This window comes from Oceanobacillus sp. FSL K6-0251, assembly GCF_038004725.1.
GTDB classification, from domain to species: domain Bacteria; phylum Bacillota; class Bacilli; order Bacillales; family Amphibacillaceae; genus Oceanobacillus; species Oceanobacillus oncorhynchi.
In genome coordinates this window covers 3136044-3193714 of the sequence record NZ_JBBORS010000001.1, presented here as the reverse complement: position 1 = coordinate 3193714, position 57671 = coordinate 3136044, and the positions used below count along the sequence as shown (strand labels likewise).

Below are 57671 nucleotides of genomic sequence, written 5' to 3'. Positions count from 1 at the left end.
CAGGAGATTTATACAGCAAGTAATAAAGAATACAGGAATTACTTAGCAAACAGCATGCAATTACATTTTCTACTTTATTTTATGTAGAGATATTGATAAAATGGAATTATATAAGTGAAATGAGTAATCATATTTTGTACATAGGCGAAGGGAGTGCTTCATGATGGAAATGCTTTTCGGTGTGGTTTGTTTTGCGATTCTTGTTTTGAATATTGGTTATTGCGTTATGGATAGAGAGTAGTCTTTCCGCCATTATAAAAGCAGAATGCTGTTTCTATTTTCTTGAAGAAAATAAGAATCCAGTGTTCTGCTTTTAGTCTATCCAGCCAAATTCGTTGAAAGGATAAATAATTAATTCAGATTTGCCGATAATATCATCTCGTGGAATAAACCCAAGTCCATTGCGGCTGTCTTTACTAATCAGTCGATTGTCTCCCATGACAAAATAATTATTTTCAGGAATTTCTAACGGACCAAAATTATTAGTTTGTGCAATGACTTCATCGCTTAAAAAATGCTGCTGATAGGCCTGACCATCGATATATAATTGACTGTTTTCAATTTCTATCGTTTCTCCGGGCATCCCGATAATACGTTTTACATAGTTTTTTGGCGGCTGATGGATGATGACCACATCGCCCCTGCCAGGGTCATCTATCGTGTAAACAATTTTATTAAAAATGACACGCTCTCCATCCTGAAGAGTGGGATACATGCTTTCTCCTTCTACAATGGAAGTGGCAAAAATAAATGTCCTGAGAAAGAAAGCAAGCATTATCGTAATAATAATTGCCTTCAGCCAGCCTACCCATTCTTTTTTTTGATCGGTATTTTCCACTAACTCATCTCCAAAACGTGCATAGTCTCCTTTTATCGTAGCATGTTTACGCGATTTTGCGCAAACATGCCAGTGGAAACAATTGAAAAATATATTGCGGAAGAGAAATAATATCCATTTACTTTTTATTTAACAGGTATGCTTCTAATCGATCCAATCCTTCTTTTAAAATGTCCTCGTGATAGGCATAGCTTAGACGCATATAGCCTTCGCCGTCTTTAGAGAAGCTGCTGCCTGGAACAAGAGCGACTCTGGCATTCCGGACCAGGGAGAGCCCTAAATCAAATGAACTCATATCATTTAATGTCAGCTTTGGAAAAATATAAAATGCGCCCTGCGGCTGCTCAACCTCCAATCCCATGCCTGTCAAACGTTCATACACATAATCCCTTCGTTTTTTAAACACTTCTTTTATATATGCCGTGTGTTCCTGATAAGTAGTCATTGCTTCTAAAGCAGCGTATTGGCTGATGGAAGCAGCACAAGATACATTGTATTGGTGAACCTTTAACATTTGCTCTGATATCCATTCAGGAGCAAGGGTGTATCCGATACGAAAGCCTGTCATGGAGTGTGATTTAGATACACCGTTGATAACGATGGTTTGATTTTTTAAATCGGAAATCGAAGCAATCGATGTGTGGGCAAAATCAAAAACAATCTCACTGTAGATTTCATCGGATAAAATAAATATTTCTTTCCCTTTAATCACTCCGGCAAGAGCTTCTAATTCTTCTCTGGAATAGGCTGCACCAGTCGGGTTAGAAGGGGAAGGAAGAACAATACATTTGGTATTTTCATTGATAACATCTGCCAATGCTTCCGGAGTAAACTTAAACCCGGTATTAGTTGTATCTACATGAACCGGTTTGGCGCCAGCGAGCGTAATCAGCGGTTCATAGCCGGGATAAATAGGACTTGGCAAAATCACTTCATCCCCAGGTGTAAGGATGGTCCGGAAAGTAATATCAATTGCCTCAGATGCTCCAGAGGTAACAATAATTTCCGAATCCGGCTGATAAGCCAGTCCATAATTTGTCTTGTAATAGGTATGTATGGCTTTTCGTAACTCCCAGATTCCTTGATTCGGCGTGTACGTTGTAAAGTTATTCTCAATCGCCTGAATTCCTGCATTTTTTACATTATCCGGAGTATGGAAATCCGGCTGTCCGATTGTTAAAGAAACGACGTCCTTTTCATCAGAAACCAGATTAAAGAATTTACGGATTCCTGATATTTCAATATTTTTTACATTGTTATTTATTAAATGCTTCAACATAATCACCTACGCTTAAAAAGTAAAATTTTCATTAAATGTTCAAATAATTTGGATTAATACGAATGAAATTGGGTATAATAAAAATATAGAATAAAATATAAGGAGAATACAATATGAGACCAAGATCTCTTAATTTCGAACAACTTGTTGACATGAATAGACAAGAATTATTAAACGATGAGAAAAGTATATCACAAATTGAAGAGAAGTTAGACAAGAAACAAGAAGCTTTTTTATTGAATCATAAAAAGAATAAAAATGAATTAACCGCTGAGTAGGAGAAATCCTTGCTAAAGCGGTTTTTTATTGGAGAGAGGGAAGAGGAATAAAAAAACGATTTTGAAGCAGCCCTGTTCTTATTGTATCATCTTTATAAAATAAGGGATTTTACCGCCGTATAAAATCGTTTCAACATGACGAAACTGAATAGCAGCGAAATCAGAAAGAAAAGGTGAGAACATGTTGCTGTCAGGGATAGTATCTATCGGAAATGTTGGAATTAATATTACTTATATTTATGTCATTATGATGCTGTTATGCAGTACAGCTGTGTACTATCTGACGAAAAAAATATATCAATGGGCGGTTAGAAAGCAAATGATGCGGTTTCTGGCATATATCGGTGCAAGCATTATTGTGATTAGCTTAACGATTATAACAGCTGTCATCCAGGAAAGGGATGCTTGGCACTTTCTAAGGGCTGCTATGCAAAGCCTCGCTTTTTTAGGCATCTGCTTAGCTATTTTTCCATTATTGCATCAATTTTTATTGAAAAGAAAATAATCTTCGGCAAATGTTATTTTCTTTTTAATACGGCAATAAAATGTTTATATGCGATGGGCCAAAGATTAATGTCTGGCCAGCTTCCTTATTTCTTTTTAGAGCGTGCAGGAGGCCAATCCATTTTTCCTAACGAAGAAGGTACGTAATAGCTGGAGTGATGTTTTTTGGCAGGGGTCGATTTTGGTTTTTCCTGCTTCCAGTTAATATACTGACAAATTAGCCGTTTAGCTTGAGATAAAGACATTTTTACAGGCGGGTTGCGATAGCTTTGGTCTAATGCACCCAGATGCTTCAGATGTTTTAAATCCTCTTTGGCAGGAGGGATATGGAAGCAATATTCTCCAACCTTAATAAGCACTGTAGAATGTTGATTGCTAAGCTTGGGATGGTCAGAAAAATGCAACCCTTTTTTAGAAGCTTTTTTCTCTTTTAATAATTTTTCGATGGCTTGTTTTTTTAATTGATACAGCTGCTTCGGGTCAGGAGCCGTTTTTGCATGCTTATTAATAACAAATAAAGCCTGCGCCAGCTTTTCAACCTCAACGTCATGTTTCATTTTTAGTCTCTCCCTTTAAAAAAGGATTCAATCAATCTATATTTAATTAATACTCTAACTTAAAATTTATGGAATTTCAATACTATATCGAAAAAATACGAACAAATGCACTTGTTTTGTGCCGGGTGAAAAATAAAAGCTTGAATAATGCTTGCGCCAGCAAGGATTACGCGCATAAGCACGTGCTGAGAAAAATATACTGTAGATTATTAGGAAGGCATGATAGTAATTTCCGAATTCAGGGAAGAAAAAAGACCCTCGCATGGCGGCTAAGGTCTTTTCAGATGAGCAAGAAGAAATATCATTTTAGTGCTGTGGGAATGCTTTGTTGAAATATCGTGCTGTCTAATTTACTTTTTTTAAGTCATCAAGAATTGCATCCATGTTATCAAATTCCACTCCATCATAATTTTTGACAACTTCGCCTTCCGGGCTGACTAGAAAGAAAGATGTCCCGTGGAGAACCTGATCATCTCCCTCTGCGGGGGCTTGAACAAGGTTTTTAAAATGCTTAATGGAAAATTCGCGGATCGTTTCAAAATCATAACCAGTGACGAAAGACCAATTATCGAAATTTACATCATAGTTAGAGGCATAATCCTTTAATACCTCAGGGGTATCGAAATCTGGATCTACGCTAAAAGAAACAATTTGTGCATCGATGCCTTCCTCTTCCATCATGGATTGCAGGTGAGCCATATTATATGTCATCGGCATACAGACGGTGGTACAGTTTGTAAAGATAAAATCAGCAATCCACCATTCTCCTTTTAAATCTTCAAGGGAGAGCTGTTCTTCATCCTGTGTCGTATACTCAAATTCTGGGACTTGTTCTGACATGGTTGTTTCAATTGCGTAACCCTGTCCGCAGCCTGCTAATACGAAAAATAAACCAATAAGTAATAAATAATGTCTCATATCATTAAACCCTTTCCTACTGTATCTTATGTTCATTATAGCATTGGGGAAAATGTTGAAAAAGTCTCTCATATGAAGGAATTATGACATTTTAAACCGGGCTGCCCGGATATCTTTCTTTCGATAAAATTTTACTGCAATCCAATTCTTTCAAGCTGAAGGATAATCGAGCCCTTTAATAGTGATTCTCCAATCGCTGCTGCAGGCGAAAATCGAGGTTATCCTATGAAGAAACAAAAAATTCTGCAGGTAAAGCATTAATTTGGATGTAATGTAAATACATGCAGCTCCGGTTTGCAGAAGAATCGATAAGGTAAACGGGTGGTTCCAATCCCGCTGTTCACGTATAATGTCAATCTATCTGAAACAGTGTATTTCCCTTGTACATATTTTTCTGCGTACGCCGGCGTATATAAATCGCCAATAAAAGGTAACCGGACCTGCCCTCCATGGCTATGACCTGATAATTGAATATCCACAGGATAATCCTTCACCATATCGGCAAGGTCAGGCTCGTGCGCAAGAAGAATGGTGAAATCAGAAGCTGTCCGATCTCTTAACGATTGACTGACATCCGGATTCCCAAGCATTGCATCATCCAGTCCAGCCAGCAGAAAGGAAGCATTCTCACGATGGATACGGGAGGCATTGTTTTGGAGCAAGGTAAAATCAGCTGCTTCAAAGGTTTCGTATAAAATATCCGTTCCATAGCCCCCATGATCATGATTTCCATAAATCCAAAACTTTCCTTCAGGCGCCTCCAGCTGCTGTAATATACAGATGAGACTGTCGTCCCAGTGATAATTATTAGGTTCGTCTACTAAGTCCCCTGTAAATAAAATCAAGTCGGGTTCCAGATTATTAATTTTTGTAACAAGAGTTTCGAGCTGCTCTAAGCTATAATGGAAACCTAAATGGGTATCGGAAAATTGCACAATTTTAAACTGATTAAAAGCGTTGGGAATTTGTGGAGATGTAATTGATTCTTCTGTGATTTTCAGGAGAGAAGGTTCTATCTCACGAGCATAAAAATACGTTCCGCCGCTCAAACCAAATAATGTTAATAAGCTTCCTAAAGACCTTTTTAAAAATGTTCTGCGATTCATTGTATAATTTCCTTTCTGCATATAAACCAATACGAAAATTATAGCACGGATAGAAGCTTTTTTTCATTTGGCAAATAGGTAAAGTTTTATACTTTTTTATTTAAGATACAGTAAAATCATTCTTACTGCTTTTAAAGACCTGATTTATCGCGTTTTACTCGGACATAATTCTTCTGTAGAAATATGTGAAGGCACTTTTTTAGGAGCAATATTCTTCCAAATGAGGAATCTGCTGATACAATCACTGGGAGAGAACCGCAGAAGTATGTTAAACTAAAAGTGTGTGTATAACGAAAAATCAAGTAATATACTTTAAGGTGACCGTTTATGGGTAATTATCCTCGCAGATAACACCCGTGAACTTTTATGATGAAGATAGAGCAGGTCTCGCAGAAACGTTTTGGAAGAAGATGTATCTACCGGGTTACTTTCACAGCATTTCTAATAAGTTAAAAGCATCTTTGAATTTCAATCGTCTTTATATGAAGAAGGGGGTAAATAAGGTGAGTACAACGCAAGATAAACAATTGTCAGATATGAAAATCAGTGAAGTCCTTATACCTGCTGAAAAGGTAGCGCATGTCCAGCTCAATAATCCTTTAGAACATGCATTGCTGGTATTAATGAAATCCGGCTATGCAGCAGTGCCAGTACTTGATGCAACCTATAAATTTGCCGGGATTATCGGAAAAACCGTTATCCTGAATGAAGTACTCGGGATTGAAAGCTTTGAAATGGAACGCTTATCAGAAATTCGGGTAATGGACGCCATGGCTGCAAATGTACCGACCTTAACCAGAGAAAATAGTTTACTAGACGGGCTGAATGCTTCCATTGACCATCCATTTGTATGTATAGTAGATAAAGATGGTTATTTTGATGGTATTTTAACAAGAAGAGCAATATTGAAGCAAGTAAAAAAAGATATTTATATGAATGCATATAAAAAATAATAACAATGTCTCCATGACGTGGAAGAGCGATAGTTTATTCTGCTTCATGGGGATTTTTTTGCATGTTAGGAAATATATATGCTGAATTTAGCGCTTCAACATGTTCCATGGGGGAATAATCTTAGGCACCAGAAATACACTCCGCTTTCGTAGGCCCCGAGCTCATCTCCTTTGAAGAAGACTTAGCGATTGGCAAGAACATCGATATTTTAAATAACAAGTGGTTTTCTTGGTTTTTCTTACAGTAATATTAGTTGCCGATGAAGATGGCGTCTGCTAAAGTAAGAAGGAGATTATAGAAAATGGAGGAGTAGTTGATTATGGATGCAAATGAAATTATACAATTTATTTCTAATAGTAAGAAAAGCACACCTGTAAAAGTATACGTGAAGGGAGACTTGGACAAGCTTCCTGAACAGAACGAAATAAAGGCATTTGTTGATGCGAAAAGCGGTACATTATTTGGAGAATGGAAAGCAGTAGAGCAATTCTTAAAAGATAATGAAGCTGTTATCGAAGATTATGTTATTGAAAATGATCGCCGTAACTCTGCTATCCCAATGCTGGATTTAAAAAATATCAATGCGCGTATCGAGCCGGGTGCGATTATTCGTGACCAGGTAGAAATTGGCGATGGTGTTGTAATCATGATGGGTGCATCAATTAATATTGGTGCTGTTATCGGTGAAGGAACGATGATTGATATGAATGCAGTTCTTGGCGGGAGAGCTACTGTAGGAAAGAACTGTCATATTGGTGCAGGTACTGTCCTTGCCGGCGTAATTGAGCCGCCATCTGCTAAACCAGTTATCGTAGAAGATGATGTGGTAATTGGCGCAAATGTTGTTGTCCTTGAAGGAATCACGATTGGAAAAGGCTCTATTGTTGCAGCAGGATCTATTGTTACCAAGGACGTAGAACCAAACACATTAGTCGGTGGTACACCTGCCCGAGTTTTAAAAGAAATCGATGAGCAGACAAAATCGAAAACAGAAATCAAACAAGAGCTTCGTAAATTAGATAATTAAGGCAGATGAAAACTTTATGACAGCAATTGATTTGCAAACGATCCGCAGGGAACTGCATCAGATTCCTGAATTAGGTTTCAGGGAGGAAAAGACGCAAAAGTACCTGCTCGCAAAAATTCAAGAAATGGCGACAGATCGTGTTGAAGTGAGAACATGGCGGACCGGTATTTTAGTACATGTATCTGGAACCAATCCAACAAAGCGGATTGGTTTTCGGTCTGATATCGACGGACTCCCCATTTTGGAAGACACAGGCTTCGACTTTGCTTCAACGCATAGGGGACAAATGCATGCGTGCGGACACGATTTCCATATGACCATTGCTTTGGCAGCACTCAACAGGCTGATTGAACAGCCTGTAAAGGATGATGTGCTATTTATTTTTCAGCCAGCTGAAGAAGGCCCGGGCGGCGCAAAGCCGATGATTGCGTCAGAAGAATTTCTTGCATGGAAACCAGATACGATTTTTGCACTGCATATTGCTCCAGAGCTGCCAGTTGGTCAGGTATCCTCTAAACCTGGACTTTTATTTGCTAATACGAGTGAGCTGTTCCTGGATTTTAAAGGACTTGGCGGCCATGCTGCCTATCCGCATTTAGCGAAGGACATGACCGTAGCAGCGAGTAATTTTGTTGTGCAGGCTCAGCAAATTGTCTCCAGAAGGTTAAATCCGTTAGACGGTTCCGTCGTTACGATTGGAAAAATGGAGAGCGGATTTGTTCAGAATGCCATAGCGGAGACAGCTCGTTTGGAAGGAACGATTCGAACGACAGAAGCTTCCTCCATCATATTGGTGAAGGAAGAGCTGGAGAAGCTGATCAAAGGATTTGAAATAGCCTATGATTGCCAGATAAATGTCGATTATGGAGCGAATTATTACCAAGTAGTAAATGAAGAAAAATATGTGGAGCTCTTTAAAACGTCTCTGGAAAACACGGACATTACTTATGTCCAGGCTTCTGCAGCAATGACTGGAGAGGATTTTGGAGATATGCTAAAAGAGATTCCAGGATTTATGTTCTGGCTTGGGGTAAATTCTCCATATGGACTGCATCATGCGAAGCTAACCCCGGATGAAGCTGCGCTTTCTGTAGGCGCAGAAGCTGTAGAAACCTATATCCGCTCCATTGGTTAGTGTTTGACAGGTATATTATGGTTTAATAAAAAAGATTTTCTCTTGTGATGGGAGAAAATCTTTTTTATATGCTCTATTCTTCTAAAATCAAATGTATACATCTTCCTTCTTCATCATATATCAGTTAAAGAGAAAATAGGAAGGAGTGACCTCATGCAGATTTATGATGCCCTCCCTGATTTATCTAAATTCAAACCATTGCCCGGAAGTAATCAATCCCTGTTATTTTCTAGCGGAAAGCCGATTCTTGTTATCTTTTGGTCTGTTAGCTGTTCATCCTGTGGTTATTTCTTGCAAAAGCTGGCTGCTATTCCTCCAATCAAATCCCAAAAAGTGATTACCATATTGATTCACACATATTTAGATGGTGAACAAATCAGCCTGCCTGAAATAAAAAATAAACTAAATCAGCTGCATGTTGATGCTGTATATTTAGATGATGTAAATGGACAATTGGATGATATATTTCAGTTCCGTTATGTACCTGCGTTATACTTATTTGATAAACAGGAAAAGCTGCGGTTCAAACAAATTGGAAAACCTTCTACAAGTTTGGTAGAACAGCGTTTGAGACGATTAATCAATACAAAATAAATAAAATATATAGACTCTATTCTTTCCGGGATGGAGTTTTTTTGTGCAAAAGGAGCAGATTATGGATGGTTTCAAAATATTTCATGGATAGAAATCACGCAACAAAAGCTGTCTTAAAAAATTTATCAAAAATTTTCAAAAAAATTTCACAAAACAGTAGAAATTTATTTCGGAAACCGTTATATTAGTTATTACGGATTAATGGAAAGGGGGAATTAATTTTGAATACCTTTAAAAAACTGAAGCATTTCTATTGGCCTTATAAAAAGTATTTTATTTGGTCGATTATCTGTATGCTTATCGTTACCAGCATTACGGTTGTTTATCCGATTATCCTGCAAATTACAATCGATGAAGTAGTTGCTGAACAGAGATATGGACTGATTCCTTATATTTGTGGTGTATTCTTAGGGTTAATGATGATAAAGGGTGTATCTACTTTTTTCTTTCAGTACCTGGGTGATTTATTTGGAATGACCTCTGTATATAAGCTGCGTGAATCATTATACGATAAGCTGCAAGCGCTGGCATTTAAATATTATGATAATGCCAAAACAGGGGATATTATGTCCCGGCTGACTGCAGATGTCGAAGGATTTCGTTTCTTTCTTTCGGTAGGTTTTGCAGAATTGATTCGCGTTGTGTCGTTGATGCTGATAAGTATTTCGGTTATGTTTTATTATTCTATTCCTCTAGCACTTATAACAATGGCGGCGATGCCGTTTCTGGCATTTGTTGTTTATAAATTTGATAAGCAGGTTCATCCGGCCTTTCGAAATATCAGACGCTCCTTTGGAAAGTTAAATACAAGAGTACAGGAAAATATAAGCGGGATGAATACGGTTAAATCATTATCAAGAGAAGACTTTGAGATTGGCAGGTTTTCTGAAAGTAATGATAATTACCGCCAAAAATATTTGTTTACATCAGGTTTGTGGGCAAAGTATTTTCCAGTGATGGAATTTATCGGAAATGTCAGCGCCGTTGTTTTATTAGCGTTTGGCGGTTTTTTTGTCATAAATGGATCCATGACGACCGGACAATTAATGGCCTTTTTCAGTTTAGTCTGGTTTATCATGGGACCGCTTATGAACTTAGGATTTATCATTAATCAATTTTCACAGGCAAAAGCATCTGGAGAGCGGCTGCTGGAGATCCTCGAAGCGCCTGAAGATATCGAAGAAAAGACTGGTGCGATGGATGCTGATATTCAAGGCCATGTCACCTTTAAGGATGTCACATTAACATATATCGAAGAAGATGATGAAGCATTAAAACATGTCAGCTTCGATGCTCCGCCGGGCAAAACAATCGGGTTAATCGGCGCAACGGGCGCAGGAAAAACAAGTATTACCCAGCTGCTTACACGGTTTTATGAACCGGAAGAGGGGGAAGTTTTAATCGATGGACGCCCTGTTTCGGACTATAAGCTGAAAAGTCTCCGCAGCCAAATTGGTTTTGTTCTGCAGGAGCCGTTCCTGTTTTCCACAACCATTAAAGAAAATATTTCTTATGGTACACCAGGAATTCAGGAAGAAGAAATTGTTGCAGCGGCAAAAATGGCGCAAGCGCATGATTTTATCATGGAGCTTCCAAAAGGATATGATACGCTTCTAGGAGAAAGAGGAATGGGGCTGTCCGGGGGACAGAAACAGCGGATAGCTATAGCCAGAGCCATTTGTATCGATCCGAGTATTCTTGTATTAGATGATGCAACGTCTGCTGTTGATATGCAGACGGAGCATAAGATTCAAAAGGCATTGCGTGAAGTGATGAAGAACAGAACATCCTTTATTATTGCGCACCGTATTTCCTCTTTAAAGCATGCGGATGAAATTTTAGTGCTGGAAGACGGGGAAATCGTTGAACGGGGCACCCATGACTTCTTGTTGAAAAATAAAGGTCCTTATGAACGTATTTATAATATCCAATATCAAGACCGCGAAGAGATTATGAGTGTGGTCAATTAAGGGAGGCGGCGTATATTGGCAAAAGCAAAAGAAGCTAAAAAGCAAAGTAATCATCTGGAGCGATTTCACTATACAATAGACCAGACAATTGAAAAGCCGTTTAACTGGGAACAGATGTGGAGATTGCTTCAGTTCTTAAAGCCTTATTCCAAAACATACTTGCCCGGTGCGATTATTGCAATGATGATTGCTACAGCTGTCCGATTATCTATACCGATTCTGATCGGAAAGGTAGCTGTGGATATTGCGATTGCCCAGAATGATGGAAATCTGTTAGTTTATCTTGTTGCAGGGATTGCTATTCTTTATATTATCAGTTTTATTGCCAATCGATTCCGAATCAAATGGGTAAATATTTTGGGGCAGAATGTAATCTATGATTTAAGGCAAAAGCTTTTTTCCCATGTACAGAGGCTGTCACATCGGTTTTTCGATAACCGCTCGGCAGGATCTATCCTAGTCCGGATTTTAAATGATATTAATTCCTTGCAGGAACTATTTACCAACGGAATTATTAATCTGTTGATGGATATTTTAATGTTGAGCGGCATTATTATTATCCTGTTTATAATGAGCCCGCCTCTGGCGTTGGCGGTGGTAATCGTCATTCCGCTGATGTTTATTATATCAACTGCGTTAAGAAGAAAAATTAGAAGAGCATGGCAGCTGGTCCGCCTGCAGCAATCGAGAATGAATTCACATTTAAATGAAGGACTGCAGGGAATGCGTATTACCCAATCCTTCTCTCAAGAAAAAGAGAATGCGGAATTCTTTGATGGTGTAAATTCAGGCTTCTTTAACAGCTCCCGTGATGCAGCGAAGAAAAGTGCTTTTTTCCGTCCGCTTGTAGATATCTGTGACGCAGCCGGGACCATTATATTAATCGCTTTTGGCTCTTACTTAATTTTGAACGGAACGATTGAATTAGGGACGTTTATTTCCTTTGCATTCTTCTTAGGGATGTTTTGGGAGCCGATTTCCAGGCTGGGTCAGATGTATAATCAGCTGCTGATGGCAATGGCCTCCTCCGAGCGTATTTTTGAATTTTTGGATGAACAGCCTAATGTGGAAGAAAAAGAAGGCGCATATCAATTTGAAAAGATGGATGGCCAGATTGAATTTGATGAAGTCGAATTCGCTTATAATGCAGATCGGATGGCATTAAAAAAGATTTCCTTGAAGATGGAGGCAGGCCAGACAATAGCCTTGGTTGGTCATACGGGAAGCGGAAAGTCTACCATTGCCAACCTGATCAGCCGTTTCTATGATCCTACATCTGGAGCAGTAAAAGTGGACGGACATGATCTGCGGGACGTGACGTTAGACAGTCTAAGACAGCGGATTAGTGTTGTTCTTCAAGATACGTTTATCTTTTCTGGAACAATTATGGAAAATATCCGCTTCGGCAGACCGGACGCGAAGGATGAAGAAGTAAAGGAAGCGGCAAAGGTTGTTGGAGCAGACAGTTTTATCAGCCGGTTAGCCAATGGTTACGAGACAGAAGTGGAAGAGCGGGGGAATATTCTATCTGCCGGTGAAAGACAATTATTGTCCTTCGCAAGGGCGCTTTTGGCAAATCCGAGCATCATTATATTGGATGAAGCTACAGCAAGTATTGATACCGAATCGGAAGTGAAGATTCAAAAAGCATTGAAACGTTTATTAAAAGGAAGAACGTCGATTATAATTGCCCATCGTCTGTCTACGATTCGAGAAGCGGACTGCATCTATGTTCTGGAGCAGGGAGAGGTTTTAGAATATGGAAATCATCAGGAATTAATGCAGCAGCACGGAAAATATTATGAACTTGTTAAATCACAATTCACGATGCTGGATGCTATATAAATAAAAGGAAGGGAGCAGCTGCAATTGTGGCTGTTCTTTTCTTCTTTTATCGCAATGCAAGATAAAGTAAAATTCCCCGCTGAATAATGTTTTACATTATGTTAATATATAGAAATGAAAGACTGGAGGTTGCTTGTCATGAAAAAAGATTTTGCAGTAATTGGTCTCGGCAGATTTGGCGGAAGCATTTGTAAAGAACTAAGCGATAAAGGAATGCACGTTCTCGCCATTGATTCAGATGAGACGAAGGTCAATGAATATAAAAATATTGCATATCATGCTGTCGGACTTGATGCGACAGATGAAGATGCCTTGAAAGAAATAGGGATTACCAATTTTGATCATGTTATTGTAGCTATCGGAGAAAACATCCAGGCAAGTATTCTGGCCGCGGTTATCTTGACGGATTTAGAAATAAGAAGGATCACGGTGAAGGCCCAGAATGATTATCATGAAAAAATTCTGAATCGGATTGGCGTTCATCATGTCGTCCATCCCGAAAGAGATATGGGCAAGCGGCTGGCACATAGCTTCATATCCAATAATATTTTAGAGTATCTGGAGCTATCCAATGAGCACAGCATCGTAGAGGTTATCGCAGGCAAGAAAATGATTGGTAAAAATTTAATTACACTGGATGTCCGGGCAAAGTTTGGGTGTAATATTGTTGCGATAAAAAGAGGATCAGAAATTGATGTATCCCCTGAAGCAGATGAGCCTCTCCATGAAGGAGATATACTTATTGTAATTGGGGCAGATCAGGATATTAATCGGTTTGAAAAAGCATTTATTTTTGATTAACTATAAGTTCGTCCTCTTTAAAAGACCCTTTCACATTGAATATCTTTGTAAAAGGGTCTTTTCTAATTATCAGCTAAAGCTGCTCATTGTCAAAGCGGTAGATAAGAAGGCGCTCGTCTGGATTCAGCCAGTATGCTTTTAGTTTTATTTCCTGCAATAATTCAAAAGGGCTATCATATTCAAGGAATTGAATATATGTATCATGAGGGTAATATAGAATAATATCTACCACCCTCGGGGCCTCTTCAACTGATTTTAAAATATTAGAGGTAATGCGCTTAAAAATTTGTACAGAAAAAGGATTGAAAAAATAAAAATGATTATCCTTTGCACGAATTTTATATTCCTCTGCCAAGCAGCAAATAAATTGAATATCGGTCTGCTTATCCTCAGCGTTTATTGAGTGTGTATATGTTTGTAAATTATGCTGGGCATCGTTAAAAAAATGCGTGTTCATTTCTATGCCAGTCACCGATATCTGCTGAAAAAAATCAAGATAAAAGGCTAAACGTCCTTTTCCACATCCAAAATCGATGACAGTGCCTTGTTTATCAAGCGTATAATTTTTCGTTAATTTTTCCAAAGCGCTGTATGGAGTCGGCTCATAAGGATTGTAATGATGTGATTCAGGATAGATTGTTTTCTTATCCTCGATGGTATGAATTTGCAACAGCTTATCATAATATTTATCCTTCATAAACAAGTACCTCTTTCTGGATAGCAGTGCCGCCCATTTTAAAGAAAAGCTCCATTCTCCAAAAATAATTTTTCAGGAGAATGGAGCTTCTGTTCTTTATATTTCCATAATGATTGGTAAGACCATTGGACGACGTTTCGTTTTTTCATATAAGAATGGAGCAATCGTATCTGTAATTTCATTTTTAATTTCAGACCATTGTGTTGTACGGCGTTCCATTACTTTTTCTAAATGCTTAGCGACAAGTTTTTGCGCATCGTTGATAAGGTCTTCTGATTCACGCATATAGACAAAACCGCGAGAAATAATATCTGGACCTGATTCAATTTTAAATTCTTTCATGTTGATACTTACAACAACAATTACTAAGCCTTCTTCAGACAGAATTCTGCGGTCTCTAAGAACAATATTCCCGATATCGCCAATTCCGCTTCCATCAACATAGATAGAGCCGGATGGGATTTTACCTGCAATCGCAGCTTGGTCTTTTCCAAGGGCCAGTACATCTCCATTGTCCATAATAAAGGAATGATTTTCTTTGACCCCGCATGATTCAGCTAATTTCATATGCTCGATTAACATACGATACTCCCCATGAATCGGCATGAAGAATTTCGGTTTGATTAAACGAAGCATCAGTTTTTGCTCTTCTTGACTTCCATGACCAGAAGTATGAATATTATTCAGTTTTCCGTGAATAACATCCGCTCCTGCACGGTATAATTTATTGATAGTTCTGCTTACGCTGACAGTGTTCCCCGGGATTGGCGAGGATGAAAATACAACGGTATCTCCAGGAATAAGTTGAATTTGCCGATGTGTTCCATTAGCAATTCGAGAGAGTGCTGCCATCGTCTCGCCTTGTGAACCAGTACAGAGGATCGTCACTTCATTTGCCGGAAGACGATTAATTTGGTTTCCGTCAATAAACGTATCTTTAGGTGCCTGGATGTAACCCAGCTCCTGGCCGATGTTTATCGCGGATTCCATACTTCTTCCGAAGACAGCAACTTTACGGTTATGCTTCACGGACGCTTCAACTACTTGCTGGAGGCGATAAATATTAGACGCAAACGTAGCAAAAATCAGTCTGCCGTCAACACGGCTGAATATATCCTGAATGCTTTCACCAACGACGCTTTCTGACATTGTAAATCCAGGTACTTCACTATTCGTACTATCGGATAGGAGGCATAATACTCCTTCTTCGCCAATTTGAGCCATTTTAGCAAGGTTTGCTGGTTCACCGACTGGTGTGAAATCAAATTTGAAATCGCCGGTATGAACGACATTTCCAGGCGGTGTTTTTACAACAATACCAAATGAATCTGGAATACTGTGTGTAACACGGAAAAAGCTAACGGAAGTTTTACGGAATTTTATCACATCGTCTTCTTGAATGGAAATTAGCTTGGTACTGCGTAATAAACCGTGTTCTTCTAATTTATTACGAATTAAACCGAGAGCTAATTTTCCGGCATAAATTGGCACATTAATTTGTTTTAATAAGAATGGGATTCCACCAATATGATCTTCGTGACCATGTGTAACAAAAAGACCCTTGATTTTATCTTGATTTTGCACAAGATAGGTGTAATCCGGGATTACATAATCAATACCAAGAAGGTCATCCTCAGGGAATTTGATTCCTGAATCAATAAGGATAATCTCATCCTGGAATTGAACTGCATACGTATTTTTGCCGATTTCCCCAAGTCCGCCCAGGGCAAATACAGCCGTCTGATCATTTTTTACAAACTTCATTACTATACGTTCTCCACTTCAAAATTGCCGGTACTTTTTTCGTATTCGAGATGTGCCTCATCTAATACTTGAATGTACTCAATGTTAATATCGCGGTCACTAATTTTTGATCTTGCTTCTCTGACGGATTCAGCTTCTACATAGAGGCTCTCCGTACGTTCTCTTACAGGCACTTCTTTACGTGATGCCTGATATAATACTTTAAAAATCATTTCATCTCTCCTTTAAAATTTAAAAACTTTATTTAGTCAGGGTTATTCATACGATGTGTTGTATTCCGTTATAAAAGGCAAGTTTCCGTCAGCTCACCTGAAAAATGGCTTTTCTAATTAAGAATGATATTCTTATTTGGCTGTTCATTATTTATTAGTAGTTGGTACGCGTCCCTCTTTGCCTAGTAAATCCTTCAAACGTTTTTTTAGTTTCTCTTTAAGACGTTTCAGCATAAGGACTCACTTCTCCTTCCGATAATATAGAAAAGCAAATTTAACCCTCTACCGTCCAATCCTCTTATCTATAGTATAGTACGAAATTGGAAAGAATTAAATAAAAAACGATAAATAATAAAAAATATTCCTTTGTTCGTGTTTGCTAAACTATTTCTATCATCGTCTAAATCAGCAATTTTATACAGTTTGAAAAGAATTTTCCGGGAGCGCTAAATTAATTGATTTCAATGGAATTATCCGGAATGGCAAAAGGATTCTCCTCGTTGATCCGGTCAAAAAACATAATACCGTTTGTATGATCGATTTCATGTTGAAAAACAATAGCCGGATAATCTTTTAAACGCAATTTAACTGGATTATCATTTATATCTGTTGCAGTTATAGTAATACGAGCGTGTCTTGGGACATATCCTTCTATAACACGGTCAACAGATAAGCAGCCCTCTCCATTTTGCAAGTATGCCTGCTCTACAGAGTGACTGATGATTTTAGGGTTGGCCAGTCCCATACTGTATTTTTTTCCTTTGCTGTCTTCAAAATGCAGTGCAATCAATTGTTTTTCAATGCCAAGCTGAGGGGCAGCCAGACCTACTCCGGCTCTTAAATTATATTTTTCAGCTATTTCATCATCTTGACTGTTTTTTAAGAATTGAAGCATATCTTCTAATAATTGTTTGTTTTCCGCAGACAGCGGCACATCTACCTTAGCGGCTTTTTTTGTTAAAGAAGGATGTCCTTCTCTGACAATATCTTTCATTGTTATCATGTTTACGACTCCTTTATATCTGTTTATTTACGTTATAGAGGATGTTCAAAAGGTTCCTGAATAATAAGCGGCAAACTCTTTTATTGACTTGGCTTTTCCTGGGCGCAGCGATTACTAGCTACATTGAAAATCATTCGTTCCTTTTGAACACGTTAGCTTAAATTATAAAATAATGCGAGACAAGTCTGTTGCTTATCATAACACATAAATTTAAACATGGATGATATTTCATATTATAAAATAGGAGGGGAGGATGTAAAAGGTTTTGCTCTAGTCTTTCCTGAACTTCGCATCATATGTTACAATTTTAGTCGTATATAGTTTAAAAAACGGATACATAGGAAAAACAAAAAGAAACGTACATATTGGAGGTTTTTTTGTGTCAAAAAAAGGTTATTTATACGCAATTATTATTTCTTCTTTATTATTCATTGCTGCATGCAGCAGTAAATCTGCTGAAGAACAAATACATGATCATCTTGAAGAAGCAATTCAAATAGAAGAAGGATATGAAACACAGCAGCAGGAAATTGAAGAACTGGAGCAGCAGGAACAGGAAATATTCAGTCAGATTGTGGAGCTGGATATGGAGCAATTTGATCAGATTCAAGAATTATCACAGGAAGCCATTTCTATCGTTGAACAAAAGCAGGAAAAGCTTGGTGAAGAAAGAGAAAGCATTGAAGCTTCTCAAGAAGAATTTGAACAAGTGGAGTCCCTTATCTCTGATTTAGAGGATGAAAATGTTCAGCAGGAAGCAGAAAGCATGTATGACATCATGATAGAGCGATATACAACATACTATGATTTAAATGATACGTACCAAACCTCCGTCGACCAGGAAAAAGAGTTATATGAAATGCTGCAGCAGGAAGAGCTTGAACAGGATGAAGTAACCAGTCATTTAGAAGCTTTAAATGAAAATTATGAAGGAATTATTGCATTGAATGAAGAATTTAATCAATTGACAGCTGACTATAATGAAGCAAAACGTACATTTTATGAAGTATCGGATTTAAATGTAAGTTATGAAGACGAATCAGATGCCGATACAGAAGAATAATTACCGTTAAGCACCTCCTGCTCAGGAAAAACCTGCGCAGGAGGTTTTTTGAAGAATAGGAAAGTATATAAAAAAATGCTGAATATAGCCGCTCCAACAGGTTTCATGGGCTGAGTAATCTTAGGCCCCAGAAATACACTACGCTTTCCGTGAGCACCGAGCTCAGTCTCTTTTAAAGAAGACTTGCTGATGGGCAGCCAATAGGTGTAGACAGAGCTAAAGTTGGGACTTCGATTACTAAAACCACTGCGCATTCCCACAGGAGTCTCTGTGTATTTCTTCTGGGACTGGGACTGCGATTACTCGTCCCATCAAAAAGCGTCGCTAGAATTAGCGTTATTTCCTTGTGAAAAAGCAAATAAAACATAATTCTTCTTAGATGGGAGCGACTTCCCGCAGCGGACATCTGCTCGGAAAGAATACCAGTATTTTAAAGACAAAGCGGTATTCTTGGTTTTTCTTAGCGGGTAGGATCGGATGTTCTTATAGAGCGCATGTATGCTGCAAAGAAAAAATTACAGCACAATGTTTTATGCAGGGAATGATACAAAATTGATACAGTTTTTTTACATAGTAATACAGTTTTTACTTGATGGAACAGGGAGCAGCAAACCCTTGAATCATATATCAATGTACAAGAAACAAACTGATTGACCATCCATAAAAAATGAGCTAAGATAATAGGAGATAAAAATTGTATTACTTTCTATTGCTCGTCCTTTTAGAACAGTAGTGATAAAATAATACAGATTAAAAATTTCTGCATTAGGGTAAAGGTATTAGTATGTAATTTTTATTGTTTAAGGGTAGAATAGTAAAAGGATACTTAATTTTGATATAAGAAAGGAAGAGGTGAATCATTTTGAAACAGGTACTTGAAAATATTGAAAACCAATTCGAAATGTTCCAAGTTCTAGATGAAAATGGAAAAGTTGTAAACAAAGATGATCTCCCTGATTTATCAGATGATGAATTGAAGGAGTTAATGAGACGCATGGTATATACACGTATACTTGATCAGCGTTCCATTGCACTTAACCGCCAAGGACGCTTAGGTTTCTATGCGCCGACTGCCGGTCAGGAGGCTTCTCAGTTAGGAAGTCAATTTGCATTAGAGCAAGATGATTTTATTTTACCGGGATATCGTGATGTTCCACAGTTGATTTGGCAGGGACTTCCATTATACCAAGCTTTCTTATTCTCTAAAGGACATTTTCATGGAAACCAATATCCAGATGAAGTAAGAGCGCTAAGCCCGCAAATCATAATCGGTGCACAGTATGTTCAAACAGCTGGCGTAGCACTTGGTTTGAAAAAACGAGGCAAGAAGAATGTAGCAATCACTTATACAGGTGACGGCGGTACTTCTCAAGGTGATTTCTACGAAGGAATAAACAATGCTGGCGCATTTAAAGCTCCTGCTATTTTTGTTGTGCAAAATAACCGTTTTGCTATTTCTGTTCCTGTAGAAAAACAAACCAATGCAAAAACATTAGCTCAAAAAGCTGTTGCTGCCGGAATTGAAGGAATTCAAGTAGACGGCATGGACGTTTTAGCAGTTTATGCAGCAACTAAAATGGCTCGTGACCGTGCAGTAGCAGGTGAAGGTCCTACCTTAATCGAAACATTAACTTACCGTTTTGGACCGCATACCATGTCTGGTGATGATCCAACTCGCTACCGTACAGAAGATATGGACAAAGAGTGGGAGCAAAAAGATCCGCTTGTTCGTTTCCGTAAATACCTCGAAGGTAAAAAGCTTTGGACAGAAGAAGATGAGAACAAAGTAATTGACGAAGCGAAAGAAGATATTAAAAAAGCAATTAAACAAGCTGAACAACAGCCTAAACAAAAAGTTACTGATTTAATTGATAATATGTATGAAGAGCTTCCAACTCATTTACAGGAGCAAAAAGAAATCTATCAAGCAAAGGAGTCGAAATAAATCATGGCACAAATGACAATGATTCAAGCAATCACTGATGCAATGCGCGTTGAGCTGAAAAATGACGAAAACGTGCTTGTATTTGGTGAAGATGTTGGACAAAATGGCGGAGTTTTCCGTGCTACGGAAGGTCTTCAAGATGAATTCGGCGAAGACCGTGTATTTGATACGCCGCTTGCTGAATCAGGAATTGGCGGCTTAGCCATTGGTTTAGCAATGGAAGGGTTCCGTCCGGTTCCAGAAATCCAGTTTTTCGGCTTCGTTTATGAAGTAATGGATTCGATTAACGGCCAAATGGCTCGTTTGCGTTATCGCTCCGGCGGCCATTACAATGCGCCAATTACTGTTCGTGCACCATTTGGCGGCGGGGTTCACACGCCTGAACTGCATGCGGACTCTTTAGAAGGTCTTATTGCACAACAGCCGGGTATGAAAGTAGTTATTCCTTCTACACCATATGAAGCAAAAGGACTGCTTATTTCTGCAATTCGCGATAATGATCCGGTTGTATTTTTAGAGCATATGAAGTTATACCGTTCTTTCCGCGGGGAAGTTCCGGAAGAAGATTATACCGTAGAGCTTGGAAAAGCTGACGTAAAACGCGAAGGTACTGACGTTACGTTACTTGCTTATGGCGCAATGGTGCATTCTTCATTAAAAGCAGCTGAAGAATTAGAGAAAGATGGTATTTCAGCAGAAGTAATCGACTTGCGTACGGTTTCTCCAGTAGATTATGACACCATTTTAGAGTCTGTTAAGAAAACAAATCGTGTCGTATTTGTCCAAGAAGCACAGCGTCAAGCTGGTATCGCTGGACAAGTTATTTCTGAAGTGCAAGAGAGAGCAATTTTACATTTAGAAGCTCCTATTCTTCGTGTTACTGCACCGGACACAGTTTATGCATTCTCTGATGCAGAGGAAGTATGGCTGCCAGACCATAAAGACATTGTTGAAAGAGTAAACGAAGTAATCAATTTCTAAATTATTTAGGAGGTCAAATCCATGGCATTTAATTTTAAATTACCAGATATCGGTGAAGGAATTCACGAAGGAGAGCTCGTTAAATGGTTCGTTAAAGAAGGCGACGAAGTAAAAGAAGACGATGTGCTCTGTGAAATTCAAAATGATAAATCTGTCGTTGAGATTCCATCTCAGGTAGACGGAACAGTTACAAAAATCCATGTGGCAGAAGGTGAAGTTGCAGTTGTAGGTGATACGTTAATTTCATTTGATGCAGAAGGATACGATGATGAAGAAGAGGAAGATACTAAATCAGACGATGCTTCTTCGGAATCAAAAGAAGAAAAAGCGGAAGAAAATGCGGATCAAGCGTCTGACGACAATGCATCTGAATCAGATGACAAGCGTGTTATCGCAATGCCATCTGTTCGTAAATTCGCACGTGAAAATGATGTGAATATTAAAGATGTACAAGGATCCGGCAAAAACGGACGTATTACAAAAGAAGACGTAGAAAGCTTCTTAAGCGGAGATCAGCCTGAGGCTTCTTCTGAATCTGCAGAACCGGCAACTTCTGAAGATACACAAGCAGCTGCTGCTCCACAAGGACAGTATCCGGAAACACGCGAGAAAATGACAGCAATGCGTAAAGCAATTGCTAAATCAATGGTTAACTCTAAATCAAAAGCTCCACACGTTACGTTAATGGACGAAGTGGATGTTACAGAATTAGTAGCTCACCGTAAGAAATTCAAAGCAGTTGCAGCAGAACAGGAAATCAAGTTAACGTACATGCCATATGTCGTTAAAGCATTGGTATCTGCGTCTAAGAAATTCCCAATCCTTAACTCTTACATTGATGATGCAACGGATGAAATTGTAGAAAAACATTACTACAATGTCGGAATTGCTGCAGACACAGATCGCGGACTTTTAGTGCCGGTTGTGAAAGATGCAGATAAAAAATCTATCTTCCAGATTTCTGATGAAATCAATGAATTGGCAGTTAAAGCGAGAGATGGTAAACTGAAACCAGACGAAATGAAAGGTGCTTCCAATACGATTTCCAATATTGGTTCAGCTGGCGGTCAGTGGTTCACTCCAGTATTAAACTATCCAGAGGCAGCTATTCTCGGAATTGGTCGTATTGCTGAAAAACCTGTCGTTCGTGATGGTGAAATCGTAGTGGCTCCAGTTCTTGCTGTATCCCTAAGCTTTGATCATCGTATCGTTGATGGTGCAACTGCTCAAAATGCATTGAACCAAATCAAACGTTTATTGAATGACCCACAATTAATTATGATGGAGGCGTAAGTCATGGTAGTAGGAGATTTCCCGGTAGAAGTAGACACACTTGTCGTTGGTGCTGGTCCAGGAGGCTATGTTGCAGCAATTCGTGCAGCACAGCTGGGACAAAAGGTTACAATTGTTGACAAAGGTGAATTAGGCGGCGTTTGTTTAAACGTTGGATGTATTCCTTCTAAAGCACTTATTGAAGCAGGACACAAATATCAGAATGCAAAAGGCTCTGATGATTTAGGTATTACAACAGAAAACGTAAGTCTTGACTTCTCTAAAGTACAAGATTGGAAAGCATCTGTTGTAAACAAACTTACTTCTGGTGTTCAAGGACTGTTAAAAGGAAATAAAGTGGATATTGTAAAAGGGGAAGCTTACTTCGTAGATGAGCATACGGTAAAAGTTGCCGGCGAAAAAGACTCTCAAACTTACAAATTTAACAACTGTATTCTTGGTACTGGTTCTTCACCAATTGAAATCCCTTCTTTCAAATTCTCTGAAAGAGTATTGGATTCTACAGGAGCATTGGCTCTAACTGAAGTTCCTGAAAAATTAGTTGTTATCGGTTCTGGTTATGTTGGAACTGAGCTTGGTACAGCTTATGCAAACTTCGGCACAGAAGTAACGTTCTTAGAAGGTGCTAAAGATATTCTTGGCGGCTTTGAAAAACAAATGACACAAGTTGTTAAAAAAACGCTGGATAAAAAAGGTGCTAAAATTGTTACAGAAGCAATGGCTAAAGGCGCAGAAGAAACAAAAGATGGTGTAAAAGTGACTTATGAAGCAAACGGCAAAGAAGAAGTCATTGAAGCTGATTACGTACTTGTTACAGTAGGACGCCGTCCAAACACAGAAGAACTTGGCTTAGAACAAATTGGTGTTGAAAAAGATGACAGAGGCTTGATTAAAGTGGATAATCAAGGAAGAACTTCTGTAAGCAACATCTTTGCAATCGGCGATATCGTTCCTGGTCCGGCTCTTGCTCATAAAGCATCTTATGAAGCTAAAATTGCCGCAGAAGCAATTAGCGGTGAAAAAGCAGCTATTGACTACAACGCTATTCCGGCAGTAGCATTTACGGAGCCTGAATTAGCAACAGTAGGTCTGTCTGAACAAGCTGCGAAAGATGCAGGCTATGACGTAAAAGCTGCGAAATTCCCATTTGCAGCAAATGGACGTGCATTATCGTTAAACACTTCAGAAGGCTTTGTGAAGCTGGTTACCCGCAAAGAAGATGGTCTTATCATCGGCGGTCAAATCGCTGGTCCAAATGCGAGTGACATGATTTCTGAAATCGGACTGGCTATTGAAGCTGGAATGACAGCAGAAGATATTGCATTAACTATCCATGCTCATCCAACACTAGGTGAGATTACGATGGAAGCTGCAGAAGTAGGCTTGGGTACACCAATCCACACAATGTAATATTTGTTGAAAAAAAAGGCATGCTCCGGGTATATATCCGGGCATGCCTTTTTTAAGGAATAAGAAAGCAATAAATACACTCCCTGCGGAAAGCGACTTCCTGAGACTGGGATTGCGATTACTCGCCCCATCGAAAAGAGTTTGCGATTACCCGCCTCATCAAAAAACGCCGAAGCGTACATCTCCTGGGCAAGAACACTGGTTTTTGAAGATCAGGCGGTGTCCTTGCTTTTCTTAAATATAAAAAGGGAGTCAGGCACCTGCTTTAATAATCCAAGGTGCCTGACTCCCTTTTATCATGCAATAAATCTATTCTGAAGGGTTTTACTCCTTCATGCAGAAGCTAGTAAATAATTTGATCATTTGCGCTGACAATGGATTCTAATGTCTCCATAAGATCTCCGCGTGACATATGATTTTCAATCGAGTAGATAACATCTTCATCTTTAAGTAAGTAAACACTATTATTATTTAAAGTATAATCTGACGGCAGCTCTTGATTATCCATGGTGCGTTTTTCCGGACTGGAAATTTCATCTGGATATTTTGCCTTCAAATCAACAAATGTATTCATATAACTATCATTATCTTCAGCTGGAGGAACATATATAACATGATAGTCTGTAAATTCAAATTCAATAACTTGCATGTTCTCTTCATGTTGACAGCTATTTAATATGGGAATCATAGTAAATAATAGTAGAATGATACCAAATTTCTTCATTCTATGTCACCTCTTCCCGAAAATAAAAGCAATCACTGTCACTTTTGTTTTCGCTGGATATAAATAGTTTAACAAATAAAATCCACTATTTAAGAGATGTTATAAAATAGTAACGAAAATGATATTAGAGTAACATTCTTTTGTAGCAATGTGTAATACTTTAAAAGAAAAGTAATGATAAACGTGTTTTGGTGTCGAAAACTGGGTATAAAAAAGCTCTCCTTAATTTTAAGGAGAGCTTTTCTTTAACATTATTTCATTCTTCAGCACAGTTTTTATTAGTTAAGATTCAGGTCTATTTTCTTCCTGATCAATCTCGGGAAGAGTTTTTTTGAATCCTTCTTTCATTTCTTTTATTTCTTTTTTCTGTTTTTCCCGGAACTCCGGATCATATCTGCGCTGTCTGGCTTCCAATGTTAAAATTTTATGTTCACTTTTCAATGCTTTCAAGAGAGAGTAGCACATAAAAATCATTAAAATAGCGAATGGAAATGCTGCGATTAACATAGCCATTTCAAGTGCGCTTAATCCGCCAGACCATAACAGAACGGAGGCGATAGCAGCTAAAATCAGTCCCCAAATTACTTTTATACCTATGTTAGGGTTTAACTTTCCGCCGGTTGTAAGCATACTAAGCACAAAAGTACCAGAATCGGCTGACGTAATAAAGAAACATGAAATCAAGAGAACAGCAATACCGATGACAACTGAAGCCATTGGCATGGACTCAAGGAAAGCAAATAAAGCTACTTCATTCCCTAGTTCATTCATTAATTGATGAATCATGCCACCTTGGGATGCATCCATTTCTAAACCTGCGACACCAAAAACAGAGAACCAGATGGCGCTAAATATGACAGGCACAGCAGTTACACCAATAACGAATTCACGAATTGTTCTTCCTCTAGAAACACGGGCGATAAAGGTTCCAACAAATGGTGACCAGCCAATCCACCAAGCCCAATAAAATAGTGTCCAGGAATTTAAGAATTCTCTTTCTCCAATATATGCATTTGTGCTTAATGTCATACTGGGGAGATTTTGTATATAATTTCCTAATGTAGTTGTAAAGGATTCAATCATCTGGGTAGAAGAACCAAGGATGAACACAAAGACCATTAATCCAATTGCAAGTACAACATTGGTCCAGCTCAAGTATCGAATACCCTTGTTAATGCCTGTTGTAGCAGATAACATAAATAGTGCTGTGATAATGATTATAACGATTAAATTTGTTGTAAAGTTATTTGGAATTCCTTCAAATGTAAAATTTAACCCGGCTGTAATCTGTGTTGCACCTAGACCTAGTGATGTTGCAATACCAAATACAGTTGCGAAAACAGCAAGTGTATCGATGGAAATCCCTAAAATACCTTTTGTGCGATCACCAATCAATGGTGCAAAAACAGAACTGATTAAAGCAGGAGAACGATGTCGGAATTTAAAATAAGCCAGTGCCAATGCAAGTACTGCGTATACAGACCATGGGTGGAAACCCCAATGGAATAAAGTGTACTGCATCGATTGTTCTGCTGCAGCCAATGTTTCTGGTTCAGCTGAAGGAGGTGAATAATAATGTGTTACGGGCTCTGTCACACCGTAGAATACGAGGCCTACCCCCATACCGGCAGTAAATAAAAATGCAAACCAGGTGAAATAACTATATTCTGGTTTTTCATCAGGTTTTCCTAATTTTATTCTTCCATAAGGTCCAAAAATGAGAAATAGGGCAACTAGTATAAAACCAGTAGTAACGAGCATATAAAACCAGCCAAATGTGTCTGAAATAAAACCGTCAATGATGCCTAAAACATTTTCTACATTTGCAGGGAAAAAGGTTCCCCAAATAAGAAATACAAGTATCAACGATATGGATACCCAAAAAACAGGTGTAATTGTTTTTGATTTAATAAGTATGACCTCCTTATATTATAACATTTAAGTAATGTAAGCTAAGCAGCATCACTATTTTCTTATACATTTCAATGTTCATTCATTCTGGTTACTGTCATGTTTAAAAGTTCAACTAATTGGCGTTTATTATATTTCCTTTATAAAGAGAGATTATCCAGACATTGATAATGAAATTAAAACAATACAAAAGATTGTTGTACAAATCCAAATCACATCAATTTTTCTGTAATTATGAATTTTAACTTTTGTAACGTTAGTTAGTAATTTAGCGTGAAATGGATTATGTTAGCGTCAGAACAACTAAACTGCTGCTTTTTTCCGTTTTTAGACTGGTTTTATACCGATTTATTCCCTCTTCTTTTGTTAAATACCTATAACAGACTAACAATCCTTTAACCTTATTGTCAACCTTTTGATTTAACACCTGTACAAGCAAACGGAAGAAGTATGTATCCTGTCAAAGCTATTTATCATCTAAATTAATTTCGTCAGCAGATAATCAAGAAGGCTTTTCCCAATGGAAGTTTGTATTCATTGTTTGCTGGTATGAAATTCAAATCATTTATTCCAGTTTCATGTCGAAAGAATGTAGATAGTGACACTTTATGTATTTTGTAATTTTAGCTTATTATTTAACTACCCAATATTAAAAAAATCAAACATATTTCATTCCCTTTCTTAATAAATACTTTGGTTGCTCATTGTAAAAAATTAACTTATAATAAAATCAGAATTTTATAATGGATTATGGGGGTTCTTGATAATATGTTACGAAAAAGCGGATTTATTGTCGTATTCATTCTGTTAGTCGGTGCGATGGCGGCCTGCAGTTCGAATGATAATGAGGAGAGCAGTGCAGAACAATCTGAGGAGGAGACAGAAGCGCCAGAAGAAAATACCGAGAACCAAGAGAATAAGGATTCGGTTGAAAATGAAACAAATGAACAAGAAACGGAAGAAGAAGGCAATGAGGAGGAAAACACAGAGGACCAGGAGCCGGCTTACTACATAGACGAAGAAACAGCAGCAATTCACCCTATTGATGATGCAGACGAGAACGTAGTCCTTCTAACCATTGATGATGCACCTGATGAGTATGCTCTGGAAATGGCTGAAACATTGCAGGAAAAGGATGCGAAAGCGATATTTTTTGTGAATGGACACTTTATTGAAGATGAAGAAGGACAAGAGGCGTTGAAAACCATCCATGAAATGGGATTCCCAATCGGTAACCATACGTATTCTCATCCGGTGATCCCGGAAATTCCTGAGGATGAGCAGACAGAGGAGATCGTCAGTCTAAACGATAAAATTGAAGAAATTATTGGTGAACGTCCGCAATTCTTTCGGGCACCGCATGGCGCGAATTCAGATCATTCACGCGAAGTTGTAAAGGAAGAAGGAATGGTTTTAATGAATTGGACGTACGGTTTTGACTATTTTGAGGAATATCAGGATGCAGATAAATTAAAAGAAGCTCTTATTTCTGGCGAAGCGCCTGAAATAGATATTAATTATTCCTTGCTCCAACCGGGCGCGAACTTGCTGATGCATGATCGTGAATGGACAAATGAAGCATTAGGAGATGTTATTGACGGTCTGCGGGATCAGGGTTATGAGATAGCTGATCCAAATTTAATTGAAACATTAGAATAAGATAATGTGGAGGGGAAACCGTGTATCAAACAAGGGTTACGAAGCTGTTAAATATTAAATATCCGATTATTCAAGGGGGATTGGCATACTTGGCTTATGCTGATCTTGCTGCAGCAGTAAGTAATGCTGGCGGGCTGGGACAGGTTACTGCAATGAGCTTGTCCTCTCCAGAAAAATTGCGGGAAGAAATTCAAAAAGTAAAACAGTTAACAGACCGGCCTTTTGGGGTTAACTTTGCTATTGGGCAGCACGGCAGAAAATTTGATCACATGGTAAAGGCGGCTGTAGAGGAGCAGGTGCCAGTAGTTTCAGTAACTGGAGGAAATCCTGCCGGTGTCTTTGACCTGTTAAAAGGTCACCCTATCAAAAAATTAGTCTTGGTTGCATCTGTAAGACAGGCTGTCAAAGCGCAGGAATTAGGAGCGGATGCCGTAATGGTTGTAGGGCAAGAAGGCGGAGGTCACTTGGGCAGAAGTGATACGGGTACCATTGTTCTTACGCCGCAGGTTGCGGATGAACTTAAAATTCCCGTCATTGCATCAGGCGGTATTGTCGACGGAAGAGGCTTGATGGCAGCACTAGCTCTTGGAGCAGAAGGCATTGAAATGGGGACAAGATTTATTGCAACAAAGGAAGTTCAGGCGCATATAAATTATAAAAAAGCAATTGTATCTGCCGGTGAAGGAGATACAGTAGTTATTAAACGTTCATTAGGCACGCCGGCAAGAGCATTACGTACGCCTTTTACAGAAAATATTCGCTCGCTGGAAGAAAAGTACGGGAATAATTATGAGCAGTTAAAGGATTATATTAGTGGAGAGGTAAATCAAAAGTATATCCATTCTGGCAAGGCGTCAGATGGATTTGGATGGGCGGGCCAAGGCGTGAGCCGTATCCGGCAGATTTTAAGTGTAGAAGATGTCATGGACTCCATTATAAGGGAAGCAGACGAGATTAAAGAAAAATGGAGTAAAGAGGTGTAAAAATGAATTATACGTACCCCATGGACGAAACGTGGTCGACAAATGAAATTATTGATGTAGTCAATTTTTTCTCATTAATTGAGCAGGCATACGAGAAAAAAGTCAGACGGTCTGATCTTCTTTCTTTATATCGGCGCTTTAAAGAGATTGTTCCGTCAAAAAGTGAAGAAAAGCAATTATTTGAAGAATTTAAGCGTTCTTCTGGATACTCCAGCTACCATGTCGTGAAAAAAGCAAGAGAGTCGGAAGAAGCTTTTATTTCGATAAAATGAAAGAAATCCCCTAAACTTTATGTCGTTTAGGGGATTTCTTTTATGCATCACGGCTGTCGATTGCCAATTTGTAAAGCGGGAGCAGCTGTTCATAGGTTTCTGTTATCGTTGTAAATAGTTCTTTATCATTTTGTAAAATCGGATCATCATAGGATAGATGTCTGCCGATCAAGAACTCGGCTTTTTTTACATCGCGGAAACGTTCTATCTCTTTTTCCGTTAGCGCTTCTAAGGAAATGGCATCCTTTTTAGTGTGATCTAATGAAACAACAAATGACGCAGGAAGAGTTTTTATTTCTTCAAAATGATCTAAATAGCTCGCTGCAATTTTTGATTTGTTTGGTAATTCATAAATAAGTGCCAGCCAAATGAATAAATGATCATCAAATAATCCGACTTGAAAGTGAGGGTGCTTTTTATAGCCCCTTTTGTTATCTGCAATTGCCAGCCATGTATCATTCGGCGGATTTACACTTCTGCGAGCGTGTCGGGCAATATGTAAATAAAGCTCCTGGTCTATTTTCTCAGACAAATAGGAAACAAGTTCTTCTCCGATAGCTTGAAATTTTGGCTGTATTCTATTCTGGATAGCTTCCATACGCTCATCTAATCCATCAATTGTAAATGTTTGAAAATCTTCTTTTGTAAAATGACGTAATTCCACAAATACCATCCTTTCCTTTGGTGTATATACCTTTTTAATATAAATTATTATTCTTTATCTGTAATAAGAAGTCAAGCGAGAGCAGAAGACGTTAAAAGAGGACGATTAAAAAGCAATTGTTTTTGCCCGGGAGAAATGTTTAATACTTCAAAAAGAGGGTATAGTGAGGTAAGAATAAGATTGATTTTTTAGTTTTTAGTGAACAATTTATCTCGTGAATCATAATATATAGCACATACATGAAACGAAAAGAAATGATAGGCTCTTAGGTGAAATGTGAATTTCCTTATAAAGGAGTGATAGGATGAAATATGTTATGGAAGCTCTCCGTCGAAAAGAAGCAGAAGAACGTCTCCCTGTCATCAAATTAGAGATTGATTATGAATTGGCAACGTTATTTGATGCGATGCAGGAGGAAGATACTGTACAAATTATCAAATCTAAAGAGAGGCTGAAGCAGCTCAGTGAGCAGTGGATAAGCCTTATCGATTAAATAATATCAGAATACCCTAATATATAGCCGCTTTCTTTATCAAAAAAAAGGAGAGAAAACGCCCTCTTCAATCGCGTAGAGGTAAGGGGGAGGTGAATCTCCTATGCACAAAAGATTGCTTTTTGGTGTCTCGACTGTCCAATGCTGAATCGAACAAATGTTCCGTAATCGTCCTTCTTCTGATATAATAGACAGGAGGAGGTTAGAAGCTATGAAAATAACAAAAGCATTTCGTTTTCGTATCTATCCGAACAAAAACAAATCACCTTCATCCATAAGACAATCGGCTGTTCCCGCTTTGTCTACAACTATTTTACAGGAAAACAAAAAGAAAAAGGCCACTATTAGCATACGGTGAATGAAATGGTACAAAACGGACAGCTTCTTCAAAATAATTGGAAGGGCGAATTTTTCAATAAAAATAAGGCAATCAAAGCGGTTCCAGAATTGAAGAAAACTTATCCTTTCCTCAAAGAAGTTGATAGCATTGCCCTTCAAAAAGCCGTTGAAAACGTGAACGATTCCTATACACGTTATTACAAGAAACAGAACAAGGCACCTCGTTTTAAATCAAAAAAGAATCCTGTTTAATCGTATACAACCAAATATGTCAATGGAAACATTGCTGTATTGGATAAACATATCAAACTGCCTAAGCTCGGATTGGTTCGTTTTGCCAAAAGTCGGGAACTGGAAGGGCGTATTGTCAATGCAACAATCGGGCGCAATCCTTCAGGCAAGTACTTTGTTTCGATTGTAGTTGAAACAGAAATTGGACACGATGAAAAAACAGGTTCCTCTGTAGGCATCGATGTCGGATTAACCGATTTTGCAACCCTTTCCGATGGGACGGTGTATGAAAATCCAAGGTTTTTCCAGACATTAGAAAAGAAGCTGGCAAAAGCGCAGGTGATTCTTTCAAGGCGACAGGTGGGCTCAGCGAATTGGCAGAAACAAAAGCGAAAAGTAGCCCGGCTTCATGAAAAAATTGCCAATAAAAGAAAAGACATGTTAGATAAAATCTCCACCGATAAGGAGACAAGCTAAAATTGCCGCGTCCTGCGGCAACGCTTGCATGACCAACATCCTGTTGGCCTAAACCACGATATCATCGGAATAGAAGATTTGTTTGTGAAAAACATGTTAAAAAATCGTAATCTTGCGAAAGCGATTAGCGATGTATCCTGGTCTGCGTTCCAGACGATGCTGGAATATAAAGCGGCCTGGTATGGAAAACAGGTCGTTACGATCGCTAAAAACTATCCATCCAGTCAGCTGTATTCCAATTGTGGACACCAAAACAAAGACGTTAAAAATCTCGCTTTGCGTGCATGGACGTGTGATATCTGTCAATGCCATCACCAAAGAGAGAGAAACACAAGCAGGAATCTTCGTAAAGAAGCATTGCGATTAACCGCAGGAACTGCGGGGATAGCCTAATCCATAACTGACCGGTAGGTTGGTGTTCTTAGGAATCTCCTACTTCAAGCACCTTGAAGGTTGATAAGTGGGGGTAGTTCAAAAGAAAGAGCATATTAGGGTTGTTTATTGAATATTTCCATCCTCAATTATTCCTTTATAGTAAGTTTAGGATTGGTTTAATAAAGAGGAGTCTGATAAAATAAGCTTACATGTAGTTTTTGGAGGCGATATATAAATGAATCAGCAACAAAGACAGAAAATTTATGAAACAGCAAAACGTTGGATATATGAGGCAGGGACCGAAATTCGAGAGCATATGAATGATCCGCTGGATATTGAAACAAAATCTAATCCGAATGATTTAGTAACGGCTCTGGATAAACAAACGGAAAAATTCTTTGTAGACCGGATTCATCAAGCTTATCCAGAGCATCACATTATTGGCGAGGAAGGCTTCGGGGACACATTGTCTAGTGTCGACGGAACTATATGGATTATTGATCCGATTGACGGAACAATGAACTTTGTCCACCAAAAACGCTCATTTGCAATATCTATTGGTATTCTACATAATGGCATAGGTGAGATTGGTTTTGTTTATGATGTGATGGGTGATCAGCTTTACCATGCTAAGCGCGGTGAAGGTGCCTTTAAAAATGAAACCCGATTAGAACCATTAGATAAAAAGAAAAAATTGGAAGAATCCATTATCGGCATGAACCATTTTTGGTTATGTGAGAATCGTGTGGTAAGTTATTCAGTTATGCAAAAATTTGTGCGTACGGTAAGAGGTACACGGACAATTGGATCGGCAGCATTAGAATTAGCGAGTGTAGCTGAAGGGGTTCAAGATGCTTATCTTGCTTTAAGTCTGGCACCATGGGACGTTGCCGGCGGAATTATATTGAATCAGGAAGTTGGCGGTGTTGCCGGAGATGTAGACGGAAACCCTTGGAACCCGCTGGAAAGAGCACCGGCTGTCGTGGCTAATCCCGCAATCCATGATTCCATTATAGGATTTTTAAAGGAAGGAAGGAAATAATCATCCCTTCCTTTTTTTCTTTCTGGACATTGCAAATCCGAATACAGAAAATGCTAGGATAATACATAAAATGATGGCCCATACATTTCGAAAAGCAATAGCCAATCCCACTAAAATAAATAACAGAACAACTAGAAATGCTAATAATAGCATGGAAATATCAATTTTCTTCATTTTCAACCGCCTTTACTATTTGTCCACAAACCAGTATAAAGGATAATAACGAGAACTTCAAAAAACAGACATATAATTTTTCATTTTTCTCTAGTCATATGAAAGCACTTTTAGTATGATTAAGGAAGCGTGTAAATGTGTATCTTCTATTAGATAAGGTGGCATGTAAGTTATGGTATTTGATTATGTCTTTGAATTGAATGGAACCGACAATATTTTCTGGATTTTTTATGTAATGAATCTAATTCTTTCAGCAATAGCTTATCAGCTGGGCTTTGCAAAAAAGCTCCCGATTGCAAAAAATATCATTGTATACATACTATTAATGGTTGGAACATTTGTTATAACTATCTTCTCCACGGTAATGAGAATGCCTACAATAGAATGCTTGATTATTATCATATTAGTGTTGGGGATATACCGTTTTCGTCTGCATCGAGAGAGAAAAAATCGCAGCGATGTACAAGAGGATAATGCATAAGCAAAAAAAGTATGAGAAGCCGTCCGTTTTTAAATCGGAGAAAGTTATTAGGAAAAAGTGGATATCACTTAAAAAAGCAGAGAGTCGATAATCGGCTTCTCTGCTTTTTAATGGAATAAAAAAATACAGGTTATAGGAAATCATCTACTTTCTTTTCTTCTTGATAAAAGCGAAATTTTCCTGTTGCCAGTCTTTTTTTTGTATTTTCTTCAATGCGGTCATAGCAAGTAGTACATAAATGAATATTTTTTCTGCGATTGCGCAATCTTTTCGCATGTGGTGAATTATTTTCTATTTCTTCCACTTTATCGCATATGGTGCATTTAACCTGCATGTTTCCACCTCAATTCGGTAATAAGAGTAAAACAATTTCTTTAGAAAGTGCCTGTTCAAAAAGTATGATGAAAAAGACCGGCCAGCTATGAATGCGATGTTCCAGGTTTGGGATTACGTACTTCGTCGAAGCGTTCTGGCGCAATTCCGGCACTAGCATCTCCGAAGACTACCGCTGCGCATCGCCGTGTCATTTTTATTGGGCTTTTTGAGCATTCTCTTATATAACACACTATAAGTATAGCATATTTTATAGAGCTAATTAAATAATCAAAGTTTGAAAAGGTGAGAAGTGGGAATGATAACAATAAAGAAGTGCCTGATTTTCAGCAATCCTATTTTGCCTGAGGAAGCAGGGGAAAGGGATTCCTTAAGTAAAATGAAGTTTCAATTTATGGAAAGGATGATAACATGAAAAAAAGATATGTGGTATCAGCATTAGGAGCAGTCGGAGCGGGAGTTGCCGGTGTATTATTGACAGATAGAAAGAAACGAAAAAAAATAAAATCATCGCTGGGAACTTTAAGGGTATTTGAAAACGCCGGAAAACCTGATGAATTTACGGAAGAAGAATTGGATCAATTGGAAAATGCTAAAATGGTTTCCGAGGGGTCGCAATTTGGAGTACAGTACTATAATGAAAAAAAGGCTGAAATGAATCAGCTGTCAAAAGAAGAAAATGAAAAAAGATAATAGAAAGTCCGCCCGCTGTTTATTTTATAGACAGCGGGCGGACTTTGTTAATGATTAATGAATATGAATTTCTTTAATATACTTAATTGGATTATCCTGATTAGAGCCATCTTTATAATAAAAGTGAACGGGGCCGTCTTCACGAAGCGGCTTTCCTTCTAAGGAAAAAAGCAAATAACCATTCTTGGCGTCTTCTAAAGCTATTTTTTCGTTTTCTCCATTGCTTTTAATAAATTCAACTTCCGCAGCGTCTGCTTTTGGTTCTGCATTATTCAGAAAATCATGCAATGGGATAACATAGCTGTTTTTTAAATATGCTTCCCCTTCCATCTTCGAGATACTCCGGTTTACAGGCGGTTTTTGAAAGTTTGAAGTAAATGTTTCTTGTTCTTCTGGTTCCGTAAAAGCTTTTTCTAATTCCACTTTTCTATCATCAAAAATCCATACAGTTGGATCAAGTGTGATAGGATAGCCGACATTTCCTTTAATCATTACGATCATATTATTTTATCCCCCTACGTATATACATACATGCATGCAGTGCAAATCAAGATAGGGAAGCGTTTGCTTCACAAATGCAGTTTGCACGTACTTCCAACTATTAGAATAGCAAAGATTAGGAGTACTTTCATCTATTTTAATTCAGAAAGCTGCAACATCTGCCTGCCCTTGATTTTAACAAAAAAAGGAATAAAAAGCGTATTTTTAACATTATACTTAAGTTATGTTTGCATTTTTGTGCTTGTAGCGATAATATTATATAAAGAATGTTAAAATGCGGAGGGGATTATATTGATGCCTGATGTAACGATTAATCACCGTGAAAAAGCCCACGCTCTTTTGAAAGCTGATGCTGATAAGATACTTCGTTTAATCGAGGTTCAGATAGAAAATTTGACGATGCCACAATGTCCTGTATATGAAGATGTACTGGATACGCAGATGTTTGGCTTATCTAGAGAAATTGATTTTGCAGTTCGTCTGGAATTGATTACAGAAGAAGAAGGACGAAATTTATTGGGAAACCTGGAGAAAAAGCTTAATATATTACATGAGGCTTCACAACGTACATTGTGAGTATATTTGCCGCTGCTGGGACAGTACCATAATAAAACTTTGCCAATTTAACAAACGGCAAGGTTTTTTTATAAGTTGGAGAATAACAATTGTCAGTGTGCATTGATTCTTATTCAGGAGTAGTCACGGCTGAATTTGAGCTTTGAATCCAAAAAAAGTTCGGCAACAGCTTTCACTTTTTCAGGCAGGATAATTCGAAGGATTGCGGCTTTTAATGTGTATGCTCATGTTATCCTTACTATATTGATAGAAAAAATACGTGAAGGCTGGCTGAATCTTAAATTAGGAAAGAAAAGATGAAGACGTTTCAAAAATGAAAATGAAATAATTACATACGTAACAAAAGGAAGCTGAAGAATGGTTGGAATACTAAAAAATGCGTAACCATGCAGGTTAGAATAAATTTTTAGAGCTTCCTGTTGTTTCCTATATGTTAAAAAATGTATACTGACAAATGAGAGATAATTATAACAGCTCTATTAAAAATATGATATACTGTTAAAAATCTCTTAAAAAAGGATGTTCAAAAAGTCCGCCAAAAATGACACATCGAATTTCTTCGTTAGCTTGCTTTTCCGCTGAGACCTGCGATTACTCGGTCTATTAAAGCCATTGCTCATGTATTTAACGGCATACATTCCGCTGGGGACTGCGATTACTCGCCCCATTAAAATCGTTGCTCAAAGCTGCGCTGCCTCGAACTTCTCGGTCTTTTTTAACGGACTTTTTGAACACACACTTAAACTTACATAGTGACTAGGAGAAAAATAATGTTAAAAAATTGGAAGCACTTCGATTTCACATTGATGATTACGCCAATTCTATTAGCTGGTTTTGGAGTAGTAATGGTATATAGTGCAAGTATGGTATTAGCTGTTGTGGAAGGTTCAGACAGTAATTTTTATCTTAACAGGCAATTAGTATTCTTTATTGTTGCACTTATTGGATTCGCGGTTACATCCTTCTTGCCGTACCAAATCTATCAAAGACTGATGAAGATAATCATTATATCTTGTATTATCTTACTTGTAGCTGTTCTTTTCTTTGGAGATACAGTCAATAATGCAAGGTCGTGGTTTCGGTTTGGTCCATTCAGCTTGCAGCCTGCAGAGGTCGCTAAGCTTGGTCTGATTATGTATTTAGCTGCAATATATTCTAAAAAGCAGGCTTACTTAGACCAGTTTAGCAAAGGAGTGCTGCCTCCGCTTATCATCACTGCCGTCGTTCTTGGATTAATTGTGGCGCAGCCGGATGTTGGAACAGCTGCTATTATATTTTTGATGGCATGCTCTGTTATCTTTGCTTCTGGTATCAAATGGAGACATTTATCTATTCTTGTTTTTGCCGGCTTGCTGCTGCTTGCATTTGCCATTCCAAACATGGTAACGGAAGAAAGACTCTCCCGTTTTACTGGTGCTTACCAGCCGTTTAATTCGCCGGATTTAAACGGGTATCAATTAATCCAGTCGTATGTTGCGATTGGTGTGGGCGGCTGGACAGGAGAAGGATTAGGACAAAGTATCCAAAAACTGGGCTTTCTGGTAGAAGGTCATACGGATTTTATTATGGCCATTATTGCGGAAGAACTCGGATTTATAGGGGTAGCGATCGTTTTAGGTTTACTTGCTGCCATTGTCTTTAGAGGACTCTATATTTCCAGACGATGCCAGGATAGTTTTGGTTCATTGCTTGCACTTGGGATTGCATCGATGATAGGCATTCAAACTTTTATTAATTTAGGCGCAATTAGCGGGGTTCTGCCAATTACAGGTGTTCCCTTGCCATTTATCAGTTATGGAGGATCCTCTTTGCTGTTTATGATGATATCCATGGGGATTCTTAATAATATAGCTATGCAAGTTAATAAGAAAGAAAGTGAAAGGGAAGAACTGGCTCCTAAGCCTAGTTTATTCCACAGAAAATCTATCAATTCGTACAGAGGTGGTAAAGCATGACAGACTTAAAGCAAATTAACAAAGTATTAGTTGCAAACAGAGGAGAAATCGCGATACGTGTATTCCGGGCTTGTACCGAGTTAAATATTCGCACTGTAGCTGTTTACTCCAGCGAAGATTCGTCTTCCTTTCACCGGTTTAAAGCGGATGAAGCTTATTTAATCGGGGAAGGGAAAAAGCCGATTGACGCATACTTAGATATCGAAGGAATCATTGCTTTAGCAAAAGAAGTAGATGTGGATGCAATCCATCCGGGCTATGGCTTCCTTTCTGAAAACATCGAATTTGCAAAGCGCTGTGAAGAAGAGGGCATTATTTTTATCGGCCCTACCAGCCAGCATTTAAATATGTTTGGAGATAAAGTAAAAGCAAGAGAACAAGCATTGGCTGCCGATTTACCAATTATTCCGGGTAGTGACGGCCCGGTTAACTCTTTAGAAGAAGTCAAAGCTTTCGGAGATAAGCATGGCTATCCGATTATTATTAAAGCTTCGCTTGGCGGCGGCGGAAGAGGCATGCGTGTGGTGCAGGATGCCAATGAAGTGGACAATGCTTATGACCGCGCAAAATCAGAAGCAAAGGCTGCCTTTGGGAATGATGAAATCTATGTAGAGAAATTAATTGAAAATCCGAAACATATTGAAGTACAGATTATTGGTGACAACCAAGGGAATATTATTCATTTATATGAAAGAGACTGTTCTGTACAGCGCCGTCATCAGAAATTGATTGAGGTAGCTCCAAGCTTATCTCTAAACGAAGAGCTGAGAGAAGCAATCTGTCAGGCAGCTGTCGATTTGATGAAAAATGTCGACTATCTCAATGCGGGTACGGTGGAATTCCTGGTAACCGAAAACGATTTTTACTTTATCGAAGTAAACCCGCGTGTGCAAGTAGAGCATACGATTACCGAGATGATTACCGGTGTGGACATCGTTCAGACGCAAATCAAGATTGCGGATGGATTTGGACTTCATGATAAGGAAGTAGGTATTCCAACACAGGATAAAATTTCAACACAAGGTTATGCGATTCAATCCCGTGTGACTTCGGAAGACCCGCTGAATGATTTTATGCCGGATACCGGAAAAATCAATGCTTACCGCAGCGGCGGCGGATTTGGTGTCCGTCTCGATGCAGGAAATGCGTACCAGGGAGCAGTTATTTCACCTCACTATGATTCATTATTAGTAAAAGTTTCTACCTGGGCGCTTGATTTTGAACAGGCTACCATTAAAATGGTGCGAAACTTAAAAGAATTCCGAATTAGAGGAATCAAGACAAATATTCCATTCCTGGAAAATGTGATGCTGCATGAACAGTTCTTATCCGGAGAATATGATACGACGTTTATTGATAAAACACCAGAATTGTTTATTTTCCCAGTACGCCGTGACCGCGGAACCAAAATGCTGACGTATATTGCAAACACCACGTTAAATGGCGTAGATGGTGCGGAAAAGCAGGATAAACCAGATTTTGATAAATTGATTATTCCGAACACAGAAAATATTGAAACACAGCCGGGATCGAAACAAATTTTAGATGAACGCGGTCCAGAAGGACTTGCTAAATGGCTGAAGGATCAAAAACAGGTGATGCTGACCGATACCACATTTCGTGATGCCCATCAATCTTTACTGGCTACACGCGTTCGTACTAATGACTTATTGCACATTGCAGAGCCGACGGCAAAATTACTGCCAAATCTATTTTCTGTAGAGATGTGGGGCGGTGCAACCTATGATGTTGCTTACCGTTTCTTGAAAGAGGATCCTTGGCAAAGACTGCTGCATTTGAGAAAGCGCATGCCGAATGTGTTATTCCAGATGCTGCTGCGTGCAAGCAATGCGGTTGGATACAAAAACTATCCGGATAATGTAATCGAATTATTTGTGAAGAAAAGTGCCGAAGCCGGTATTGATGTCTTCCGTATTTTTGACAGCTTGAACTGGGTGGAGGGCATGCAGGTAGCCATCGATAACGTCCGCAAAACGGATAAAATTGCAGAAGCTGCAATCTGTTATACGGGTGATATCCTAGACACAGGCAGACAAAAATATGATCTTGACTACTATAAGAATATGGCTAAAGAACTGGAAACAGCTGGCGCTCATATTCTGGGAATCAAGGATATGGCAGGCTTGCTGAAGCCGGAAGCAGCCTATCAGCTGATCAGCACATTAAAAGAAACCGTCGATATTCCGATTCACCTGCATACGCATGATACCAGCGGCAATGGAGTGTACGCTTATTCGAGAGCGATTGAAGCAGGAGTCGATGCGGTTGATGTCGCGGTTGGTTCGATGGCAGGGATGACTTCTCAGCCAAGTGCACAGTCACTGTACTATGCTTTAGAAGGAAAAGCATATCAACCAGCGCTGGATATTGAAAAATTTGAAGAAATTGGCCAGTATTGGGAAGGTGTCCGCCAGTTCTATAAAGATTTCGAAAGCGGCATGAATGCGCCGCATACAGAAATCTATCAGCATGAAATGCCAGGCGGTCAATACAGCAACCTGCAGCAGCAGGCAAAAGCGGTAGGGCTTGGCGATCGCTGGAATGAAGTGAAAGCAATGTTCCGTACGGTGAATGATATGTTCGGTGATATTGTCAAGGTTACTCCATCCTCCAAAGTGGTCGGAGATATGGCGCTCTTCATGGTGCAAAACGATTTAACAGAGGAAACAATCTATGAAAAAGGCGAATCCATTGATTTCCCTGATTCGGTGATTGAATTTGCACAAGGATATATCGGACAGCCTTACCAAGGCTTCCCGGAAAAACTGCAAAAGCTGATTTTAAAAGATAAAAAACCAATCACTGTAAGACCTGGGGAGCTATTGGAAGACGTTGATTTTAAAGAAATGCGTGATACACTTTATAATGAACTGAATCGTCCGGTCAACAGCCATGATTTGATTTCCTATGCATTATATCCAAAGGTATTCAAAGATTACGAGGATTTCTTGAATACGTATGGCGATATGTCCGTATTAGACACACCGACATTCTTCTACGGCATGAAGCTTGGTGAAGTGATTGAAGTAGAAATTGAAAAAGGGAAAACCCTGATTGTGAAGCTGGTTTCTATTTCTGAGCCGAAAGAAGACGGCACCCGTGTTGTTTATTTCGAATTAAATGGGCAGAGCAGAGAAATCGTCGTCCGTGATAATAGTATTGAGTCTGCGATCGCAGCCAATCCGAAAGCAGATAAATCCAATCCAAAGCACGTAGGCGCAACGATGCCTGGAACCGTCCTTGAAGTACATTGTGCCAAGGGAGATACGGTTAAAAAAGGACAGCATCTGATGACAAATGAAGCAATGAAAATGGAAACATCCGTACAGGCACCGCTTGATGGAGTGGTTAAAGAAATCCATGCGCAAGCAGGCAGCTCGATTGCGGTAAATGATTTATTAATTGAATTTGAATAAACAAAATAAAAACAGCCCCTTGGTGAATCAGCCAAGGGGCTTGTTGCGTAATGGATGATTATTGGGATAAGGGGATACACCAACTCGTATAAATAGAGAAGGATAAACTCTCAATCGGATCCTCTTCAGATTAAAGCTATGGATAAAAAAGAAGGACCCCTTGTTTAAAGAATAAGAAAGTATATAAAAAATGCTGAATATAGCCGCTACGGAAAAATACTACGCTTTCCATGGGCCCCGAGCTCATCTCCTTTAAAGAAGACTTGCTGATTGGCAAGCCGGCAGGCGCAGACAGAAGCATAGTCGCACTTATGCCCCGCGGGTAGAAAAAAAGAAGTTCACTTTTTTCTGCGGGGTCTTCCCACTGGGACTGCGATTACTCGCCCCACCGAAGACCATTGCGCTTTCCCATAGGAGTCTCCGTATTTTTCCTCTGGGACTGCGATTACTCGTCCCATCAAAAACCGTCGCTAGAATTTGCGTTATTTCTTCTTAGATGGGAGCGGATGTTGTCGACTCCTGCGGGAAAAGCAACAGGTGAAGGCCCCGCAGGAAGCGGTTTTCTTCCGAGGAGACTGAAGCGTTGCCCGCGGAAAGCGACTTCCTGGGACTGCGGTTACTCGCCCCATCGAAAACCGTCGCAGCGGACATCGCTTCGGCGAGGACACCGGTGATTTAAAGACCAAGCGGTATTCTGGTTTTTTCTTTAAGTGCAAGCAAGGTCCCTTCTATTTTTTGGCTGGAATATTGAAATATAATAGATTCGATTATTTTTCTTTTCTGCTGCTTCGGAAAGACAGATGGATAAAATAAGTCAGCATTCCAAAGTAACATGTAATAAATAGTGCATGGGCTAGTGCAATAAATAAATTAAGCTGTGTAAAAATGATGAGCGAGCCGGAGATAACCTGCAATGTAATCAGTGACAGCGTAATTATCCAGCCCCATCTCATAACCTCGCTGCGGCTATATTTCTTTAGCATACGGACTGTTAAAAGGATTGTCCACAAAAATAAGATTCCAGCTGCAAAACGATGCCCCATCTGGACCCATTGATGAAAGGAATAGCTTGCAAAGGCAAATGGCTCTGAATTGGAACAAAATGGCCAATCGGTACAATCCAGGATGGAATTCGTATGACGTACCAGTGCCCCGCTATATACCACACACATTGTATAAACCGTTATCGCATAGATTTCAATTCTGTGAGATTTTTTAATATGGATATCTTCTGTATGTAATTTCTTATCAATTTCAAAGAATAATAGCATAAGTAAAAAAACAGCAGAAAAACAAATTAAAGATATCCCGAAATGGGTAGCCAATATAAAGTCAGATTGTCCCCAGACCACTGCTGCTGCACCGACCAGTGCTTGTACAATAATAAAAAATAATGCAGAAAAACTTAAAAAAATAACTTCCTTATGATGTCTGTATGCTTTCCAGGAAAGAATAGCAAGTAAAAGCACCAATATACCAACTGCGCCGCTGACCATTCGATGACTTAATTCAACAATCATTTCAAAATGAAGGTTAGCAGGGAGAAGTTCGCCTTCACACAGCGGCCAGCTGTCTCCGCATCCATCCGCTGAACCTGTTTTTGTAACAAGTGCTCCTCCTAAAAGAAGGGGAAGCATTCCAATGGCCGTTGTCACAGATAGTATTTTTAGTATTTTTAACATATCTATGCAACCTCACTTCTTATGTAAATTATCCAATATCTCCAGTGTACCAAAAATCATGCGGGAAACGCTTTCCAATTTTGAACAAAATCTAACATCCGCTTGTAATGCCTGTATAGAAGCACAGCTTTCCCTATTTGAAAAATTGTATCAGGGACGAATAAGATAAATTTTTTGCATTGATTTTTGATATCATCCGTTTAACAAATAAAGACAGACAAAATGACTTTATTCCAAAAATAAAACCCAAATACCAATCTTAATAGTATCATGTTTTTTTGAAGTTTTCATCAGCAAATAAAAAAAGCTTGCATAATTCAGTTATGTTTGCTAGAAATATATTATGGATTAGTATGCAGAAGAACAGTTGCCGTTTTATAAAAAATAGAAAATATACATAATTCATTTTCTTTATCTATTTTCCGAGACAACTTTTTAGCTGGATGTTCAAATAGTTGTAATATATTATATAAAAGTTCATTAGATTGTCATAGAAATCCATGCTATAATTAAAGTTGGAAACGGAATACATAGAAACAAATGCGTGTATTCTGTTTATTATTATGTCTTCCTACTGGTGCGAAGGGGGGAAATTATGGATAAAGTAGATATGACTTACTCGGAGCTGATCGGTAACACAACCATTTCAACCAAAGAAAAAATAACTGTTTTTCTGTCAGAAGTGAAGGCGCTTATAAAAATCGGAATTGTCAACTCTAATTTGATTACGGCAATTACAGGTTTTTTAGTAGCTATCGCTTTAACGAACGCCTCCTTTAGCAATCATTGGGGAACATTTCTTTTGATGATAATTGGAAGTGCTTTAGTAATTGCCGGCGGCTGCATTATGAACAACTGGTATGATGTAGATATTGATCCCAAAATGTCCCGAACGAAGAAAAGACCAACTGTGACCGGATTCTTTTCATTGCGGGCAGTACTGATAATGGGAATAGTTGTCAGCAGTCTTGGACTCGCAGTATTGATGTTTACCACTTGGTACGCGGCATTATTTGCTTTTATTGGCTGGTTTGGCTATGTCGTATTGTACACCATGTGGTCAAAGAGAAGATACACATTAAACACGGCTATTGGAAGCTTGTCTGGTGCAATGCCTCCTGTGATTGGCTGGGCAGCAGTCGATCCTTCTTTTCATGTGGTTCCGCTTATCATGTTTTTAATTATGTTTATATGGCAGACACCGCATTTTCTTGCCTTGGCAATGAAGAAAAAAGAAGAATATAAGGCGGCTGGAGTACCGATGCTGCCAGTGGTTAAAGGCATGGGCATAACGAAAAGACAAATCAATGTTTATATCGCTTGTCTTTTACCGTTGCCGTTATTCTTGCTTCCTACACTGGGCTTAACTTTTACAATTGTAGCAACAATATTGAATATCGCATGGCTGGTGATTGGTTTTATAGGGCTGTTTACGGAGAAGGATATGAAATGGGCTAATTTAGTATTTATATTTTCCTTGAATTATTTAACAATTCTTTTTCCGTTAATGATTATTGTCACACTGCCGATATTTAATTAATGATTGTTATTCCTTAAAATTTAAATATAAAAGGAAAGAACAAGAAGAAAGAGAGGTATTCTTACATGAGAGGTTGGATGGGAAAAACCAAAGTATTTTTCGTATTCACATTACTTGCATTATTTCTTGCGGGCTGCGGAATCGAAAATCTGACTGCACTAAAGCCTAAAGGTTACGGCGCAGAACAAGCCATGGATCTTATTATTTTGACCACATTGATCATGACAGGTGTGTTTATTGTGGTTATGGTGATTTATGTGATTACACTTGTTCGCTTTCGCAGAAAAAAAGGACAGGAAGACCATATTCCTGAGCAGGTGGAAGGGAACCACAAGCTGGAAGTAATATGGACAGTAATCCCGATTATTTTGGTGTTGATTATTGCTGTGCCTACTGTTCTGGCGACTTTTGATTTGGCAGATGACTCCAGTGCAGATGAACTCATCAATGTTAATGTAAAAGGAAATCAATATTGGTGGCATTTTGAGTATCCTGGAGAAGAAGTTCAAACAAGTCAAGACCTGTATATCCCTACAGGCGAGCGCGTTTATTTACATATGCTCTCTTCTGATGTTATTCATTCATTCTGGGTTCCATCAATTTCCGGGAAAATGGATGTCAATGCAGAGAATGTAAATACAATGTATATCGAAGCTTACGAGGAAGGTGTGTACTGGGGCAAATGTGCTGAGCTATGCGGACCTTCGCATTCATTAATGGACTTTAAAGTCATTGCTGTTTCACCTGAAGAGTATGAACAGTGGGTTGATGATATGCAGAACATAGATGCAGAAGCAGAACCTGAAACTGCGGATGCTCAGGAAGGTCAAGAGTTATTTGAAGCAAATAACTGTATGAATTGTCATGCGACAGATGCAGCTGCTTCCGGCATTGAAGCTGGCCCAGAGAATAACGGACCTTTTGGACCGAATTTATCAAACTTTGGAGACCGTTCCAATGTTGCCGGTGTGTTAGAGCATAACGAGGAGAACCTTGTAGACTGGTTAATGGATCCTGAATCTATTAAGCCGGGCAACCAAATGACGGGTCAATATCCAGAGCTGAATCAAGATGAAGCAGAAAGTATTGCAGCATATCTATTGCAATTACAGCCTTCAGAAATTACACCTGAAAACGCAGGAGATTAAAAAGTGAATGACTGTTACAAAAGGGAGGTTTAAAATTTGGGTATGACTAGTGCTCAAAAAAGCGGTTTCGGGGCTACCTTATGGGATTGGCTGACAACTGTCGATCATAAAAAGATCGGTATTCTATACCTTGCAGGCGGAGGATTCTTTTTCCTGTTAGGCGGTCTTGAAGCTGTAATTATTCGTATTCAACTTATTTCACCAGAGAATAATTTTATTAGTGCAGGGCTTTATAACGAAATGATTACCATGCATGGTACAACGATGATTTTTCTTGCAGCAATGCCAATATTATTAGGATTGATGAACTTTATTATGCCGCTGCAAATTGGAGCGCGTGACGTTGCGTTTCCGTTTCTAAACTCTTTAGGTTTCTGGTTGTTTTTATTTGGAGGATTGTTATTAAACCTTAGCTGGTTTACTGGTGCACCCGATGCCGGCTGGACCAACTATGCTCCTTTGTCAATACAATCACCGGGTCATGGGATTGACTTCTACATTATGGGGCTGCAATTATCCGGAGCAGGAACATTAATGGGCGGAATCAACTTTATTGTTACGATTGTTTTAATGCGCGCACCGGGTATGACTTATATGAGGATGCCATTGTTTACATGGACGACTTTTGTGGCTAGTATCTTAATACTATTTGCTTTCCCTGCATTGACGGTTGGATTATTTTTAATGATGTTTGACCGCATGTTTGGTTCTGCATTTTTCGATGCTGCATTAGGCGGGAATGCTATCATTTGGCAGCATTTATTCTGGATATTCGGACATCCGGAAGTATACATTTTGATTTTACCGGTTTTTGGTGTATTTAGTGAGGTTTTCCCGACATTTGCTAAGAAACGTTTGTTTGGATATACAGCAATGGTATTTGCGACATTTTTAATTGCATTTTTAGGATTTATGGTGTGGGCTCACCATATGTTTACAGTTGGCCTGGGGCCAGTTGCAAACTCTATCTTTGCAGTAGCAACGATGGCAATTGCTGTTCCGACGGGAATAAAAATATTTAACTGGCTGTTTACCCTTTGGGGTGGCAGTATCAAAATCAATACAGCAATGTTATGGTCATTAGCTTTCATTCCATCATTTACTATCGGAGGAATGACTGGTGTTATGCTTGCTTCAGCTGTTGCTGACTATCAATATCATGACACTTATTTTGTTATTGGACACTTTCATTATGTTATTGTCGGTGGAACAGTGTTTGGTATATTAGCTGGACTTCATTATTGGTGGCCAAAAATGTTTGGCAGGTATTTACACGAAGGGTTAGGACAGTTATCGTTTTGGACATTCTTTGTTGGGTTCCATTTAACATTCTTTATTCAGCATTTCTTAGGTTTAATGGGGATGCCACGCCGTTACTGGGTATTCTTGGAAAATCAAGGGCTGGATACAGGTAACTTAATCAGTACCATTGGTGCTTTCTTTATGTCATTTGGTGTTATTGTATTTTTGATTAATATAATCTACACAACCATCAAAGGGAAAAAAGCCCCTGGCGATGCTTGGGGAAGCGGGCGCACACTTGAATGGGCAATTTCATCCCCGCCTGTCCATTATAACTTTAAACAATTGCCATTAGTTCGCGGGTTAGATCCATTATGGATTGAAAAAACGGAAGGTAATAAAAAAGTGACTCCGGCAGAACCATTAGATGAAATTCATATGCCTAATGGGTCTATTCTCCCTTTCATTATGACTATTGGGTTTACGATTGCTTCCTATGGTTTTATTTATCAAACAGAAAGTAAATATTGGCTAATTGCTGTATATGCAGGAATGGCAATTGCATTAATCAGTATGTTAATCCGTTCATTAAAAGATGACCACGGACATCATATTTCTAAAGAAGAACTAGAAAGGGTGGGTGATTAATATGAGTCATGATCATTCCATTGATCCAAAGAATATGCCAAAAGATCCTTCAAAAGCAACAACGGAAGGTAAACATAAATTTATGGGCTTGTGGATATTCCTTGGTGGCGAGACAGTTCTTTTTGCCTGTTTGTTTGGTACGTACCTTGCCTTAAAAGATTCTGCTGCAGGCGGTCCGACAACGCAGGAATTATATGGCCTGGGTCTGGTATTCTTAATGACAGTTTTACTTTTAACAAGTTCTTTAACAAGTGTGTATGCTATTTATCACATGAAAAATAATGACTTTAAAAAGATGCAGCTATGGATGGGAATTACAGCATTACTAGGTCTTGCTTTCCTTGCGTGTGAGATTTATGAATTTGCACATTATATTCATGATTATGGGTTTACATTTCGTTCTTCTGCATTTGGATCAGCCTTCTATACATTAGTTGGTTTCCACGGCGGGCACGTTGTATTCGGATTATCTTGGATTATTACATTGATGGTTCGCAATGCGAAGCGGGGACTGGATTTGTATAATGCACCAAAATTTAATACATTTGCGCTATATTGGCACTTCATCGATGTAGTGTGGGTATTCATCTTTACAGTTGTTTATCTGATGGGGATGGTGAGTTAATTTATGACAGATGAAATGAGTACAAGAAAAATTAATTCGTTCCAAAAGCAAAAGAATAAAGAAGAAATGCAAAAAATGGTAGTCAGCTTTGCTTTAATGATTTTCTTTACCTTAGTTGCATTTGCTCTTGTTATGTTAGAGGTACCATCTACGTATGTTATTCCAATATTACTGCTTCTTGCCTTTGTACAGGTAGGGTTTCAGTTTTTCTACTTTATGCACTTAAAGGATAAAGGACATGAGGTACCTGCCCAGATTATCTATGGGGGAATTTTTATTACAGTGATGGTAGCATTGACTTTTACTATCATTACTTGGTGGTAAGTAAGACAAATTGAAATCAATCCTTTTGAAATGACAAACGCTATGATGATTTATTTATTAAATCATCATAGCGTTTTGTTTATCATATGGAAAATATAGTGCGTAAAATAGAAAGATATGTTTTAAAATCGTCACAATCCCACTAGAGAATTCTTGTTTATTTTAAGGTATAATAGATAAAGTAGACTAAACTGGAGATGATTAGGTATGTGGTTAGATATACAAATATTCGGGTTTCGGGCATTATGGAGCCCTTACTTTATGATATTTACAGCTCTTATTGCACTAGCTTATTTTCTAATTACAGGACCGTACCGGCATAAGTTTGGCAATCATGATAAAGTTACTGTGAAGCAGCAGATTTCTTTTTATACGGCAATAGTGTGTTTATACTTAGTAAAAGGCGCTCCAATTGATTTACTCTCACATATAACGCTGACTGCTCACATGATTCAAATGGCTGTTTACTTGCTGATTATCCCGATACTGGTTATCAAAGGGATACCTTCCTGGCTATGGCGAAAAGCAATTGACCGGCCTGTTATTAGACCGATTGTGGAAATAGGTACAAAACCGTTAATATCCTTATTGCTGTTTAATGGTTTATTTTCTCTTTATCATATACCATCTTTCTTTGAGTTTGCAAAGTCTTCGCCAGTCATTCATACGGTGATTCACGGGATTCTATTAATTGCAGCCTTCTTTATGTTTTTCCCGCTGCTGGCCCCTTTAAAGGAATTCGACCGGATGCAGCCGCTATTAAAAATAGGTTATATTTTTGCAAATAGTGTATTAATCACACCGGCCTGTGTATTGATTATTTTTGCACCTGAACCTCTTTACGCTACCTATACACAAGGAGGAGCATGGATGCAGGCGATGAGTCTTTGTGTACCGACAGATGTTTTACAGGGACTTGCTCCCGGTTTAACTGGGCCGGAAATGTTTACACCGCTCAGTACACTGATTGATCAGCAGCTCGGCGGTATTATCATGAAGGTTATTCAGGAAATTACTTATGGAGGGGTTTTAGCAACAATTATTTTTTCTTGGGTTAACAAAGAAAAAAACACGATTGATCCGTTGCCGGCAAAACCAGCAGAATCACATTGAAAAGAGATATTTAGAAGTGGAGCTGAAGTAAAAGGATAGAAAGTATGTAGCGTATATAACGGGAGGGCAAAGCCTTAAACATCTATAATATATGGCTGCAATCTGTGTTCATATAATTATCGTTATACGGAGACATAAGCACGCTTTAAAAATGTCACTGTATGGGCATGGTTTCAAACTTTCTGAGAACTTTAGAACGCATAATTAGAAATACTGGAGGATAAAGCAATGCATTTACTACCAACAATCAGTACATTTTTTATTGCTTTGAGTGCAATACTTGTAGCAATAGGCTGGGTTTTAATCGTTAAAAATAAAAGAAAAGAACATAAAGCTGTGATGATATCAGCAGCTGTCAGTGCCCTTCTTTTCTTCATTATTTATGTATCACGTACCGTATTTGTAGGAAATACAAGCTTTGGAGGACCTGAAAGTATACAGACTTACTTTACGATTTTCCTGATTTTCCATATTATTTTAGCTACAGTTGGAGCTGTATTTGGAGTTGTAACGCTTGTATTAGCATTTAAGCGGAATATTAAGAAACACCGTAAAATCGGCCCGATAACAAGTATTATTTGGTTTTTCAGTGCGATTACGGGGATACTTGTTTATATTTTTCTATATGTAATGTACGATCCGGGTGAAACCACGAGTATGATTAAAGCTATTCTTGGTTTTTAATCTGCGGATGGGATAATATATATGCAGCATTTAAAGGATACAGTGCTTTATAAAGGAGCATGTATCCTTTTTTGAAGAATAAGAAAGTATATAAAAAATGCTGAATATATCCGCTCCAACGGGTTTCATGGGGTGAGTAATCTTAGGCCCCAGAAACACACTCCGCTTTCCGTGGGCCCCGAGCTCATCTCCTTTAAAGAAGACTTAGCGATTGGCAAGCCGACAGGTGCAGACAGAGCTAAAGTCGCACTTATGCCCCGAGGGTGAAAAGAAGACTTAGCGATTGGCAAGCCGACAGGTGCAGACAGAGTTAAAGTCGCACTTATGCCCCGAGGGTGAAAAGAAGACTTAGCGATTGGCAAGCCGACAGGTGCAGACAGAGTTAAAGTCGCACTTATGTCCCGAGGGTGAAAAGAAGACTTAGTGATTGGCAAGCCGACAGGTGCAGACAGAGCTAAAGTCGCACTTATGCCCCGAGGGTGAAAAGAAGACTTAGTGATTGGCAAGCCGACAGGCGCAGACAGAGCTAAAGTCGCACTTATGCCCTGCGGGTAGAAAAAAAGAAGGTCACTTTTTTTCCTGCGGGGTCTTCCCACTGGGACTGGGACTGCGATTACTCGCCCCACCGAAGACCATTGCGCATTCCCGCAGGAGTCTCCGTGTATTTCTTCCGGGACTGCGATTACTCGCCCCATCAAAACCGTCGCTAGTATTAGTGTCATTTCTTTATAAAAAGCAAATAAAACATAATTCTTCTTAGATGGGAGCGGATGTTGTCGACTCCTGCAGGAAAAGAAACAGGTAGACCTGAGCAGGAAGCGGTTTTCTTACCGTGTGGCTGAACGTTGCCCACGGAAAGCGACTTCCCGTAGCGAACATCTCTTCGGCGAGAACACCGATGTTTTAACAAGCGGTATTCTTGGTTTTTCTTATCTGATTAAATCATTCAGAATATAAAAAGAGCTGACATATTAACTGGAGATAATATGTCAGCTCTTTTGAATGGTGTCTTTTTATTTTTTGTAATATTGCAGTTCGTCGCTAAGTTTTGCGAGTAATGTGTTCGTTCTTTCTACAACGCTTTCAGGAAAGTTCTCTTCTTCGCCATACTCAACGCCGTGTGGATAATAATGTTTACCAAGTAAAGGAGTCATTAATTTAATAACGGCGTTGCGCTTATCCACATCACCTTCGATAGCATAACCTTGCACGCGGATATAGTATGTAATACCTTCTTCGTTGGATCCGATTTTGTAATCATAGGTAACGCGTTCATAATCCCATTGCCCGGCCCGGATAAAGGCAAGATTTGCTGTTACGTGATCCAGTACCTGTACATCAATAATTGTGTCTTCTATCCCAGTGTTTTCAAATCTCATTTTACTTTCACCTCATCAATAATATTCTGCTTAATTTAAGGATAATACGAAACGGTAATAGATGCAATAGAAACCATGGACGATAGCAAAGAAAGGGTATAATATTATGATAATAGGGTATAAAATAGATAAGTAGATTATACATAGAAAGTTCAAAAAGTCCCCGAATGATAAAACAGCAATCGCTTTAGCTGACGCGTTGTATCAGATAGGAAAGAAGGATGCAGGCACCCGCCTATCGGAAATCGCCGGCTGCTTTTTGAACATGCATTGATAATGTTTTATTTATCTGCTGGATGGGGGTTCCAATCATGAAAAGGCTTCGTAATGTAATGATAATCATGATTATTGCACTCCTTGTATTTATTGTTATATACCAAATGAATTCATCACCTGTAGAGGTTGTAAGAGAAGCAGCGTCCCATCTTAATGAGGATGAAGAAACGATAGAGCCTAAAGGAACAGCAGCAGAGCTTCCTCAGATGAATTTAGAAGGCGATTTATATCAATGGATAGGAAAGACGTCAAATGAACTTACAGAAGAACTGGGAGAACCGGACAGAATTGATGTTAGTGCATATAATTATGAATGGTATGTATATAATGACTCAGAAAGCCAATATGGTCAGTTTGCTATTTTAGAAGATGAGATTGTATCTGTTTATGCCATTGGGGATAATTTAGAGATATCTCCAATTGACTCTGGAGCGGATTATATCGAAGTGGCAGATACATTTCCTTTTTTAAATGAAGTAACTTATACGGATGGCGATTCTTCGTTTACTTTCCGGTTAAACACAGAAGACCTTCAGACGAGACCGCTGGTGAAAATAAATGACTCTACTTTTATTCAATTTTATTTTGATACGTTTACAGAAACGTTGTCGTCTATGAGGATTTCTACAGGAGATGCGCTTTTATTGCAAAGGCCATATGAAATTGAATATCAGGGAGATCTGCCTGAACAGCCTGAATTTAATGAAGAGGAATGGAGAGAAATTCAGGAAGGGATGGAGCAGCAGGTTTTTGATATTTCTAATATCATGCGTTATAAACATGACTTGCCGCACTTAGAATGGGATGATCAAGTAAGTCTTGTTGCATATGACCACAGCAAAGATATGTACGAGAATGATTATTTTTCTCATGTTAGTTTAGATGGAGATGGTTTAAGAGAACGTCTGGAGGAAAAACAGGTTGCCTATGTTGCTGCTGGAGAAAATATCGCAGCGCAATATCCGGACGCTCCTGCGGCAATGGAGGGCTGGTTAAACAGTGAAAGTCACCGGGAAGCATTACTAAGTGATGAATATAGTTATCTTGGAGTGGGTGTATACCGCTTTTATTATACACAGAACTTCTTAGGAAAACCTTTTTAACGTACTTATGTTTGTTTAACAGAGAAAGGAGCCGCACACCTGTGGCTTCTTTATTTTTTGTAGAGTAATAAAGTAAGGATAGCCGCTCCAACGGACATCTCTTTGGCGAGAACACCGGTATTTTAAAAAACAAGCGGTATACCTAGTTTTCTTGTACAGAAAATAATAAGCCGATAGCACATTTTCAACCGATTTACATAGGTTATTGTAGGAAGTTATAAATAACGCTTAGCAGGCTGAGCCTCACAAATAAAGGATTACTTTCAATGGGACTGGTAGTAGAATCGCGATTACTCGTTCCAACAAAACCATGCACATACTGTAGCTTTCATAACTGTATGCCCCTAAAGTGTAAAAAGGACGGTGAAAAAATGAGTCAATTACATCCTAGTGTTGCAGCATTTAAAGCCTTTGTGAACCGCCATCCTAAGTTGTTGGAGGAAATCAGAAAAAGCGGTAGGGGATGGCAGGAGTTTTATGAAAAGTGGGCAATTTTAGATGAAGATGACCCGTTTTGGGATGAATATAAAACGGAAGATAAAGCGGCAAAAACAGAATCAAAGAGTCAGGGCGAATCAACAAATCAAGAAAGCAAAAAAAGTAAGAAAACGGATCATTCCTATATTATCCGGCAGATTGTAGACTATACGCAAAACTTAGATTCGGAAAAAGTACATGGACAAATCGAACAATTAAGTAAAGCGATTGGTGTTGTTCAGGAAATGATTGGTGATATGAAAAAGCCTTCCGCTAATAAAGCGCCCCGGGCTCCTTTTTCACTAAGAAAAGATTAGAGGGGATAACATGGATAATGACGTCATTGCCTACCTTAGAAAAAATCCGGAACTTGCTGAATTTGTCCGATATCATCCTATTTGGTATCGTTATTTGATGCGCGACCCCGGCCGTCTGACAGAATTGAAAAAAGAAGCAAAAAAATTTTATGGAAAAACATTTCCTCAAAAAGTGAATACCTTCTCGAATCAATTACAAATGGTAAGAATGTTCGCAGAGATGGCTAAATCGATGAAAGATTGAAGTCAGCTCTGTTTTCTTTCGAATAATAAAATGGTATGATAAAAAGGATAACTATTAATTGAGGATGCAGTAAAATGAAAGAACATCTATTTTAATAGGAAATGGCATAAACCTTACTAAGAGATTGTTTCTCTTGTTTACATTTATTCATTTATTCGCGGAGGTGTGGAAATGATTGCTACAATGGAATATGTAGATATATTAGATGAGTCGGAGCATGTCGGAAAAATGATCCTGCAGTCCGATATCATGCAGCAATACCAATCGGCTAAGAAAGTATTGGATGAAGATAAAGAAGCACAGAAACTGATTAGAACATTTGCAGATGTTAAAGAGCACTATGAAGATGTGCAGCGGTTCGGCAGATATCATCCGGACTATTATGATATTATGAAGCAGGTCCGTTCCAAAAAAAGGGATATGGATTTGAACGACAAAGTAGCTGCTTTTAAAATTGCTGAAAGAAATTTGCAAAATTTATTGGATGAAGTCAGCCAGTTCGTGGCAGAGAGTGTCAGTGAGCAAATTAAAGCTCCTAAAGACGGCGCAGCGTTAACAGACAGCGGCTGTGGCTGCGGGAGCGGCGGAGCTTGCGGCTGTGCCTCGTAAAATGAAACTTCCTTCCGCAAGGGGTTCCAGACGGTTATTTGTGATAAGACGTAGAGCAGGGTCCAGAAAGCGGGCTTCCTGCTTTATACATATAGAAATAAAAGGAGGGATGACAGCATGGTAGAAAGGCAAGGAATTGTTGTCTGGTTTCAACATATGAAGAATGTCAGGCAGCTAAAAAAACATGGTCATCTTATTCACGTATCTAAAAAGCATCGCTATGCGGTTATTTACGTTAATCGCGAGGATATTGATGCTATTGAGAAAAAATTTAATCAGTTTGCTTTTGTTTCTAAAGTGGAACGTTCTCAAAAGCCGTTTATTCCGACAAACTATGAAAACGCGAAGCCGGATAAAGCGAAGCAATACGATTATAAAATGGGAATTTAAACAAGACGTCTAAAAAGAAATATATCAAATAAAAAGAAAAAACCTGCAGTCAAAATTACTGCAGGTCCTTTTATTTTTATAAAAAATAAAAGGCTAAAGGGAGAGGAGAAACCGGATGAAGAGCTTATGGGGAAGAATAAGCCTTCTTCCGTTTCAACTAAATCATATTTAGCTGAATCATTATGATAGTATAGACAAAGTAAAAAATAATATACATAACGAATAAAAATAATTTGCTAAAGCGGCGAATCGTGGTAGACTATTGACGAGCTAAAAGAAGCTGAGGTGATTCAGAAGTGCGCGTTATAGCAGGAATACATAAAGGAAGAGTGTTAAAAAGTGCAGCTGGTGAGTCTACAAGACCGACTTCTGATAAAGTAAAGGAAGCTGTGTTTCAAGTAATGGGTCCTTACTTTTCAGGAGGACTAGCTTTAGATTTATTTGCGGGAAGCGGGTCTCTGGGAATCGAAGCATTAAGCAGAGACATGTCTAAGGTGATTTTCGTAGATAAACATCCCAAGGCAGTTCAAATCATTAAAGAAAATTTGAAATCGCTCCAATTAGAAGCGCAGGCAGAGGTCTATCGAAATGACGCAGAACGTGCTTTAAAAGCCATCGCTAAACGAGAATTACAATTTGATTTAGTGCTTTTAGATCCGCCGTATAAAAGTAAAGATTATATGAAATTACTTGATTATCTGCTCGATAGCAAAATGCTGAATAAGAATGCGATTGTCTATTGTGAGCATGATAAGACAAACATGCTGCCGGATACGTATAAATCCTTGAAAGCAATCAAACAAGCAGATTATGGCGGTTTAGTTCAAGTAACGATTTACCAATCAGATAAAAGAGAGGAAGCATAAATGATGAGGAAATTAGCGATATGCCCCGGGAGTTTCGATCCGGTAACGAATGGCCATCTGGATATTATCAGACGTGGTGCTAAAGTGTTTGAAGAGATAGTAGTTACCGTGTTTAATAATCAATCCAAATCTCCACTCTTTACAGTAGAAGAAAGAATGCAGTTATTAGAAGAATCATTGAAGGACCTGCCAAATGTAAGGGTCGATTCTTCGAGCGGATTACTCATGGATTATGCGGAAGAAGTAGGAGCTACTGCAGTTATTAGAGGATTGCGGGCAGTCAGTGATTTTGAATATGAGATGCAGATTACGTCGATGAACCGGAAGTTAAACGAAGACGTGGAAACCTTATTTATGATGACAAACACAAAATATTCTTTTTTAAGCTCAAGTATGGTAAAGGAAGCGGCTAAATACCAGGGAAATATTTCTGGTCTTGTTCCAGAAGTGGTGGAAACGGCACTGAAGCAGAAATATAATCAATAAAAAAATAATGAACGGATGCGGATTTCATTCGTTACATATTTTCAGAAGAAGAGAGAGTCAGCGGTCAAGCGGCTCTTTCTTCTTCTTTAGGGAGAATTATTTTTTTCTGACTTTATTAATAAGGATGAAAATAGCAGCCCCTAAACTGATGATTGTCAGGCTTGGCCCAATTGCCTGTAATAGATAGTATATTTGTATCCCGATGGGGGTCTCTTGTATTGTGCCGGCAGGAATCTCGTTAGAATGAAAAACAATTCGATCCAGGTATAACGGTTTGTATAGTAAAATAGTTAAAATCACAGCAAAAGTTCCGTGTAAAAGCCGGGCGAAGAAATAAGGGTAGAAACGGATATCTGTCTTGGCTAAGATGCTGGCTACCTGTGCTTGGATGGATAATCCATTAAAGCCAAGGATGAAGCTGATCAAAATTGCTTTTTGTAATAAAGAATCCGTGGTGACCTGTGAAATTAAGTTTGATCCGACGGTAATTTCAAATAAACCAGAAATAAACGGAAGTCCCAGCTCTTTTGGCAGATCAAAAACAGGAAAAATCGGTTCAATAAATGCAGATATAAAGGATGTGATGTCCATCAGGAAAAGCAATTTAATAAGAACGGAAAAGAGAATAATAAATCCTCCGACCATCACAAGAGTCTGAATCGAATTTAATACCGCATCCCCTAATATTTCTCCGAAAGGCCGGGGATTTCTTAACCGATTTCGATGCATCTCTTGAAATGCTTTTTTCAGTGAAAAGGGCTGTCTCTTTTGTTTGGTAATCTGCTTTTCCTGCTTTCTGCCATGAAAACGCATAACAACCCCGACAATCGTATTAGCTCCGTAATGACACACAGCCAATAGAAGCCCCAGTTTGATATTATAAAAAAAGCCTGCAGAAATGGCACCGAATATAAAGAGCGGGCTTGAATTATTGGTAAAAGACACTAATCTTTCAGCTTCTATCTGTGTGACTTGCTTTTCTTCACGGAGTCTTGCTGCTATTTTGGCACCGGTAGGATAACCG

At 38.7% G+C, this 57671-nt stretch carries 57 protein-coding genes and 1 pseudogene (1 of these 58 only partly in view); 39 read left to right on the top strand and 19 right to left on the bottom strand.

The genetic code is table 11. The annotated features are described in order from the left end of the window. Nucleotides 1-313: 313 nt before the first annotated feature. Together lepB and MKY45_RS15970 are read right to left on the bottom strand one after the other, a co-directional pair. Entirely contained in the window at nucleotides 314-775 is a 462-nt protein-coding gene (gene lepB, locus MKY45_RS15975; RefSeq protein WP_084613052.1) for a signal peptidase I, read from the bottom strand. A gap of 181 nt (nucleotides 776-956) precedes the next feature. Then, nucleotides 957-2114 carry an aminotransferase A gene (locus MKY45_RS15970; RefSeq protein WP_341173489.1) on the bottom strand — a complete coding sequence of 386 codons (1158 nt, stop codon included), beginning with the start codon at nucleotides 2112-2114 and terminating at the stop codon, nucleotides 957-959. 116 nt (nucleotides 2115-2230) lie between these two features. On the opposite strand from MKY45_RS15970, the gene MKY45_RS15965 reads away from it, so the two are divergent. Further along, nucleotides 2231-2395 carry an FbpB family small basic protein gene (locus MKY45_RS15965; protein ID WP_084613003.1) on the top strand — a complete coding sequence of 55 codons (165 nt, stop codon included), beginning with the start codon at nucleotides 2231-2233 and terminating at the stop codon, nucleotides 2393-2395. A gap of 181 nt (nucleotides 2396-2576) precedes the next feature. After that, nucleotides 2577-2900, top strand: a complete 324-nt coding sequence (locus MKY45_RS15960; RefSeq protein WP_042535301.1) for a hypothetical protein — start codon at nucleotides 2577-2579, stop codon at nucleotides 2898-2900. An 85-nt stretch (nucleotides 2901-2985) separates the two neighbouring features. Here MKY45_RS15960 and MKY45_RS15955 read toward each other — a convergent pair whose 3' ends face one another. The 3 genes from MKY45_RS15955 to MKY45_RS15945 form a co-directional block, all read right to left on the bottom strand. Further along, nucleotides 2986-3456 carry a YkyB family protein gene (locus tag MKY45_RS15955; RefSeq protein WP_341173105.1) on the bottom strand — a complete coding sequence of 157 codons (471 nt, stop codon included), beginning with the start codon at nucleotides 3454-3456 and terminating at the stop codon, nucleotides 2986-2988. A 345-nt stretch (nucleotides 3457-3801) separates the two neighbouring features. Continuing rightward, the gene (locus MKY45_RS15950) at nucleotides 3802-4374 is read right to left on the bottom strand and encodes an SCO family protein (RefSeq protein ID WP_042535297.1); all 573 of its coding nucleotides are present in this window, start codon (nucleotides 4372-4374) and stop codon (nucleotides 3802-3804) included. A 257-nt stretch (nucleotides 4375-4631) separates the two neighbouring features. Then, the gene (locus MKY45_RS15945) at nucleotides 4632-5480 is read right to left on the bottom strand and encodes a metallophosphoesterase (protein WP_341173104.1); all 849 of its coding nucleotides are present in this window, start codon (nucleotides 5478-5480) and stop codon (nucleotides 4632-4634) included. A gap of 503 nt (nucleotides 5481-5983) precedes the next feature. Here MKY45_RS15945 and cbpB point away from each other — a divergent pair. The 7 genes from cbpB to MKY45_RS15910 all read left to right on the top strand — a co-directional run bounded on the left by cbpB (nucleotide 5984) and on the right by MKY45_RS15910 (nucleotide 13806). After that, on the top strand, nucleotides 5984-6433 hold the full coding sequence (gene cbpB / locus MKY45_RS15940) for a cyclic-di-AMP-binding protein CbpB (RefSeq protein ID WP_042535293.1): 450 nt from the start codon (nucleotides 5984-5986) through the stop codon (nucleotides 6431-6433). A gap of 320 nt (nucleotides 6434-6753) precedes the next feature. Beyond that, nucleotides 6754-7461 (top strand): 2,3,4,5-tetrahydropyridine-2,6-dicarboxylate N-acetyltransferase, encoded by a 708-nt coding sequence (dapD, locus tag MKY45_RS15935; protein WP_175297074.1) that lies wholly within the window; start codon nucleotides 6754-6756, stop codon nucleotides 7459-7461. A 16-nt stretch (nucleotides 7462-7477) separates the two neighbouring features. Continuing rightward, entirely contained in the window at nucleotides 7478-8596 is a 1119-nt protein-coding gene (locus MKY45_RS15930) for an N-acetyldiaminopimelate deacetylase (protein ID WP_341173103.1), read from the top strand. A 153-nt stretch (nucleotides 8597-8749) separates the two neighbouring features. Continuing rightward, complete coding sequence (locus MKY45_RS15925; protein WP_341173102.1) at nucleotides 8750-9190, top strand: TlpA family protein disulfide reductase; 441 nt, start codon at nucleotides 8750-8752, stop codon at nucleotides 9188-9190. A 221-nt stretch (nucleotides 9191-9411) separates the two neighbouring features. After that, on the top strand, nucleotides 9412-11160 hold the full coding sequence (locus MKY45_RS15920) for an ABC transporter ATP-binding protein (RefSeq protein WP_193063272.1): 1749 nt from the start codon (nucleotides 9412-9414) through the stop codon (nucleotides 11158-11160). Between the two features lie 114 nt (nucleotides 11161-11274). Beyond that, entirely contained in the window at nucleotides 11275-13005 is a 1731-nt protein-coding gene (locus MKY45_RS15915; protein WP_445667642.1) for an ABC transporter ATP-binding protein, read from the top strand. A gap of 138 nt (nucleotides 13006-13143) precedes the next feature. Beyond that, nucleotides 13144-13806, top strand: a complete 663-nt coding sequence (locus MKY45_RS15910; RefSeq protein WP_042535283.1) for a potassium channel family protein — start codon at nucleotides 13144-13146, stop codon at nucleotides 13804-13806. Between the two features lie 73 nt (nucleotides 13807-13879). Here MKY45_RS15910 and MKY45_RS15905 read toward each other — a convergent pair whose 3' ends face one another. The 4 genes from MKY45_RS15905 to def all read right to left on the bottom strand — a co-directional run bounded on the left by MKY45_RS15905 (nucleotide 13880) and on the right by def (nucleotide 17482). Next, nucleotides 13880-14503 (bottom strand): class I SAM-dependent methyltransferase, encoded by a 624-nt coding sequence (locus MKY45_RS15905; protein WP_042535281.1) that lies wholly within the window; start codon nucleotides 14501-14503, stop codon nucleotides 13880-13882. Nucleotides 14504-14599: 96 nt separating this feature from the next. Continuing rightward, entirely contained in the window at nucleotides 14600-16267 is a 1668-nt protein-coding gene (rnjA, locus tag MKY45_RS15900; RefSeq protein ID WP_042535279.1) for a ribonuclease J1, read from the bottom strand. Between the two features lie 2 nt (nucleotides 16268-16269). Next, nucleotides 16270-16479, bottom strand: coding sequence for a DNA-dependent RNA polymerase subunit epsilon (locus MKY45_RS15895; RefSeq protein WP_042535278.1), 210 nt, complete (start codon nucleotides 16477-16479; stop codon nucleotides 16270-16272). A gap of 451 nt (nucleotides 16480-16930) precedes the next feature. Further along, a complete protein-coding gene (gene def, locus MKY45_RS15890) occupies nucleotides 16931-17482 on the bottom strand; it encodes a peptide deformylase (RefSeq protein ID WP_042535276.1) in 552 nt (183 codons plus the stop codon). Nucleotides 17483-17861: 379 nt separating this feature from the next. On the opposite strand from def, the gene MKY45_RS15885 reads away from it, so the two are divergent. The 5 genes from MKY45_RS15885 (at nucleotide 17862) to lpdA (ending at nucleotide 24174) form a co-directional block, all read left to right on the top strand. Next, on the top strand, nucleotides 17862-18545 hold the full coding sequence (locus MKY45_RS15885) for a YkyA family protein (RefSeq protein WP_042535274.1): 684 nt from the start codon (nucleotides 17862-17864) through the stop codon (nucleotides 18543-18545). Between the two features lie 862 nt (nucleotides 18546-19407). Continuing rightward, entirely contained in the window at nucleotides 19408-20490 is a 1083-nt protein-coding gene (gene pdhA, locus MKY45_RS15880) for a pyruvate dehydrogenase (acetyl-transferring) E1 component subunit alpha (RefSeq protein WP_042535273.1), read from the top strand. A 3-nt stretch (nucleotides 20491-20493) separates the two neighbouring features. Further along, nucleotides 20494-21471, top strand: a complete 978-nt coding sequence (locus MKY45_RS15875) for an alpha-ketoacid dehydrogenase subunit beta (protein ID WP_042535270.1) — start codon at nucleotides 20494-20496, stop codon at nucleotides 21469-21471. Between the two features lie 21 nt (nucleotides 21472-21492). Next, the gene (locus tag MKY45_RS15870) at nucleotides 21493-22764 is read left to right on the top strand and encodes a dihydrolipoamide acetyltransferase family protein (protein ID WP_042535268.1); all 1272 of its coding nucleotides are present in this window, start codon (nucleotides 21493-21495) and stop codon (nucleotides 22762-22764) included. Nucleotides 22765-22767: 3 nt separating this feature from the next. Continuing rightward, the gene (gene lpdA, locus MKY45_RS15865; protein ID WP_042535266.1) at nucleotides 22768-24174 is read left to right on the top strand and encodes a dihydrolipoyl dehydrogenase; all 1407 of its coding nucleotides are present in this window, start codon (nucleotides 22768-22770) and stop codon (nucleotides 24172-24174) included. A 343-nt stretch (nucleotides 24175-24517) separates the two neighbouring features. On the opposite strand, the gene MKY45_RS15860 is transcribed toward lpdA, so the two are convergent. Both MKY45_RS15860 and MKY45_RS15855 read right to left on the bottom strand, forming a co-directional pair. Further along, on the bottom strand, nucleotides 24518-24898 hold the full coding sequence (locus tag MKY45_RS15860) for a hypothetical protein (protein WP_042535264.1): 381 nt from the start codon (nucleotides 24896-24898) through the stop codon (nucleotides 24518-24520). Nucleotides 24899-25180: 282 nt separating this feature from the next. Beyond that, nucleotides 25181-26815: a BCCT family transporter gene (locus MKY45_RS15855; protein WP_445667641.1), complete on the bottom strand. Its 1635-nt coding sequence runs from the start codon at nucleotides 26813-26815 to the stop codon at nucleotides 25181-25183. 762 nt (nucleotides 26816-27577) lie between these two features. On the opposite strand from MKY45_RS15855, the gene MKY45_RS15850 reads away from it, so the two are divergent. From MKY45_RS15850 to MKY45_RS15840, 3 genes are read left to right on the top strand one after another with little or no spacing between them, the layout of a single operon-like run. Continuing rightward, a complete protein-coding gene (locus tag MKY45_RS15850; protein ID WP_042535260.1) occupies nucleotides 27578-28468 on the top strand; it encodes a polysaccharide deacetylase family protein in 891 nt (296 codons plus the stop codon). Nucleotides 28469-28488: 20 nt separating this feature from the next. After that, nucleotides 28489-29451 (top strand): NAD(P)H-dependent flavin oxidoreductase, encoded by a 963-nt coding sequence (locus MKY45_RS15845; RefSeq protein WP_341173100.1) that lies wholly within the window; start codon nucleotides 28489-28491, stop codon nucleotides 29449-29451. 2 nt (nucleotides 29452-29453) lie between these two features. After that, a complete protein-coding gene (locus tag MKY45_RS15840) occupies nucleotides 29454-29723 on the top strand; it encodes a UPF0223 family protein (protein WP_042535256.1) in 270 nt (89 codons plus the stop codon). A gap of 40 nt (nucleotides 29724-29763) precedes the next feature. Here MKY45_RS15840 and MKY45_RS15835 read toward each other — a convergent pair whose 3' ends face one another. Next, a complete protein-coding gene (locus tag MKY45_RS15835) occupies nucleotides 29764-30396 on the bottom strand; it encodes a YktB family protein (protein WP_042535254.1) in 633 nt (210 codons plus the stop codon). Between the two features lie 295 nt (nucleotides 30397-30691). Between MKY45_RS15835 and MKY45_RS15830 the strand changes: the two genes are divergently transcribed. The 3 genes and pseudogenes from MKY45_RS15830 to MKY45_RS15820 all read left to right on the top strand — a co-directional run bounded on the left by MKY45_RS15830 (nucleotide 30692) and on the right by MKY45_RS15820 (nucleotide 33344). After that, complete coding sequence (locus tag MKY45_RS15830; RefSeq protein WP_042535252.1) at nucleotides 30692-30880, top strand: hypothetical protein; 189 nt, start codon at nucleotides 30692-30694, stop codon at nucleotides 30878-30880. 211 nt (nucleotides 30881-31091) lie between these two features. Beyond that, nucleotides 31092-32320: pseudogene (tnpB, locus tag MKY45_RS15825) on the top strand (IS200/IS605 family element RNA-guided endonuclease TnpB). A 217-nt stretch (nucleotides 32321-32537) separates the two neighbouring features. Then, a complete protein-coding gene (locus tag MKY45_RS15820) occupies nucleotides 32538-33344 on the top strand; it encodes an inositol monophosphatase family protein (protein ID WP_193063289.1) in 807 nt (268 codons plus the stop codon). Here the strand turns inward: MKY45_RS15820 and MKY45_RS15815 are convergent, their stop codons facing one another. Further along, nucleotides 33345-33518 (bottom strand): DUF5325 family protein, encoded by a 174-nt coding sequence (locus tag MKY45_RS15815; RefSeq protein ID WP_175297073.1) that lies wholly within the window; start codon nucleotides 33516-33518, stop codon nucleotides 33345-33347. A gap of 172 nt (nucleotides 33519-33690) precedes the next feature. Here MKY45_RS15815 and MKY45_RS15810 point away from each other — a divergent pair, with 172 nt between their 5' ends. Beyond that, the gene (locus tag MKY45_RS15810; protein WP_042535249.1) at nucleotides 33691-33999 is read left to right on the top strand and encodes a YlaH-like family protein; all 309 of its coding nucleotides are present in this window, start codon (nucleotides 33691-33693) and stop codon (nucleotides 33997-33999) included. A 130-nt stretch (nucleotides 34000-34129) separates the two neighbouring features. Here the strand turns inward: MKY45_RS15810 and MKY45_RS15805 are convergent, their stop codons facing one another. Beyond that, complete coding sequence (locus MKY45_RS15805; protein ID WP_042535247.1) at nucleotides 34130-34333, bottom strand: YlaI family protein; 204 nt, start codon at nucleotides 34331-34333, stop codon at nucleotides 34130-34132. Between the two features lie 410 nt (nucleotides 34334-34743). On the opposite strand from MKY45_RS15805, the gene MKY45_RS15800 reads away from it, so the two are divergent. Next, on the top strand, nucleotides 34744-35025 hold the full coding sequence (locus MKY45_RS15800; protein ID WP_042535245.1) for a hypothetical protein: 282 nt from the start codon (nucleotides 34744-34746) through the stop codon (nucleotides 35023-35025). 54 nt (nucleotides 35026-35079) lie between these two features. On the opposite strand, the gene MKY45_RS15795 is transcribed toward MKY45_RS15800, so the two are convergent. Beyond that, nucleotides 35080-35526 carry a hypothetical protein gene (locus MKY45_RS15795; RefSeq protein ID WP_042535244.1) on the bottom strand — a complete coding sequence of 149 codons (447 nt, stop codon included), beginning with the start codon at nucleotides 35524-35526 and terminating at the stop codon, nucleotides 35080-35082. A 294-nt stretch (nucleotides 35527-35820) separates the two neighbouring features. Here MKY45_RS15795 and MKY45_RS15790 point away from each other — a divergent pair, with 294 nt between their 5' ends. The 3 genes from MKY45_RS15790 (at nucleotide 35821) to pyc (ending at nucleotide 41494) form a co-directional block, all read left to right on the top strand. Beyond that, nucleotides 35821-36102 carry a YlaN family protein gene (locus MKY45_RS15790; protein WP_042535242.1) on the top strand — a complete coding sequence of 94 codons (282 nt, stop codon included), beginning with the start codon at nucleotides 35821-35823 and terminating at the stop codon, nucleotides 36100-36102. A gap of 770 nt (nucleotides 36103-36872) precedes the next feature. Further along, a complete protein-coding gene (gene ftsW, locus MKY45_RS15785; RefSeq protein WP_042535240.1) occupies nucleotides 36873-38057 on the top strand; it encodes a putative lipid II flippase FtsW in 1185 nt (394 codons plus the stop codon). Next, nucleotides 38054-41494, top strand: coding sequence for a pyruvate carboxylase (pyc, locus tag MKY45_RS15780; RefSeq protein ID WP_289584877.1), 3441 nt, complete (start codon nucleotides 38054-38056; stop codon nucleotides 41492-41494). The genes ftsW and pyc overlap by 4 nt, the downstream gene beginning before the upstream one ends. A 767-nt stretch (nucleotides 41495-42261) precedes the next feature. Here pyc and MKY45_RS15775 read toward each other — a convergent pair. Next, nucleotides 42262-43176 carry a COX15/CtaA family protein gene (locus MKY45_RS15775; RefSeq protein WP_042535237.1) on the bottom strand — a complete coding sequence of 305 codons (915 nt, stop codon included), beginning with the start codon at nucleotides 43174-43176 and terminating at the stop codon, nucleotides 42262-42264. 595 nt (nucleotides 43177-43771) lie between these two features. On the opposite strand from MKY45_RS15775, the gene cyoE reads away from it, so the two are divergent. The 7 genes from cyoE to MKY45_RS15740 all read left to right on the top strand — a co-directional run bounded on the left by cyoE (nucleotide 43772) and on the right by MKY45_RS15740 (nucleotide 50500). After that, nucleotides 43772-44716 carry a heme o synthase gene (gene cyoE, locus MKY45_RS15770; protein WP_289584875.1) on the top strand — a complete coding sequence of 315 codons (945 nt, stop codon included), beginning with the start codon at nucleotides 43772-43774 and terminating at the stop codon, nucleotides 44714-44716. Between the two features lie 65 nt (nucleotides 44717-44781). Next, a complete protein-coding gene (gene coxB, locus MKY45_RS15765; protein WP_042535233.1) occupies nucleotides 44782-45864 on the top strand; it encodes a cytochrome c oxidase subunit II in 1083 nt (360 codons plus the stop codon). Nucleotides 45865-45906: 42 nt separating this feature from the next. Beyond that, nucleotides 45907-47754 carry a cytochrome c oxidase subunit I gene (gene ctaD / locus MKY45_RS15760; protein ID WP_413465443.1) on the top strand — a complete coding sequence of 616 codons (1848 nt, stop codon included), beginning with the start codon at nucleotides 45907-45909 and terminating at the stop codon, nucleotides 47752-47754. A gap of 1 nt (nucleotide 47755) precedes the next feature. Further along, the gene (locus MKY45_RS15755; protein ID WP_042535231.1) at nucleotides 47756-48379 is read left to right on the top strand and encodes a cytochrome (ubi)quinol oxidase subunit III; all 624 of its coding nucleotides are present in this window, start codon (nucleotides 47756-47758) and stop codon (nucleotides 48377-48379) included. A gap of 3 nt (nucleotides 48380-48382) precedes the next feature. Then, entirely contained in the window at nucleotides 48383-48703 is a 321-nt protein-coding gene (ctaF, locus tag MKY45_RS15750; RefSeq protein WP_042535229.1) for a cytochrome c oxidase subunit IVB, read from the top strand. A 207-nt stretch (nucleotides 48704-48910) separates the two neighbouring features. Then, entirely contained in the window at nucleotides 48911-49816 is a 906-nt protein-coding gene (ctaG, locus tag MKY45_RS15745) for a cytochrome c oxidase assembly factor CtaG (protein WP_332093777.1), read from the top strand. 228 nt (nucleotides 49817-50044) lie between these two features. Next, complete coding sequence (locus MKY45_RS15740) at nucleotides 50045-50500, top strand: DUF420 domain-containing protein (protein WP_042535226.1); 456 nt, start codon at nucleotides 50045-50047, stop codon at nucleotides 50498-50500. Between the two features lie 125 nt (nucleotides 50501-50625). Here MKY45_RS15740 and MKY45_RS15735 read toward each other — a convergent pair whose 3' ends face one another. Beyond that, the gene (locus tag MKY45_RS15735; protein ID WP_341173099.1) at nucleotides 50626-51195 is read right to left on the bottom strand and encodes a hypothetical protein; all 570 of its coding nucleotides are present in this window, start codon (nucleotides 51193-51195) and stop codon (nucleotides 50626-50628) included. A gap of 318 nt (nucleotides 51196-51513) precedes the next feature. Continuing rightward, nucleotides 51514-51879, bottom strand: coding sequence for a YugN family protein (locus MKY45_RS15730; RefSeq protein ID WP_042535224.1), 366 nt, complete (start codon nucleotides 51877-51879; stop codon nucleotides 51514-51516). A gap of 311 nt (nucleotides 51880-52190) precedes the next feature. Here MKY45_RS15730 and MKY45_RS15725 point away from each other — a divergent pair, with 311 nt between their 5' ends. From MKY45_RS15725 to coaD, 7 genes are all read left to right on the top strand, one after another. Next, a complete protein-coding gene (locus MKY45_RS15725; RefSeq protein ID WP_341173098.1) occupies nucleotides 52191-53258 on the top strand; it encodes a CAP domain-containing protein in 1068 nt (355 codons plus the stop codon). 371 nt (nucleotides 53259-53629) lie between these two features. After that, the gene (gene ylbD / locus MKY45_RS15720) at nucleotides 53630-54052 is read left to right on the top strand and encodes a spore coat protein YlbD (RefSeq protein ID WP_341173097.1); all 423 of its coding nucleotides are present in this window, start codon (nucleotides 53630-53632) and stop codon (nucleotides 54050-54052) included. Nucleotides 54053-54062: 10 nt separating this feature from the next. Beyond that, on the top strand, nucleotides 54063-54296 hold the full coding sequence (locus MKY45_RS15715) for a YlbE-like family protein (RefSeq protein WP_042535220.1): 234 nt from the start codon (nucleotides 54063-54065) through the stop codon (nucleotides 54294-54296). Nucleotides 54297-54467: 171 nt separating this feature from the next. Then, the gene (locus MKY45_RS15710) at nucleotides 54468-54905 is read left to right on the top strand and encodes a YlbF family regulator (protein WP_193063304.1); all 438 of its coding nucleotides are present in this window, start codon (nucleotides 54468-54470) and stop codon (nucleotides 54903-54905) included. A 117-nt stretch (nucleotides 54906-55022) separates the two neighbouring features. Continuing rightward, a complete protein-coding gene (locus MKY45_RS15705; RefSeq protein WP_042535218.1) occupies nucleotides 55023-55295 on the top strand; it encodes a YlbG family protein in 273 nt (90 codons plus the stop codon). 296 nt (nucleotides 55296-55591) lie between these two features. Then, on the top strand, nucleotides 55592-56161 hold the full coding sequence (gene rsmD, locus MKY45_RS15700) for a 16S rRNA (guanine(966)-N(2))-methyltransferase RsmD (RefSeq protein WP_042535217.1): 570 nt from the start codon (nucleotides 55592-55594) through the stop codon (nucleotides 56159-56161). A gap of 3 nt (nucleotides 56162-56164) precedes the next feature. Then, nucleotides 56165-56647: a pantetheine-phosphate adenylyltransferase gene (gene coaD, locus MKY45_RS15695; RefSeq protein ID WP_042536352.1), complete on the top strand. Its 483-nt coding sequence runs from the start codon at nucleotides 56165-56167 to the stop codon at nucleotides 56645-56647. 96 nt (nucleotides 56648-56743) lie between these two features. Here the strand turns inward: coaD and ylbJ are convergent, their stop codons facing one another. Then, a protein-coding gene (ylbJ, locus tag MKY45_RS15690; protein ID WP_193063306.1) for a sporulation integral membrane protein YlbJ crosses the window boundary here: on the bottom strand, nucleotides 56744-57671 show its 3' portion. It continues 281 nt past the right edge of the window; only the last 928 of its 1209 coding nucleotides appear in the window; the start codon falls outside the window, past its right edge; the stop codon is at nucleotides 56744-56746.

Coding starts and splice junctions, on each gene's coding strand:
- MKY45_RS15955 (WP_341173105.1), bottom strand. CDS start 3,456: ATGAAACATGACGTTGAGGTTGAAAAGCTGGCGCAGGCTTTATTTGTT.
- MKY45_RS15910 (WP_042535283.1), top strand. CDS start 13,144: ATGAAAAAAGATTTTGCAGTAATTGGTCTCGGCAGATTTGGCGGAAGC.
- MKY45_RS15730 (WP_042535224.1), bottom strand. CDS start 51,879: ATGAGATTTGAAAACACTGGGATAGAAGACACAATTATTGATGTACAG.
- ftsW (WP_042535240.1), top strand. CDS start 36,873: ATGTTAAAAAATTGGAAGCACTTCGATTTCACATTGATGATTACGCCA.
- MKY45_RS15740 (WP_042535226.1), top strand. CDS start 50,045: ATGCATTTACTACCAACAATCAGTACATTTTTTATTGCTTTGAGTGCA.
- ctaG (WP_332093777.1), top strand. CDS start 48,911: ATGTGGTTAGATATACAAATATTCGGGTTTCGGGCATTATGGAGCCCT.
- MKY45_RS15850 (WP_042535260.1), top strand. CDS start 27,578: ATGTTACGAAAAAGCGGATTTATTGTCGTATTCATTCTGTTAGTCGGT.
- MKY45_RS15835 (WP_042535254.1), bottom strand. CDS start 30,396: ATGGTATTTGTGGAATTACGTCATTTTACAAAAGAAGATTTTCAAACA.
- MKY45_RS15860 (WP_042535264.1), bottom strand. CDS start 24,898: ATGAAGAAATTTGGTATCATTCTACTATTATTTACTATGATTCCCATA.
- coaD (WP_042536352.1), top strand. CDS start 56,165: ATGAGGAAATTAGCGATATGCCCCGGGAGTTTCGATCCGGTAACGAAT.
- MKY45_RS15965 (WP_084613003.1), top strand. CDS start 2,231: ATGAGACCAAGATCTCTTAATTTCGAACAACTTGTTGACATGAATAGA.
- cyoE (WP_289584875.1), top strand. CDS start 43,772: ATGGATAAAGTAGATATGACTTACTCGGAGCTGATCGGTAACACAACC.
- MKY45_RS15815 (WP_175297073.1), bottom strand. CDS start 33,518: ATGAAGAAAATTGATATTTCCATGCTATTATTAGCATTTCTAGTTGTT.
- rnjA (WP_042535279.1), bottom strand. CDS start 16,267: ATGAAGTTTGTAAAAAATGATCAGACGGCTGTATTTGCCCTGGGCGGA.
- MKY45_RS15930 (WP_341173103.1), top strand. CDS start 7,478: ATGACAGCAATTGATTTGCAAACGATCCGCAGGGAACTGCATCAGATT.
- MKY45_RS15810 (WP_042535249.1), top strand. CDS start 33,691: ATGGTATTTGATTATGTCTTTGAATTGAATGGAACCGACAATATTTTC.
- def (WP_042535276.1), bottom strand. CDS start 17,482: ATGATAACAATGAAAGATATTGTCAGAGAAGGACATCCTTCTTTAACA.
- pyc (WP_289584877.1), top strand. CDS start 38,054: ATGACAGACTTAAAGCAAATTAACAAAGTATTAGTTGCAAACAGAGGA.
- lepB (WP_084613052.1), bottom strand. CDS start 775: ATGCTTGCTTTCTTTCTCAGGACATTTATTTTTGCCACTTCCATTGTA.
- MKY45_RS15895 (WP_042535278.1), bottom strand. CDS start 16,479: ATGATTTTTAAAGTATTATATCAGGCATCACGTAAAGAAGTGCCTGTA.
- MKY45_RS15830 (WP_042535252.1), top strand. CDS start 30,692: ATGAAATATGTTATGGAAGCTCTCCGTCGAAAAGAAGCAGAAGAACGT.
- MKY45_RS15950 (WP_042535297.1), bottom strand. CDS start 4,374: ATGAGACATTATTTATTACTTATTGGTTTATTTTTCGTATTAGCAGGC.
- MKY45_RS15715 (WP_042535220.1), top strand. CDS start 54,063: ATGGATAATGACGTCATTGCCTACCTTAGAAAAAATCCGGAACTTGCT.
- MKY45_RS15800 (WP_042535245.1), top strand. CDS start 34,744: ATGAAAAAAAGATATGTGGTATCAGCATTAGGAGCAGTCGGAGCGGGA.
- MKY45_RS15725 (WP_341173098.1), top strand. CDS start 52,191: ATGAAAAGGCTTCGTAATGTAATGATAATCATGATTATTGCACTCCTT.
- MKY45_RS15905 (WP_042535281.1), bottom strand. CDS start 14,503: ATGAAGGATAAATATTATGATAAGCTGTTGCAAATTCATACCATCGAG.
- MKY45_RS15870 (WP_042535268.1), top strand. CDS start 21,493: ATGGCATTTAATTTTAAATTACCAGATATCGGTGAAGGAATTCACGAA.
- ctaF (WP_042535229.1), top strand. CDS start 48,383: ATGACAGATGAAATGAGTACAAGAAAAATTAATTCGTTCCAAAAGCAA.
- MKY45_RS15755 (WP_042535231.1), top strand. CDS start 47,756: ATGAGTCATGATCATTCCATTGATCCAAAGAATATGCCAAAAGATCCT.
- MKY45_RS15925 (WP_341173102.1), top strand. CDS start 8,750: ATGCAGATTTATGATGCCCTCCCTGATTTATCTAAATTCAAACCATTG.
- MKY45_RS15960 (WP_042535301.1), top strand. CDS start 2,577: ATGTTGCTGTCAGGGATAGTATCTATCGGAAATGTTGGAATTAATATT.
- MKY45_RS15735 (WP_341173099.1), bottom strand. CDS start 51,195: ATGGGGCGAGTAATCGCAGTCCCGGAAGAAATACACGGAGACTCCTGC.
- ylbD (WP_341173097.1), top strand. CDS start 53,630: ATGAGTCAATTACATCCTAGTGTTGCAGCATTTAAAGCCTTTGTGAAC.
- lpdA (WP_042535266.1), top strand. CDS start 22,768: ATGGTAGTAGGAGATTTCCCGGTAGAAGTAGACACACTTGTCGTTGGT.
- MKY45_RS15705 (WP_042535218.1), top strand. CDS start 55,023: ATGGTAGAAAGGCAAGGAATTGTTGTCTGGTTTCAACATATGAAGAAT.
- ctaD (WP_413465443.1), top strand. CDS start 45,907: ATGACTAGTGCTCAAAAAAGCGGTTTCGGGGCTACCTTATGGGATTGG.
- MKY45_RS15805 (WP_042535247.1), bottom strand. CDS start 34,333: ATGCAGGTTAAATGCACCATATGCGATAAAGTGGAAGAAATAGAAAAT.
- MKY45_RS15775 (WP_042535237.1), bottom strand. CDS start 43,176: ATGTTAAAAATACTAAAAATACTATCTGTGACAACGGCCATTGGAATG.
- coxB (WP_042535233.1), top strand. CDS start 44,782: ATGAGAGGTTGGATGGGAAAAACCAAAGTATTTTTCGTATTCACATTA.
- MKY45_RS15915 (WP_445667642.1), top strand. CDS start 11,275: ATGTGGAGATTGCTTCAGTTCTTAAAGCCTTATTCCAAAACATACTTG.
- MKY45_RS15820 (WP_193063289.1), top strand. CDS start 32,538: ATGAATCAGCAACAAAGACAGAAAATTTATGAAACAGCAAAACGTTGG.
- dapD (WP_175297074.1), top strand. CDS start 6,754: ATGGATGCAAATGAAATTATACAATTTATTTCTAATAGTAAGAAAAGC.
- MKY45_RS15790 (WP_042535242.1), top strand. CDS start 35,821: ATGCCTGATGTAACGATTAATCACCGTGAAAAAGCCCACGCTCTTTTG.
- MKY45_RS15795 (WP_042535244.1), bottom strand. CDS start 35,526: ATGATCGTAATGATTAAAGGAAATGTCGGCTATCCTATCACACTTGAT.
- MKY45_RS15710 (WP_193063304.1), top strand. CDS start 54,468: ATGATTGCTACAATGGAATATGTAGATATATTAGATGAGTCGGAGCAT.
- MKY45_RS15840 (WP_042535256.1), top strand. CDS start 29,454: ATGAATTATACGTACCCCATGGACGAAACGTGGTCGACAAATGAAATT.
- MKY45_RS15875 (WP_042535270.1), top strand. CDS start 20,494: ATGGCACAAATGACAATGATTCAAGCAATCACTGATGCAATGCGCGTT.
- MKY45_RS15945 (WP_341173104.1), bottom strand. CDS start 5,480: ATGAATCGCAGAACATTTTTAAAAAGGTCTTTAGGAAGCTTATTAACA.